This is a genomic window from Streptomyces sp. NPDC001292, assembly GCF_042896465.1.
Taxonomy (GTDB): Bacteria; Actinomycetota; Actinomycetes; order Streptomycetales; family Streptomycetaceae; genus Streptomyces.
Window position 1 is genome coordinate 112,825 of the sequence record NZ_JBIAXG010000003.1, and the last position, 54,588, is coordinate 167,412.

Consider the following 54,588-nt stretch of genomic DNA (forward strand, 5'->3'; position numbering starts at 1 on the left):
CGGGCCGGGGTGCGGCGGGATCAGACCGTGCATCACGGACAGACCGGCCAGCGCCGGCACGCCGATGCGCATCAGGGAGTAGTTGCCGCGCTTGGCCACCATCAGCACGACCGGGATCAGCAGCACGATGCCGACCTCGAAGAACAGCGGCAGACCGATCACGGAGGCGATCAGCACCATCGCCCACGGCATCGCCCGGCCCCTGGCCTTCGCCAGGATCGTGTCGACGACCTGGTCGGCGCCGCCGGAGTCGGCGAGCAGCTTGCCGAGGATCGCGCCGAGGGCGATCAGCACGCCCACGCCGGCGACGGTGGAGCCCAGGCCCGTGGTGAAGCTGGCGATCGCCTTGTCGAGCGGTGCCCCGGCGACCGCGCCGAGCACCAGCGATCCGATGGTCAGCGACAGGAAGGCGTGCAGCTTGAACCGGGTGATGAGCAGGACGATGACGGCGATGCCGACGAGGACGGCGATGCCGAGCTGAGCGTGGCCGGCCGAGGTGATCGGCGGGGGCGCGTCCGCTGCCAGCATCTCGACGCTGAGTCTGGTCACGGTGTTCCCTTGCAGGTGAAGAGGGACGGTGGGCAGAGGTGTGCCGCAGTCGGCGAGGATGGGGGAGAGGCGCCGGCGCTCAGCGCCGCTGCGCCTCGGATGACTGCGTGGGGCTGTCGAGGCATTCCAGCGCGGCCACCGCGCGTGCGGTGATCTCCTCGGGCGACCCGGAGACGTCGACCGCGACGCCCCGTTCGTCCCGCTGGAGCGGCTCCAGCGTGGCGAACTGGGAGTCCAGCAGCGCCGTCGGCATGAAGTGACCCCGGCGGTGCGCCATTCGGTCCTCGATGAGCTTCCGGTCGCCCGTCAGGTGCACGAAGACGACGCCGGGAGCCGCGGCCCGCAGGCGGTCGCGGTACGACCGCTTCAGCGCCGAGCTGCTCACCACCCCACCCAGCCCCGCCCGCCCGTGGGCCCAGGCGCCGATGGCGTCGAGCCACGGCCACCGGTCCTCGTCGCCGAGCGGGATCCCGGCCGTCATCTTGGCGATGTTGGCCTGTGGGTGGAAGTCGTCGCCCTCGGCGTACGGGACGCCGAGCCGGGCGGCGAGCAGGGGACCGATCGTGGTCTTGCCCGTGCCGGCGACGCCCATCACCACGACGACGTGGGGGGTGCGCATCACTGCCTCGCTGTCTTCCTCGACATGGGACGCCGACATCCGGCGTCCGCCACACTGAAACCCATAGGTACGACTAATTCAAGAGTTTGTGACATATAAGTCTGACTTTTTGAGTTCGTGATCCGCCCCGTACGCTGAGTGCATGAGCACACCGGGCCGAGGGCTGCACGGCCGCGTACTGGACACCCTCGGCCCCGCCATCACCGCGGGCGAGTATCCGCCGGGCAGCGTGCTGCGCACCGACGAACTGGCACAGCGCTTCGACGTGTCACGCTCCGTGATGCGCGAGGCCGTCCGCGTCCTGGAGTCCATGCACCTGGTCGCCTCGCGCCGCCGCGTCGGCGTGACCGTGCTCCCCCAGACCGAGTGGAACGTCTACGATCCGCAGGTCATCCGCTGGCGCCTGGCCGGCGCCGACCGGCCCCGGCAGCTGCGGTCGCTGACCGTGCTGCGCTCCGCCGTCGAACCGGTCGCCGCGGGCCTGGCCGCCCGGCTCGCCACCCCCGCGCAGTGCGCCGAGCTCACCGAGTGCGCCCTGGGCATGGTGGCCAACTCGCGCGGTCACCACCGGCTTCAGGCGTACCTGGTCCACGACGTCGCCTTCCACCGCGTGATCCTCAGCGCCTCCGGCAACGAGATGTTCGCGCGCCTCGGCGACGTGGTCGCCGAGGTCCTGGCGGGCCGCACCCAGCACGACGTCATGTTCGAGGAGCCCGACCCCGCCGCCGTCACCCTCCACGTCCAGCTCGCCGAGGCCGTCCGGGCCCGCGACGCTGACCGCGCCGAGCGCCTGACCCGCGAGATCACCGTCGGCGCCCTCCAGGAACTGGACGTCCTGGCGCCGTAGCCCGGCGCGTCCTCACTGCTCGGGGAAGTCCCCGTCCACGTACACCCACGCCCCGTCGACCCGCTCGAACCGGCTGCGCTCGAGCAGCGAGCCGCCGCGGTAGGACGCACGGAACGTCACCGTCCCGGTGCTGTGGAAGGCCGAACCGTCCGTCGCCCCGAGGATCTCCAGCCCCGTCCAGCGCATCCCGGGATCGAGGTCGAGCCGCGCCGGCCGGGTCCGCGGGTGCCAGGTCCGCAGCAGATACCCCGCGTCCCGCCGCACGAAGGCGCAGTACCGCGACCGCATCAGCGCCTGGGCGGTCGGCGCCGCGGCGGCACCACCGTGGTAGCGGCCGCAGCAGCTCTCGTACGGCTCGGGCAGCCCGCACGGGCAGGAACGCGTGGTCATGCCCCCATTCTGCCCGCGCCGGCGCACCCGCCCGCCCCCGGTGTGCCCCCTTCCCCCGTCGCGCCCGTGCGGCACGCGCGCGACGGAGGCACAGTGGAAGACGGAGGCCACGCCGGGTCGCTCGTCGCCTCGACAGTGTGGCCTTGCCTCCCACCGGAGTTGAGGAGACACGGACGATGACTCGACCCGTCGGCAGCCGGCTTCCGTCCGTCAAGGAGTGGCGGCTCAGTCTGTACCTGTCCGAACACGACCCGGACACCACCGCCCGGATCGTCCTGGACACCGGCGACAACGTCCTGGAGACCCGGGCGGAGGCCCGCCGCAATCCGTACGACAGGGCGGTGCCCGAGATCGGCGACGAACTCGCGGCCGGCCGCGCGCTGATCGCACTCGGCCGCGAGCTGCTGCGCGCCGCCGCGGGCGACATCGACGCGGTGGGGGCGCCCGAGGCGACGCCTCCCGTCCCCCTTTGGGCACCCAGGGAGTGAGGGAGCCGGACAGTGCTCTTCACGGACCGTCTCGACGCGGGACGGCGGCTGGCCGCCCGCCTGGAACACCTCACCGGCCAGGACGTCGTGGTGCTCGGCCTGCCCCGGGGCGGCGTCCCCGTGGCCGAGGTCGTCGCGGAGGCCCTCGGCGCACCGCTGGACGTGTGCCTGGTACGGAAACTCGGAGTGCCCTCCCACCCGGAACTGGGCATGGGAGCGATCGGTGAGGACGGCGTACGCGTACTGGGCGAGGACGTGCTGCGCCAGGCACGTGTCACCCCCGGGGAACTCGCGCGCGTCGAGGAGCGCGAACGCGGCGAGCTCGAGCGGCGTGCCGCGCGCTACCGGGGCGAACGGCCACCGGTCGCGGTCGCGGGCCGGACCGTCGTGGTCGTCGACGACGGCGTGGCCACCGGCTCGACCGCGCGGGCGGCCTGCCGGACGGTACGCGCCCGCGGGGCCGCGCGTACCGTGCTGGCGGTCCCCGTCGCACCGCCGGACTGGACGCACCGGCTCGGCGGCGAGGCCGACGAGCTCGTGTGCCTGGCCACCCCGCCGGACTTCTTCGCGGTCGGCCAGTTCTACGCCGACTTCGCCCAACTCGACGACGAGGACGTCGTCGCCTGCCTCCGCCGGACGGCGGGCCGCCTCCACAGGTACCCCTTCGACCGCGAGGTGGAGGTGGCGGCCGGCGCCGTGCGGCTCGGCGGCCACCTGACCGTGCCCCCCGACGCCGTCGGCATCGTGGTCTTCGCACACGGCAGCGGCAGCGGACGGCACAGCCCGCGGAACCGGTTCGTCGCCGAGGGCCTGAACCGGGCCGGCCTCGGCACCCTCCTGTTCGACCTGCTCACCGAGGAGGAGGCGCAGGACCGGGCCAACGTGTTCGACACCACGCTGCTGGCAGACCGGCTCACCGGCGCCACCGGCTGGCTGCGCGGCCGGCCCGGCGCCGAGCGGCTGGCGGTCGGCTACTTCGGCGCCAGCACCGGCGCGGCCGCCGCGCTCTGGGCCGCGGCGGAACCCGGCGCGCACATAGCCGCCGTGGTCTCCCGCGGCGGCCGGCCCGACCTCGCCGGACCGCGCCTGCCGGCCGTGACCGCTCCCACCCTGCTCATCGTCGGCGGCGCCGACACCGTCGTCCTCGACCTCAACCGCCGGGCGCAGTCCCTTCTGCGCTGCGAGAGCCACCTCGCCGTCGTCCCCGACGCCACCCATCTCTTCGAGGAGCCCGGTGCCCTGGAGACGGTGACCGACCTGGCCCGGGACTGGTTCACGGACCACATGGCGGCGGCGCACGTGTAGCCCCGCGCGGCGCGAACGCGGAAACGGTGCCGACCGATACCGGTCGACACCGTTTCCCGATGGTGTCCGAGGGGGGACTTGAACCCCCACGCCCTATACGGGCACTAGCACCTCAAGCTAGCGCGTCTGCCATTCCGCCACCCGGACGGGGTGTGTGTCGCGCGGGCCTTCCCGCGGCGACGAGGCAAACATTACCAGGCTTTCGGGCAGGCCCGATCCCCCCGGCCCGCCCCGGGGCCGCGCGGGGGCGGGCCGGGGCCGGAGGCTCTCTTGGGGCCGGGGCGGGGGAGGGGGAGGATGAGTGGACCACCGGCACACGGGGTGGCCACCAGCACACAGCGGGAGGAAGCAGCGTGAGCGAGACGGGCACGGCCAGGGGCGTCACCGGCGAGGACGAGGTCGTGGACCTCTGCCGTGAGCTGATCCAGATCGACACCAGCAATTACGGCGACCACTCGGGACCGGGTGAGCGCAGGGCGGCCGAGTACGTCGCCGAGAAGCTCGCCGAGGTGGGGCTGGAGCCGAAGATCTTCGAGTCGCACCCGGGCCGGGCCTCGACGGTGGCCCGCATCGAGGGCGAGGACCCCTCCCGGCCCGCGCTGCTGATCCACGGCCACACCGACGTCGTACCGGCCAACGCCGACGACTGGACCCACCACCCCTTCTCCGGCGAGGTCGCGGACGGGTGCGTGTGGGGCCGCGGCGCGGTCGACATGAAGGACATGGACGCGATGACGCTGGCAGTCGTGCGCGACCGGCTGCGCAGCGGACGCAGGCCCCCGCGGGACATCGTGCTCGCCTTCCTCGCCGACGAGGAGGCGGGCGGCACGTACGGCGCCCGGTACCTGGTGGACAACCACCCGGACCTGTTCGAGGGGGTCACCGAGGCGATCAGCGAGGTCGGCGGGTTCTCCTTCACCGTCAGCGAACAGCGGCGGCTGTACCTGATCCAGACGGCCGAGAAGGGCATGCACTGGATGAAGCTGACCGTGGCCGGCACCGCGGGGCACGGCTCGATGATCCACCGGGACAACGCGATCACCGAGCTCTCGGAGGCCGTCGCCCGGCTCGGGCGGCACAGGTTCCCGGTGCGCGTGACCAAGACCACCCGCGCCTTCCTGGACGAGCTGGGCGACGCGCTCGGCACCAAGCTCGACCCGGAGGACATGGACGGCACGATCGCGAAGCTCGGCGGCATCGCCAAGCTCATCGGCGCGACCCTGAGCAACACCGCCAACCCCACGCAGCTGGGCGCCGGTTACAAGGTCAACGTCATCCCGGGCGAGGCCACCGCGCACGTCGACGGGCGGTTCCTGCCCGGCTTCGAGGAGGAGTTCCTCGCCGACCTGGACCGGATCCTGGGGCCGAAGATCAAGCGCGAGGACGTGCACGCCGACAAGGCCGTCGAGACCACCTTCGACGGGGCCCTGGTGGAGGCGATGCAGTCCGCGCTGCTGGCCGAGGACCCGGCCGCGAAGGCCATCCCGTACATGCTCTCCGGCGGCACCGACGCCAAGTCCTTCGACGACCTGGGCATCCGGGGCTTCGGGTTCGCGCCGCTGAAGCTGCCGCCGGAGCTGGACTTCGCGGGCATGTTCCACGGCGTGGACGAGCGGGTGCCGGTGGACGGCCTGAGGTTCGGGGTGCGCGTCCTCGACCGGTTCATCGACGCGTCCTGAGATCCGTCCGGATCCGTCATCACCGGCTTGACCTCGGTAATCGACCGCGCGTGCGGGAATGACCGGGACGAGTGAATGCGACCATAAGCTCGTATCCCGATTAGTCCCTCCTCGTTACAGGTGATGCGATCAGCAACATGAGATCGCATTTGCCAACGAGGAGGAACAATGATCAAGAAGGTCGTCGCTGCCGCGGTCGCCACCGGTGGACTGGTTCTCGCGGGCGCTGGGATGGCCGCCGCCGACTCGGGAGCCCAGGGCGCTGCCGTGCAGTCCCCGGGCGTCGTTTCCGGCAACGTCATCCAGGTGCCCGTTCATGTGCCGGTGAACGTGTGCGGCAACACGATCTCGGTGATCGGGCTGCTGAACCCCGCCGTCGGCAACACCTGCGCCAACCACTGATGTTGTGCCCCGCCCCGTGAGGGTCTGACTCCAACGACTCCGTGGGGGGTCCCGTCGGCCCCGGAGCGCCCGCCATGCGCTCCGGGGCCGACCGGTTCATCGGCGCGGTCGCGACGGCGGAATTCCGACGGGTGCGACCGCGCGTTCCGGAAGGTTCGAGAAGGTCGAAGGCAGGGATTCAGCAAAATGCGACAGGTCACCCGCAAGGGCCTGATGACGGTGGCCGCAGCCACCGGCGTGATCGCCGCGGCGAGCGGCTACGCCCACGCCGACGCGGGCGCGTCCGGAGCCGCGTCCGGCTCACCGGGCGTGCTGTCCGGCAACACGGTGCAGGTGCCGGTGCACGTGCCGGTGAACGTCTGCGGCAACACGATCGACGTCGTCGGGCTGCTCAACCCCGCGGCCGGCAACACCTGCGCCCAGCACGGTGGCGGCAGCAGTGCGTCCGGGAACAACGGCGGCTCCCACGCCGAGGGGCGCACCAGCGGCTCGTCCGGCGTCGGCTCCGGCAACCACGTCCAGGTGCCGGTCCACGTGCCCGTCAACGTCTGCGGCAACAGCGTCGACGTGATCGGCGTGGCCAACCCGGCCACGGGCAACCGCTGCGGCAACGGCGGTGGGAGCCGCACCACGCCTCCGGGCGACGACCGGGACGTCCCGCCCGGCACACCGGGGAACCCCGGGACGCCCGGTCACCCGGGTACGCCTGGCCACCCCGGCACCCCCGGTCAGCCAGGCACACCTGGGACTCCTGGCACCCCGGCCACGCCACCCTCCACCGGTGGTGGCAGCGACACCCCCGGTGGCTCGACGCGGGTGAACCAGCCGGACGCGCAGTCCGTCGCCGCCCCCAGCCGGGCACAGCTCGCCCAGACCGGCAGCGAACTGCCGATGGGCGCCGTCCTGCCGGTGGGCGCGGGCGCGCTGCTCGCGGGTGCCGTGCTGTACCGCAGGGCCCGGGCCTCCACCAGGTAGCCCGAAAACGGATGCGCATGACAGAGCGGGCCCCGCGTCTGCGGGGTCCGCTGTGGCCCGGGCCGCCTCAGCTCACCACGTGGCGCGCACCTGGCGGATGATCCGCCGGCGCAACCGCACCCTGCGGCTGCCGTCGCGCAGCAGGCTCAGACGGTACAACTCCCAGTGTCCGTACTCGGCGTGGTCCGTCAGCAGACGTGCCGTCTCCTTGCGGGACACCCCGCGCGGGACGTACACGTCGACAAATTCGTATTCCGGCATCGCATCTATTGTGCGGTCTGGGGCCCGGTACGGATAGCGTCTGCACTATGTCTGATGCTGCGCAGCCCACCGCTGCCGAGGTACGCGCCGCCGCCGAGGCGGTCAAGACCGCGCTCGACCGCCACCTGGCCGCGGTCGAACGCAGGTCGGGGGACGAAGACCCGGCCGTCTACGAGGCGTTCAACCAGCTGGCCGCGGCCGCGGAGGCGTACGACGAACTGCTCTACGACCGCTACGACGAGGTCACGCCCTTCGAGATCCCCGGTGACGACTCGCTGCCGCCGTACACGGGCCCCGAGGAGCCGAACGCGATCAGTGTGCTGATCCGCCGCGACTACGCCGTGGCCGAGCCGCAGCGGCTGCTGGCGCAGGCTCAGCGGGTGGAGGCCGCGGACTCCGAGGCCGTCCTGGGCACCGCCGAGGGCGCCTCCGGCACGGTGCACGGGGCGATCGGCATTCTGTTCGGCGAGTTCGAACCGGACGAGATCGCCTCCCGGCACAAGGAGTTCGGCCTGGAGGAAGGCGACTCCACCCTGTGGGTCACCGCCGCGGACGAGCCCGCCGACCCGGGCGACTGGCTGAACGCTCCCTTCGAGCACGTCGACCCGGAGCGGGTCGTCTGCCGCTTCGACGTCAGCGCCGTCTTCGACGAGGACGACGAGCTGGACGACGACGATCTCGACGAGGACGAGGACGAGGACGAGGACGACGACCTCGACGAGGACGACTTCAACGCGCCGCTCGACGACGAGGACCTGGAACCGCTGGACGCGAACGACCGCTGAGGCCGCGGGCGGACCGGCACTCGCCGGTCCGCCCGGTCCGCACGCCGGGGGCCCGTGGTGGCTGAGGCGTGTGCTCCGGGACGTCAGCCGGCCCTCCCCTCCCGTGTCCGGGGGTCCTGCGCCGGGGGCTGGAGCAGGGCGGGCAGACGGGTCGTACGGGGCTTGGCCGGGATCTCGGCCACGGCTCGGGGCAGCGCGTGCTCCACGCCGTGCACCACGGACAGATGCCGGTCGGCCCGGCTGAACGCCGTGTAGACCCATGGGCGGCTGAGCGCCTGTGCCGCGTCGCCGGGCAGTACGACGACCACCGCGGGCCACCGGCCGCCCACGGCCTGGTGCGCGGTCAGCGCCCACCCGTGCCGCAGTTGCGTCTCCACCCGCTCCTTCGGGAGCACCACGTGGTCGCCCGAGCAGGACAGGTGCAGCCCCTCGGCGTCGGCCTTCACCACATGACCGGGCAGCGTACGGCCCGGGGCGGGGGAGTAGGCGATCCGGTCGCCCGGGTCGAAGCCGCCGAAGCGGCCGGGGCCCGGGTTGAGCCGCGCCTTCAGCGCCGCGTTCAGCGCACGCGTGCCGGCCGCGCCGCCGTGACCGGGGGTGATCACCACGGTCTGCTCGGCCGGGACGCCGATCGCCCGCGGCACCGAGTCCGCGACCAGCTGCACGGTGCGGTGCACGGCCTCGCCCGCGTCCCGCACCGGGACGATCACGACCTCCTTGCCGGGCGCCGCCACCTGGTTCAGCTCGCCCGCGCCGATGCCGGAGACCAGCTCGCCCAGTGGGCCCGGGTCCGGCACGCGCGAGGCGATCTGCGGGCACACCCGCGCAGCCAGCAGATCCGCGAACACCCGTCCCGGCCCCGCGGACCACAGCACCGCCGGATCCCCGGCCAGCACCAGCCTCGCCCCGTCCGGCAGCGACTCCACCAGCAGGGCCGCCGTCTCCACGTCCAGCTGGGGCGCGTCGAGCACGACGAGGAGGTCCAGCGCGAGCGAACCGTCCTCGTCGCGGCCGGGGCCCTCGGCGCCGGACAGCAGACCGGCCACCGTGGCGACGGCGGGCGCGGGCGCCTCTGAGGGCTCCTGCGCCTGCGGGGACCGCCGGAGGAGCTGCCCGAAGCCGTCCCGGCCGAGCGGGCTGTGGGCGGCGGCCCAGGCGCGCAGCCCGAGACGACCCGCCTCACCGAGCAGCCGCGCGGGCTCCACACGGGACGCCTCCCCGCCGGTGTGCAGCACCAGGCCGTGTCCCGCGACGGCGCGGAGCAACTCGGCGGCCGAGCCCTGGACGGACGCGGCGGCCCGCTCCCAGTCCGAGGCCGAACCGCCTTCCTTCGGCGCGGAGTTGTTCAGACGGGCGAGTCCGTCGGCCAGACTCTCCTCGGCGAGCGCGTACCGCTCCAGGCCGACGAGGACGCGGACCGGGCGCCCGCCGTCCTCGTCCGCCTCCTCGGTGGCCGGGGCTTCCTCCAGGGCGTCCTGGAACACCAGGGCCTCGCCCTCCGCCAGCGTGCCGTGCAGGGCCGCTTCGGGGTCGGGCACCGCCCGCTGGGCCAGGGCGGCGGTCAGGGCCGGGGCTTCCAGGGCCGTGTGCCCGGCGAGGGCGGCCTGCTCCAGCAGCCACACGGTGAAGGCCCGGCCGCGACGCTCGTCGTCCGGGCCGCACTCCGCGCCGAGCAGGGCGCGCGCGAATCCGTCGGCCTGCTCCGGCCGTACGCCGGTGACGTGCAGCAACTGCCAGGGGTCGGCGTGCAGCCGCTCCTCCGCGCCCTCGCCGAGGGCCGCGGCGACCTGCGGGGCGAGCGTCTCCGGGGCGCCGCCCCGGGCCAGCACCCGGCGCACCGCCTGGACGGTCTCCAGCGCCGGCGCGGCGGGCGCGGTGCCGGCCTCGGGCGCTGCGGTCCTCGGCCGCGGTGCCGATTCGGGGGCGGGGCGGCGCGGTGCGGGCTCGGACTCGGCGAAGACGGTGGCCGCGGGCTTCTCACCGCTCTCCACGGCCCGCACGGCGGCAAGCAGGTCGGCCGCCTTGCCGCTGAGCTTGCCGCCGCTCTCGATCGGCCCCTTCCGCTCGGCCTTCCGCTGCTCGATCCGCGCCCGCTCGACCCGCTGAGCCGCCAACTCGGCCTCGGCCTCGGACCGCTCGACCCCGTCCGAGTCCGCGTCGTCCGCATCCGCACTGGGCCGCCCGTCGTCCGCCGAGCCGCTGTCGCGCGCGCCGCTCTCCGGGGCGTCGCCCGCACCGGGAGTGACGCCCTCACCTGAGGCCGTCCCGGCTTCGGAGGCGCCGTCCTCTCCGGTCCCCTCGGCTTCCGACGCGCCGCCCCCCGCGCTCGGGCCGACCTCCGAGGCGTCGCCCTCCGCAGCCGCCCCGCCTTCCGGCGCGCCGTCCCCCGACGTCCCGCCCTCCACGACAGGGCCGTCGTGGCGCAGGCCGTTGTCCGCCCCGGGGTCCGGGGTGCCAGGCCCGGTCTGTTCCGTGGTCTCCGGCTCCGTGCTCACAGCGTGCTCCAGTCGTGATCGGGATAGCGGTGCACGGGCTCCGACACGTCGTCGAGCGCCCGGCAGATCTCGTCGGGAAGACTAAGCGCCTCCACTGACAGCACCGCCGTGAGCTGCTGCGCGTTGCGGGTGCCGACGATCGGCGCCGCCACGCCGGGCCGGTCCCGGACCCAGGCGAGGGCCACCTGGAGCGGGGTCACCGCCAGCCCGTCCGCCGCTGTGGACACCGCGTCCACGATGCGGCCCGCGGTGTCGTCCAGGTACGGCTCGACGAACGGCGCCAGGTGCTCCGAGGCGCCCCGCGAGTCCGGCGGTGTCCCGTTGCGGTACTTGCCGGTCAGCACGCCGCGGCCCAGCGGTGAGGACGGCAGCAGGCCGACGCCCAGGTCCAGCGCGGCGGGCAGCACCTCGCGCTCCACGCCGCGTTGCAGCAGCGAGTACTCCATCTGCGTGCTGGCCAGCCGCGTCCGGGCGCCGGGCGCCGCGAGCTGCCAGGTCGCCGCCTTGGCCAGCTGCCAGCCGCAGAAGTTGGAGACACCCGCGTAGCGCACCCGGCCGCTGCCGACGGCGAGGTCGACGGCGTGGAGGGTCTCCTCCAGGGGCGTGTGCGGGTCGAAGGCGTGGACGTGCCACACGTCGACGTAGTCCGTGCCGAGGCGGGCGAGGGAGGCGTCCAGCGCGGCCAGCAGATGGCCGCGGGAGCCGTCGAAGCGCCGGTCCGGGTCCGGCACGCTGCCCGCCTTGGTCGAGAGGACCAGGTCACGGCGGGGCACGAGGCCGTCCATGAGCCGCCCGAGCAGGTACTCGGCCTGTCCGTCGCCGTACACGTCCGCCGTGTCCACGAGGGTGCCGCCCGCCTCCCAGAACACCTTCAGCATGTCCGCGGCGTCGTGCTCGTCGGTGTCCCGGCCCCAGGTGAGGGTGCCGAGGCCGATGCGGGACACGCGCAGGCCCGTACGGCCGAGATGCCTCTGCTCCATGGTCGCCGAGATTACTGGCCACGGCTGGCACGTGGGTGACCTGTGGACAACCCGGTCTCCGCCCGCCGGGGCGGCGCCGCGAACCGGCCGTCGCGCAGGTCGTGCACTGCCGCCTGCAGCGGGCCCGCGCTAGTGTTCCCCGCACAAGGGACGTTACTGATCGGTAAGGGGAACGGCATGCAGCTTGGGATCAGCCTCGGCTACTGGGGTGCCGGCATGGACGCGGACAACCTGGCCGTCGCGCAGGAGGCGGACCGGCTCGGATACGCCGTGTGCTGGGCCGCCGAGGCCTACGGCTCGGACGCGGCCACCGTGCTCACCTGGGTCGCCGCGCAGACCGAGCGCATCGACGTGGGCTCGGCCATCTTCCAGATCCCCGCCCGGCAGCCCGCGATGACGGCGATGACGGCCGCCACGCTGGACTCGCTGTCCGGCGGCCGCTTCCGGCTCGGTCTCGGCGTCTCCGGCCCGCAGGTGTCCGAGGGCTGGTACGGCGTGAAGTTCGACAAGCCGCTGGCCCGCACCCGCGAGTACGTCGAGATCGTCCGCAAGGCGATGACGCGGGAGCGGCTGACGTACGACGGCGAGCACTGGACGCTGCCGCTGCCGGGCGGCCCCGGCAAGCCGATCAAGCTGACCGTGCACCCGCAGCGCGAGCACATCCCGCTCTACATCGCCGCCATCGGCCCGAAGAATCTGGAGCAGACCGGCGAGATCGCCGACGGCGCGCTGCTCATCTTCCCCTCCGCCGACCACCTCGAGGAGACCGCGGTCAGGCACCTGCGCGCCGGCCGCGAGAAGGCCGGCCGGACCCTGGACGGCTTCGACGTCTGCCCGACCCTCCCCCTGGCCGTCGGCGACGACAAGGACGTGTCCCGCCTCGCCGACACCTTCCGCCCCTACACCGCGCTGTACGTGGGCGGCATGGGCAGCCGCAGGCAGAACTTCTACAACCAGCTCGCCCGCCGCATGGGCTACGAGAAGGAGGCCGCCGAGATCCAGGACAAGTACCTGTCCGGCGACAAGCAGGGCGCCGCGGCCGCCGTACCACAGCAGCTCATCGACCAGACCACGCTGCTCGGCTCCGTCGACCGGATCGCGGACCGCATGAAGGCCTACGCGGCGGCCGGGGTCACCACGCTGACTCTCGCCCCCGCGGGCTTCACGCTGGAGGAGCGGCTTGCCTCGCTCCGGGCCGGCACCGAGGCTCTGGAGCGCGCCGGGCTGGCGTGACCGCCCGCCGCGACACGGCAGGCGGTACGTCCGTGGCTTCTCGCGGCCGTGGTGGGGGCTCGGGGGTCTTCCCCGCCACGGCCGTTACGGAGAACAACGCGCCCGCCGCCGCGCGGTTACGCCCGTGTCCGGCCCCGCTCCCCCCGTACCCGCCGCTCGCCGAACGCTCCTCCGTTCGGCGCAGTGCGACCGCACCCCTGTTGCGGCACCCGCGCGGTCGCATTTGACTCGTGCTGCGCGGCAGTCAGGCAGGGAGGTGGCCCGCGGTGCTTTCGCCCAGAAGCCTGTTCCAGGAGATCCTCGACCACGACGAGTCGTTCCGGCTGTTCTGCTCCATCGCGGCCGGCGGGGAGGCCCAGGGCGGCTGGGAGAACGGCCGGATCGCGGCGCTCGTACCGCCCGCCGAGCGCGGCCTCGCCCCGAAGATCGCCCGCCACGGGGCGGACGAGGACAAGCACGGCCGGATCTTCCGCGCCCTGCTGAGGAAGCGCGGTCTGGAACCCGTGCCGGTGCCCCCGGAGACGGACTACACGATGCTCCTGGAACGGCGGGGCATCGGGCTGGCGCACGACCGCCTCCGGACCGACGAGCCGCTCACCGTGGAGGACCTCGTCGTCTACCTGGCCCACAGCCGGGTCACCGAACAGCGCGCCTGCGAGCAGATGAGGCTGCTGTGCCGGCACTTCGGCGACCACCCCGGCATCGGACGGGCGGTGCGGATGATCGCGGGTGACGAGGACAACCACCTCGCCTACTGCCACGAGGAACTGCTGCGCCTCGCCGCCGCCGGGTACGGCCGGACCATCCAGCGGACGCTGCACGCGTGCGCGCTCGCCGAGATCCGCGTCCACCGCGCGGTCAGCCTCGCCGTCATGGCCCGTATGGGCCGCATCCTCGGCTGGTCCGCGGCCAGGTCGGCGCTCCTCGCGGCCGGCATCCACGCCGTGTACGTCTACGAGCGGCTGGTGGGCCGGCGCCGGATGGTGACCCTGCGCATGCCCGAGCGGCGCAACGCCCTCGGCGGACCCGCCGCCCCGGCACCCGAGTACGCCTGACATTTGACGCAGGTCCTACAGCCAGTCCCACCGCTTGAACAGTCAGCGAGGCCCGAAGCGCGGTGGCCGTCGCGGTGGACGGCACAGTCGACGATCACAGAGTGTGTTCTCCTTTCCTCCGGTCGCCACCCGGAGCGTCCGTACGCCTACCCTGGCGGCATGCCCACGCTGATCCTCGTCAGGCACGGACGCTCCACCGCCAACACCGCCGGGCTGCTCGCCGGCTGGACCCCCGGTGTCGCCCTGGACGAACGCGGCACCGCGCAGGCCGCCGCGCTGCCGGGGCGGCTCGACGGACTGCCGATCGCCGAAGTCGTCACCAGTCCGCTGCAGCGCTGCCGGCAAACCGTACGACCGCTGCTGGACGCCCGGCCGGAACTGACCGCGCACACGGACGAGCGGATCGGCGAGTGCCACTACGGCGACTGGTCCGGCCGCAAGCTCGCCGAGCTCAAGGACGAGCCGCTGATGGAGGTGGTGCAGGCGCACCCCTCGGCGGCCGCGTTCCCCGGGGGCGAGTCCATGCGCGCGATGCAGACCCGCGCCGCCGAGGCGGTGCGCGAGTGGAACGCGCGCGTGGAGCGCGACCACGGCGCCGACGCCGCCTACCTCATGTGCTCCCACGGTGACATCATCAAGTCCCTCGTCGCGGACGCGCTCGGCCTTCACCTGGACCTCTTCCAGAGGATCTCCGTCGAACCCTGTTCCGTCACCGCGATCCGCTACACCCGGTTGCGGCCCTTCCTGGTGCGGCTCGGCGACACCGGGGACTTCGCGTCCCTGGCGCCGCGCGAGGAGCCGGAGGGCGACGACGCACCGGTCGGCGGCGGCGCGGGCGCACCGTGATCGTCGGCCGCAGTAGGGTGAAGCGGTCGCCGTCGACTTCCCGATTCAGACGTTCTCACGATTCCCATGGAGACAGGACGTGTCCCGTCAGGTGTTCCTCTACGACCCCCCGGACCGCTTCGTGGCCGGCACGGTCGGACTGCCCGGGCGCCGTACGTTCTTCCTCCAGGCCACCGCAGGCCCCCGGGTGACCAGCGTGGCCCTGGAGAAGACCCAGGTCGCCGCGCTCGCCGAGCGCATGGACGAGCTGCTGGACGAGGTGCTGCGCCGCAGCGGCGGCAGCGCCGCCGTGCCCGCCGTGGCGCCCACCGAGATCGCCGACACGGGCCCGCTGGACACTCCCATCGAGGAGGAGTTCCGGGTGGGCACCATGGCGCTCGCCTGGGACGGCGAGGAACAGCGCATGATCGTCGAGGCGCAGGCCCTCGTCGAGCTCGACGCGGAGTCCGAGGAGGACCTCGCCGAGGCCGAGGAACGGCTGCTCCAGGACGAGGAGAACGGTCCCCCGATGCTGCGGGTCCGGCTCACCGGCGCGCAGGCGAGGGCCTTCGCCAAGCGCGCCCTCGACGTCGTCAACGCCGGGCGGCCGCCGTGCCCGCTGTGCAGCCTCCCGCTCGACCCGGAAGGACACGTATGTCCGCGCCAGAACGGATACCGCCGCGGAGCGTGACGCCCGGCGCCGAGGCCGCCGAACTGCTCGCCCACGGTGACCTGACCGTGCGCGGCCGCATCCGCGAGGCGTCCAACGCGGCGCTGTTCTGCACGGTCGCCCACGACGGCCAGGAGGCGTCCTGCGTGTACAAGCCGGTCGCCGGGGAGCGGCCCCTGTGGGACTTCCCCGACGGCACCCTCGCCGCGCGCGAGATGGCGGCGTACGAGGTCTCCGAGGCGACCGGCTGGTCGCTGGTGCCGCCCACCGTGCTGCGCGACGGCCCGTACGGCGAGGGCATGGTCCAACTGTGGGTCGAGGCGACCCCGGAAGCCGAACTGCTCGCGCTGCTGGACGCCGAGGAACCCGGCCCGGGGTGGAAGGCGATCGGCTTCGCGGAGGTCGGCGAGGGCCGCACGGCGCTGCTGGTGCACGCCGACGACGAGCGGCTGCGCCGGATGGCCGTGCTGGACTCGGTGATCAACAACGCCGACCGCAAGGGCGGCCACCTGCTGCCGACCCCGGGCGGACACCTCTACGGCATCGACCACGGCGTCACCTTCAACGTCGAGAACAAGCTGCGCACGCTCCTGTGGGGCTGGGCGGGCGAACCGCTCCCGCCGGAGGTCCTGGCCGTCCTCAAGGCTCTGAAGGGCGCCCTCCGCGCCGGCGCACCCCTGGCGACCCGGCTGTCCGCCCTGATCACCCCGGCCGAACTCGACGCCACTCGGGCACGGCTGACCACGCTGCTCACCACCGGCACACACCCCGAGCCGAACGGCGACTGGCCGGCGATCCCATGGCCCCCTGTCTGAGGCTGAGAACACGTGGGTCAACCGGCCGTCCGGGGTGGGCCGGTTCGAAGATGGGACCGCGGTCCGGTTACGCTCATGACATGCATGCCTGGCCCGCTTCCGAGGTCCCCGCCCTGCCTGGTGAGGGCCGCGACCTCAGGATCCACGACACCGCGACCGGTGGCCTGGTCACTCTCGCCCCCGGTCCCGTCGCCCGTATCTATGTCTGCGGCATCACGCCGTACGACGCGACCCACATGGGGCACGCGGCGACCTACAACGCGTTCGACCTCGTGCAGCGCGTGTGGCTCGACACCAAGCGGCAGGTGCACTACGTCCAGAACGTGACCGACGTCGACGATCCCCTGCTGGAGCGGGCGCAGCGCGACGACGTCGACTGGGTGGAGCTGGCCGAGCAGGAGACCGCTCTGTTCCGCGAGGACATGACAGCATTGCGGATGCTGCCGCCCCGGCACTACATCGGCGCCGTGGAGGCCATACCCGGCATCGTTCCGCTGGTCGAGAGACTGCGTGACCTCGGAGCGGCGTACGAGCTCGACGGGGACGTCTACTTCTCCGTCGAGTCCGACCCCCACTTCGGCGAGGTCTCCCGCCTCGACGCGGCGGCCATGCGGCTGCTGTCCGCCGAGCGCGGCGGCGACCCGGACCGCCCCGGCAAGAAGAACCCGCTCGACCCGATGCTGTGGATGGCCGCCCGGGACGGCGAGCCGAGCTGGGACGGGGGCTCCCTCGGCCGCGGCCGGCCCGGCTGGCACATCGAGTGCGTGGCCATCGCCCTGGACCACCTCGGCATGGGCTTCGAGGTGCAGGGCGGCGGCTCCGACCTCGCCTTCCCGCACCACGAGATGGGCGCCTCGCACGCCCAGGTGCTCACCGGCGAGTTCCCCATGGCCAAGGCGTACGTCCACGCCGGCATGGTCGCGCTCGACGGCGAGAAGATGTCCAAGTCCAAGGGCAACCTGGTCTTCGTCTCGCAGCTCAGGCGCGACGGCGTCGACCCCGCCGCCATCCGTCTCGCGCTCCTCGCCCACCACTACCGCTCCGACTGGGAGTGGACCGACCAGGTGCTCCAGGAAGCCGTCGAGCGTCTCGACCGCTGGCGCTCGGCCGTCTCCCGGCCCGACGGCCCGTCCGCGGACGTGCTGGTCGAGGAGATCCGCGACGCCCTCGCCGACGACCTGAACGCCCCGGCGGCCCTCGCCGCGGTGGACCGCTGGGTGGCCCTCCAGCAGGAGTACGGCGGAGAGGACACAGGCGCCCCCGGTCTCGTCTCGCGCGCCGTGGACGCGCTGCTGGGCGTGGCTCTCTGACCCGTCCGGCCGGACACGCCTCCGGCCGGACACGGCATCAGGGGCGGTGCGCGTCGAGCGCACCGCCCCTGATCCGTTCATTCCTCCGACGAGTCGTTCCCGGAGTCCCCGTCGTCCGACTCCGCCTTCGGCGGTCTCGACGGCCGTGGCCGACCGCCGGGGCCGTCCCTCAGATACGAGCCGCCCTCGCCGCCGTCCGCGGTGGCGTGGCCGCCTGACGACGGGCCGCCGCCGTCCCGGCGCCGCAGATACCGCTCGAACTCGCGCGCGATCGCCTCGCCCGAAGCCTCCGGCAGCTCGGCGGTGTCCCGGGCCTCCTCCAGCGTCTGGACGTACTCCGCGACCTCGCTGTCCTCGGCGGCCAGCTGGTCCACGCCCACCTGCCAGGCACGCGCGTCCTCCGGCAGCTCGCCCAGCGGAATGCGCAGGTCCAGCAGGTCCTCCAGACGGTTGAGGAGGGCCAGCGTGCCCTTCGGGTTCGGCGGCTGCGACACGTAGTGCGGGACCGCCGCCCACAGCGAGACGGCCGGGACACCCGCGTGCGTGCAGGCCTCCTGGAGGATCCCGACGATGCCCGTCGGGCCCTCGTACTTGGTCTCCTCCAAGTCCATGCGGCGGGCCAGATCCGCGTCCGACGTGGTCCCGCTGATCGGGACCGGACGCGTGTGCGGGGTGTCGCCGAGCAGGGCGCCAAGGATGACCACCAGCTCCACGCCCAGCTCGTGCGCGAAGCCGAGCAGCTCGTTGCAGAACGAGCGCCAGCGCATGGACGGTTCGATGCCGCGGACCAGCACCAGGTCGCGCGGCTTCTCGCCGCCGACCCGGACCACCGACAACCTGGTCGTCGGCCAGGTGATCTTGCGCACGCCGCCGTCCATGAACACCGTGGGGCGGTTGACCTGGAAGTCGTAGTAGTCCTCGGCGTCCAGCGCCGCGAACACCTCGCCCTTCCACTCCCTCTCCAGATGCGCGACCGCGGTGGAGGCGGCGTCGCCGGCATCGTTCCAGCCCTCGAACGCGGCCACCATGACCGGGTCGATCAGCTCGGGAACCCCCTCGAGCTCGATCACCCAGTGCCTCCTTCCGACGTGCCCTCGCCTGACCCACCAACCTTACGGCGTTCGGCGGGGGCGCCCGCAGCCCCCTTGCACGGGGGAGTGAACGGATCACTGCCCCGTCCGAGTCCTTCGAACACCCGTGACCGCCGCCCCTGGCGGCTCCACCCGTCCACCGTTCCACACCTCCGATGGGTCACAGGGTCGAGCGCAGCCACTGCTCCACGCTCGCGATGTGCACGGTCGCCCACGACCGCGCCGCCTCCGCGTCCCGGTCGCGCAGCGCGCCGAGTATCGCGCGGTGCTCGCGCAGGGTGCGGCCGACCGCGTCCTCCTGGGTCAGGCCGCGCCAGACGCGGGCCCGGGTGGTTGGTCCGGACAGCCCGTCGAGCAGGGAGCACAGCACCGAGTTGCCGGAGCTCCGTACGATGCCCCGGTGGAACTCCAGGTCGCAGGCGACCAGCTCCTCCACCGAAGGCCGGTCGCCGAGCGCTTCCAACTGGGCGCTGAGCGCGTCCAGTTGTTCTTCGCTGATGCGGGACGCCGCCATCGCGGTCGCGGCCGGCTCCAGGATGCGGCGCACGGCCAGGAACTCCAGCACCGTGTCGTCGCGGTGGAAGTCGACGACGAAACTCAGTGCCTCCAGCAGCAGTTGTGGGTCCAGGCTGGTGACGTAGGTGCCGTCGCCCTGCCGCACGTCCAGGATCCGGATCAGGGACAGCGCCCGCACGGCCTCCCGCAGGGAATTGCGCGACAGCCCGAGTTCGGCGGCGAGTTCGCTCTCCTTGGGCAGCCGGTCGCCGGGGCGCAGCGCACCTGAGACGATCATTCCCTTGATCTTCTCGATCGCCTCGTCGGTCACCGCCATGGCCGGCCTCCCAGTCTGCTCAGACATCGGATGTCTCGGCCCATTATGGAGGTTCCCCGGGCCGACCCGGGAGAGGAAAGCACAGCTCGGCGCCGCGGCCGGCACCCTTGCGGTGGGAGCCGGCCGCGGCGCCGGCCCGGCGGTTCTGCTCACTGCCCGGCCGGTCACTTCCCGTCGAGCAGGTCCCGCACCTTCGCCCGGACCTCGTCCGTGGCCAGGCCGCGGACAGTCAGCGTCGTACGCCGGCGCAGCACGTCGTCCGGCGTCTGGGCCCACTCGTGGTCCCGGGCCCAGACGACCTGCGCCCAGATCTCCGGGGCGTCCGGGTGGACCCGCTCGCCCAGCTCCGGGTTCTCATTGGCCAGCCGGGCGATGTCGAAGGCCAGCGAACCGTAGTGGGTGGCCAGGTGCTCGGCGGTGTCGGCGGCCATGCGCGGGCCGGGCGCCGGACGGTCCACAACGAGCCGGTGGGCGACGGCGCGCGGGTTGGCGATACCCGGCAGCGGCAGCTTCCTCGGCAGCGAGGAGATCGGCTCGAGGTCCTCGCCCAGCGGGGCGCCCGGAAGTGACTCCAGCTTCTTCAGCACCGTACGGCCGATGTGCCGGAAGGTGGTCCACTTGCCGCCCGCCACGGACAGCATGCCGCCCCTGCCCTCGGTCACCACCGTCTCGCGCTTGGCCTTGGCCGTGTCCCCGGGGCCGCCCGGCAGCACCCGCAGCCCGGCGAAGGCGTACGTGATCAGTTCGCGCTCGAGTTGCTGGTCGCGGACGGAGAACGCGGCCTCGTCGAGTATCTGGGCGATGTCCTTGTCGTTCACCGCGACGTCGGCCGGGTCGCCCTCGTACTCCTCGTCGGTGGTGCCGAGCAGCAGCATGTCCTCCCAGGGGAGGGCGAAGGTGATCCGGTACTTGTCGATCGGGGTGGCCAGCGCGGCCCTCCACGGGGAGGTGCGCTTCAGCACCAGGTGCGCGCCCTTGGACAGGCGGATGGACGGCGCCGCGTTCGGGTCCTCCATCCTGCGCAGGTGGTCGACCCACGGTCCGGTCGCGTTCAGCACCAGTCGGGCGTCCACCCCGAACTCCTCGCCGGACAGCCGGTCCCTCAGCTCGGCGCCGGTGACCCGGCCCCGGGTGAAGCGCAGGCCGGTCACCTCGGCGTGGTTGAGGACGACCGCGCCCGACTCGACGGCGGCGCGGACCGTCATCAGCGCCATGCGCGCGTCGTTCATCTGGTCGTCGCCGTAGACGGCCACGGCCTTGAGGTTCTCGGTGCGCAGCTCCGGCACGTCCTGCGCGGCCTTCGCCGGGCTGAGCAGGTGGCCGACGCCGTCGCCGAAGGCGGAGAGCGCGGAGTAGGCGAACACGCCCGCCCCGAGCTTCGCCGCGCCGTGCGGCCCGCCCTTGTACACGGGGAGGTAGAAGGTGAGCGGGTTCGCCAGATGGGGGGCCACCTGGCGGGAGACCGCACGGCGCTCGAAGTGGTTCTCCGCCACCAGCCTCACCGCGCCGGTCTGCAGGTAGCGCAGACCCCCGTGGAGCAGCTTGGAGGAGGCGGAGGAGGTGGCGCCGGCGAAGTCGCCGGCGTCGACCAGAGCCACCCTGAGACCGGACTGCGCGGCGTGCCAGGCGGTGGAGATGCCCAGGATGCCGCCGCCGATCACGAGGAGGTCGTAGGCCGCCTTCGAGAGCTGCTCCCGGGTCTCGGCACGGCTCGGGTTCGGGCCGAAGGCCGGAACCGTCCCCAGGGCGGGCACGGACTGCAGGGTGGACTGACTGGTCATCGCTTGTTCTTGCTCCTCGTCAGCTCTCGTCGTCGAGCCAGCCCATGGTCCGCTCGACGGCCTTGAGCCAGTTCTTGTACTCACGGTCGCGGGTGTCCGCGTCCATGCGGGGGGTCCATTCGGCGGCCCGGCGCCAGTTGGCGCGCAGGTCGTCGGTGCTGCTCCAGAAGCCGACGGCGAGACCGGCGGCGTAGGCGGCGCCGAGGCAGGTGGTCTCGGCGACCATCGGGCGCACCACGGGCGCGTCGAGGAAGTCCGAGAGCGTCTGCATCAGCAGGTTGTTGGAGGTCATGCCGCCGTCGACCTTCAGCGCCGTCAGCTCGACACCGGAGTCCTTGGTCATGGCGTCCGCGATCTCCCGCGTCTGCCAGGCGGTGGCCTCCAGGACGGCGCGCGCGAGGTGCGCCTTGGTCACGTACCGGGTCAGGCCGGCGATCACACCGCGGGCGTCGGAGCGCCAGTACGGGGCGAACAGGCCGGAGAAGGCCGGTACGAAGTAGGCGCCGCCGTTGTCCTCGACCGAGAGCGCGAGCGTCTCGATCTCGGCGGCGGTGGAGATCAGGCCCATCTGGTCGCGCATCCACTGCACCAGGGAGCCGGTGACGGCGATCGAGCCCTCCAGGGCGTAGACCGGCTTGTCGTCACCGATCCGGTAGCCGACGGTGGTCAGCAGCCCGCTGTAGGAGTTGATGATCTTGTCGCCGGTGTTCATCACCATGAAGGTGCCGGTGCCGTACGTCGACTTGGTCTCGCCCTCGGAGAAGCAGGTCTGGCCGAACAGGGCCGCCTGCTGGTCGCCGAGCGCGGAGGCGACCGGGATGCCGCCGAGCAGATCGCCCAGCTTGCCGCCCTTGATCTCGCCGTAGACCTCGGCGGAGGAGCGGATCTCGGGCAGGATCCGCGTCGGTACGCCGATCGACTCGGCGATCCTCGGGTCCCACTCCATGGTGTGCAGGTTCATCAGGAGGGTTCGGGAGGCGTTGGTGACGTCGGTGACGTGCTTGCCGCCGTCCGTGCCGCCGGTCAGGTTCCAGATGACCCAGGTGTCCATGGTGCCGAAGAGCAGGTCGCCCGCCTCGGCGCGCTCGCGCAGGCCCTCGACGTTGTCGAGCAGCCAGCGGGCCTTGGGGCCGGCGAAGTAGGAGGCGAGGGGGAGGCCGGTCTCGCGGCGGAAGCGGTCCTGGCCGACGTTGCGGCCCAGCTCCTTGCACAGGGCGTCGGTGCGGGTGTCCTGCCAGACGATGGCGTTGTGGACGGGCTCACCGGTGTTCCGGTCCCACAGCACGGTGGTCTCGCGCTGGTTGGTGATGCCGATGGCCTTGATGTCGTCGCGGGTGATGCCGGCCTTCGCGATGGCTCCGGCGACGACCTCCTGGACGTTGGTCCAGATCTCGGTGGCGTTGTGTTCGACCCAGCCCGGCTTGGGGAAGATCTGTTCGTGTTCCTTCTGGTCGACGGAGACGATCCGGCCGTCCCGGTCGAAGACGATGCAGCGGCTCGAGGTGGTGCCCTGGTCGATGGCGGCGATGAAGGGCCCTTGGCCATGGGATGCGAGGCCGGCGGTGTGGGCGACCGTCACTGTCTGCTCCTGGGGTCCGTGGTCGATGGGGCGGGGATTACGGCGTTCGGGGTGCGGCGCGGTGCGCTGCGCGCGAGGGCTCGAAGAGCGGTGCCCGTCAGGCGAAGGCGGCGTTGTAGATGCCCGCGCCGATGGCGCCGCCGATGAGCGGGCCGACCACCGGGATCCAGGCGTAGCCCCAGTCGGAGCCGCCCTTGTTGGGCAGCGGCAGCAGGGCGTGGACGATGCGGGGGCCGAGGTCACGGGCGGGGTTGATGGCGTAGCCCGTGGGGCCGCCGAGGGAGAGGCCGATGGAGACGACGACGAGTGCCGTGATCAGGCCGCCGAGGACGCCGAGGCCGTTGCCCTGGCCGTTCAGTCCCTGGGTGAGGACCGCGAGGATCAGCACGACGGTGCCGACGATCTCCGTGGCGAGGTTCTGCGCCGCGTGCCGGATCTCGGGACCGGTGGAGAAGATGCCGAGGACGGGTCCCGCGCCCTTCTCCTGGGCCTCGACCGCCTTGGCGGCGGTGGTCTGGGCGCCGGGGCCGCCGACGATCTCCCGGTCGGTGAGGTGGGCGTGGAACTGGCCGTAGTAGGCGACCCAGACCAGGGCCGCGCCGATCATGGCGCCGAGCATCTGGCCGCCGAGGTAGGTGGGAACGTCCGTCCAGTCGCTGTTCTTGATGGCCAGGGCGACCGTCACGGCCGGGTTGAGGTGGGCACCGGAGAGCGGGGCCGAGATGTACACGGCCGTCATCACGGCGAACCCCCACCCGAAGGCGATGGCGAGCCAGCCGGCGTTACGGGCCTTGGAGGCCTTCAGCGTCACTGCGGCACAGACCCCGCCGCCGAGCAGGATGAGTACGGCGGTACCGATGGTCTCGCCGATGAAGATGTCGGAGCTGGACACCCGCGACTCCTTTGTCCTTCGTCCAGAGGTAGCCGAACCCCGGGTCCCTCCGTCCGGGGGCTCGCGCCCTCGGGGGTGAGGGCGATGCCGGCCCTTGGCGTCGTCACACTCTAGCGCGTATTGCCGGAAGGTGTTCGACAATGCCGACCGTTGGACGGGAGTCTCGCTTCGCGTCACGCAGGCGTCAAGGGCCCGGTTACCGAAAGCGCGATCGTTACTGATCGCCGCGGGCCACCGGGGCCGGACACGGGCCGGCGGCCGGTCGTGGACGCACAGGCGGCCGGCCGCAAGGGCTTCGGCCTTCGCCGTGCGGGCATGGCGGCGGCTGTGCGGGCACCGGCCTTCGCCGAGCGGGCAGGGCGGTGGGCCCGAGGGCATGGCGGCCGGCCGCGCGGGCACCGGCCTTCGCCGTGCACGGGCACGGCGGCCGTCTGCAAAGGCGCGGCGGCGACCGGCCTTCGCCGAGCGGGCATGGCAGTGGGCCCGAGGGCACTGGCCTCCGCTGTGCCGGCCCGTCGGCCGATCGCGAGGGCACCAGCCTTCCGCCGAGTGGGCACGGCGGGGGCGCTGCTGCGCGGCACCGGCCTTGGCCGAGCGGGTATGGCGGCGGGCTGCGTGGGCATGGCGGCCGGGCGTGCGGGTATGGCGGCGGGCTGCGCGGGCATGGCGGCCGGCCGTGCGGGTACGGGTCTTGGCCGAGCGGGTATGGCGGCGGGCTGCGTGGGCATGGCGGCCGATCGCGCGGGTACGGGTCTTGGCCGAGCGGGTATGGCGGCGGGCTGCGCGGGCACGGCGGCCGATCGCGTGGGTACGGGCCTTGGCCGAGCGGGCATGGCGGCCGGGCGTGCGGGTATGGCGGCCGGCCGCGCGGGTATGGCGGCCGACCGTGCGGGCATGGCGGCCGGCCGTGCGGGCACCGGCCTCGGCCGAGTGGGCACGGCGAAGGCCGGTGCGTCCGGAGGCGTACGGCCTGGTCGCGTGGGAGGCGCGCAGCGGCCCGGCCGCCCGGTCCTACGGGAGGGGGCCGCCCGGCGGCCCCCTCGCCAGTCGCACGGGCCGCACGACAGCCGCCTCCCGGCTGTCGTGCGGTGGTCAGAACCGGCCGGCGCCCAGGTCCCGTGAGACCGCGCGGGCGCAGTCCCGCACCGCCGCGACGAGCTCGTGACGCAGTTCTCCGTCGCGGCACACCCGCTCCACGGCGCCGGTGATGCCGACCGCGCCGACCGGCATCCGACGCCGGTCGTGAATGGGCGCGGCGATGGAGGCGACACCCTCCCAGGTCTCCTCGACGTCGGCGGCGTAGCCCCGCGCGCGCGTGACGTCGAGGATGTGCTCGAAGTCGGCGATCCCGCACACGGTCCGGTCCGTGAACGCCTTGCGGTCGGCCTCGACCGCCTCGCTGTGCGCCACCGGGTCGTACGCCGCCAGCACCTTGCCCAGAGCCGTGCAGTGCAACGGCTGCATCGCCCCGATCTCCAGCACCTGCCGGCTGTCGTCCGGGCGGAAGACGTGGTGCACGATCAGCACGCCGTGCTGGTGGAGCACGCCCAGGTAGACGCTCTCCCCGCTGGACCGGGCCAGATCGTCCGTCCACACCAGGGCGCGTGCCCGCAGTTCGTGCACGTCGAGGTAGGTGGTGCCCAGGCGCAGCAGCTCTGCGCCCAGCTGGTACCGCCCGGAGGCCTCGTCCTGTTCGACGAAGCCCTCGTGCTGGAGGGTGCGCAGGATGCCGTGGGCGGTGCCCTTGGCGAGGCCCAGTGAGGAGGCGATGTCCGACAGGCCCAGCCGCCGCTCACCGCCCGCCAGCAACCGCAGCATCGCGGCCGCCCGTTCGAGCGACTGGATGTTCCGTGCCATCGCCGTCCTGCCTCCGTCCCCTTCGACCGCCGGCGGACGACTCTCGTCGTGGCGCCCGTTCGGCAATGCCGAACACTACCGGTCCGTGCCGATCCCTCGCCAATGGTCGGCCGGCACCGGTTGCGCGACCCGGCCGCCCGGGGTGTTCCGGGCGTCATCCTCGTCCGCTTGGTGGACGCAGCGACCGCCAGGGGCCGGTCCCGGCTACCCTGGCGGCGTGCGCCTCGCCCGGGCAGCGCTGTGCTCGCGTCCCGGGAAGGCACAAAGCCGACAGCCGTCGCACCCCAAGGGAGCCCCTTCATGGCCTCGTTGCCGCCGACCCCTTCCGCCGACAGCCGGACCCGTGTGTCCGCCCTGCGTGAGGCATTCGCCACCCGTGTGGTGGTCGCCGACGGAGCGATGGGCACCATGCTCCAGGCCCAGGAGCCCTCGCTGGACGACTTCCAGCAGCTGGAGGGCTGCAACGAGGTCCTGAACGTCACCCGCCCCGACATCGTCCGTTCCGTCCATTCCGCCTATTTCGAGGCCGGAGTGGACTGTGTGGGGACCAACACGTTCGGGGCCAACCTGACCGCCCTGGGCGAGTACGACATCGCCGAGCGGGTCGCCGAGCTGTCCGAGGCGGGCGCCCGTATCGCCCGCGAGACGGCGGACGCGTTCACCGCCGAGGACGGCCGCCCCCGCTGGGTGCTGGGCTCCATGGGCCCGGGTACGAAGCTGCCGACGCTGGGCCACACCACCTTCGCCGCCATCCGCGACGCCTACCGGCAGAACGCCGAGGGCCTGCTCGCCGGAGGCGCGGACGCGCTGCTGGTGGAGACCACCCAGGACCTGCTCCAGACCAAGGCCTCCGTCATCGCGGCCCGCCGCGCGATGGAGACCGCCGGGTACGAGGTCCCGCTGATCGTGTCGGTGACGGTGGAGACGACCGGCACCATGCTGCTGGGCTCGGAGATCGGTGCCGCGCTGACGGCGCTGGAGCCGTTGGGCGTCGACATGATCGGCCTGAACTGCGCGACCGGCCCCGCCGAGATGAGCGAGCACCTGCGCTACTTGTCCCGGCACGCGCGCATCCCGCTGTCGTGCATGCCGAACGCCGGCCTCCCGGTGCTCACCAAGGACGGCGCGCACTACCCGCTGACGGCGCCGGAGCTGGCCGACGCGCAGGCGCACTTCGTCCGCGACTACGGACTGTCCCTGGTGGGGGGCTGCTGCGGTACGACGCCGGAGCACCTGCGCCAGGTGGTCGAGCGGGTGCGGGACCTGTCTCCGGTGGAGCGCAGCCCGCGCCCGGAGCCGGGCGCCGCCTCCCTGTACCAGACCGTGCCGTTCCGCCAGGACACCTCCTACCTGGCGATCGGTGAGCGCACGAACGCCAACGGGTCGAAGAAGTTCCGTGAGGCCATGCTCGAGGGCCGCTGGGACGACTGCGTGGAGATGGCACGCGAGCAGATCCGCGAGGGTGCCCACATGCTGGATCTGTGCGTGGACTACGTCGGCCGGGACGGGGTCGCGGACATGCGCGAGCTGGCGGGCCGGTTCGCCACGGCCTCGACGCTGCCGATCGTGCTGGACTCCACCGAGGTGGACGTGATCCGGGCGGGGCTGGAGCAGCTGGGCGGCCGCGCGATGATCAACTCGGTGAACTACGAGGACGGCGACGGGCCCGAGTCGCGGTTCGCGCGGGTGACGGCCCTGGCGCGGGAGCACGGGGCGGCGCTGATCGCGCTGACCATCGACGAGGAGGGCCAGGCCCGTACCGCCGAGAAGAAGGTGGAGATCGCCGAGCGGCTCATCGCGGACCTGACGGGCAACTGGGGCATCCGTGAGGAGGACATCCTCGTCGACTGCCTGACCTTCACCATCTGCACAGGCCAGGAGGAGTCCCGGGGCGACGGTGTGGCCACCATCGAGGGCATCCGGGAGCTGAAACGGCGGCACCCGGAGGTGCAGACCACGCTGGGGCTGTCGAACATCTCCTTCGGTCTGAACCCGGCCGCTCGGATCCTGCTGAACAGCGTGTTCCTGGACGAGTGCGTCAAGGCGGGCCTGGACTCGGCGATCGTGCACGCGAGCAAGATCCTGCCGATCGCCCGCTTCGACGAGGAGCAGGTCACCACCGCGCTCGACCTGATCTACGACCGCCGCCGCGAGGGCTACGACCCGCTGCAGAAGCTCATGCGGCTGTTCGAGGGCGCCACGGCGAAGTCGCTGAAGGCCGGCAAGGCCGAGGAGCTGGCCGCGCTGCCGCTGGAGGAGCGGCTGAAGCGGCGGATCATCGACGGCGAGAAGAACGGCCTGGAGCAGGACCTGGACGAGGCCCTGCTGACGCGCAAGGCCCTGGACATCGTCAACGACACCCTGCTGGACGGCATGAAGGTGGTCGGTGAGCTGTTCGGCTCCGGGCAGATGCAGCTGCCGTTCGTGCTCCAGTCGGCCGAGGTGATGAAGGGCGCGGTCGCCCACCTGGAGCCGCACATGGAGAAGACCGACGAGGCGGGCAAGGGCACGATCGTGCTGGCGACCGTACGCGGTGATGTGCACGACATCGGCAAGAACCTCGTCGACATCATCCTGTCCAACAACGGCTACAACGTGGTCAACCTGGGCATCAAGCAGCCGGTCTCGGCGATCCTGGAGGCGGCCGAGGAGCACCGGGCCGATGTGATCGGCATGTCCGGGCTGCTGGTGAAGTCCACGGTGATCATGAAGGAGAACCTGGAGGAGCTGAACGCCCGTGGCCTGGCGACCGGCTACCCGGTCATCCTCGGCGGCGCCGCCCTGACCCGCGCCTACGTCGAGCAGGACCTGTACGAGCTGTACGACGGGGAGGTCCGCTACGCCCGTGACGCGTTCGAGGGGCTGCGCCTGATGGACGCCCTGATCGGGGTCAAGCGTGGTGTGCCAGGGGCGAAGCTGCCCGAACTCCGGCAGCGCCGGGTGCGGGCCGCCACCGCCCAGGTGGTCGAGGAGCAGCGGCCGGAGGAGGGGCACGTCCGCTCCGACGTGGCCACCGACAACCCGGTCCCCGAGCCGCCGTTCTGGGGCACCCGGGTGATCAAGGGCATCCAGCTCAAGGAGTACGCCTCCTGGCTGGACGAGGGCGCTCTGTTCAAGGGCCAGTGGGGGCTGAAGCAGGCCCGCACCGGCGCCGGGCCCACCTACGAGGAACTCGTCGAGACCGACGGCCGGCCCCGGCTGCGCGGCCTGCTGGAGAGGCTCCAGACGGACGGCCTGCTCGAGGCCGCGGTGGTCCACGGCTACTTCCCCTGCGTGTCCAAGGACGACGACCTGATCATCCTGGACGAGCGGGGCAACGAGCGCACCCGCTTCACCTTCCCCCGCCAGCGCCGCGGCCGCCGGCTGTGCCTGGCGGACTTCTTCCGCCCGGAGGAGTCGGGGGAGAGGGACGTGGTCGGCTTCCAGGTGGTCACCGTCGGCTCCAGGATCGGCGAGGAGACCGCGCGGCTGTTCGCCGCCGACTCCTACCGCGACTATCTGGAGCTGCACGGGCTGTCCGTGCAACTGGCCGAGGCACTCGCCGAGTACTGGCACGCCCGCGTGCGCGCCGAGTTGGGCTTCGCCGGTGAGGACCCGGCCGACATCGAGGACATGTTCGCCCTGAAGTACCGGGGCGCCCGTTTCTCCCTCGGTTACGGCGCCTGCCCCGACCTGGAGGACCGCGCCAAGATCGCCGACCTTCTCCGCCCCGAACGCATCGGCGTCCACCTCTCCGAGGAGTTCCAGCTCCACCCCGAGCAGTCCACCGACGCCATCGTCATCCACCACCCGGAAGCCAAGTACTTCAACGCCCGCTGACCCGGGTTTCCCCTTGCCGGCCGGGCGCTCCAGTGGCCCTGCGGGCCTGTGCGGAGGGCAGCGGACGGCGGACCGGTCGTCCGCGCGCGCAGCCTCGGTTCCGTCATGGGCTGGGCGGTTCGCGCGGGCGTTTCGGTTGTGGGCGTCGTAGAATTGTCGGTCCATCGCAGGCCGGTTCCCCGTGTGGGAACCGGCCTGATCGTCCCTCAAGGAGGTATGCGCGGATGACCAGCACGGTACCGGCGCTCGGAACCCGTACGGCCGAAGGCTCAGCCTTGCAGGCCGTACTCCTGGACATGGACGGAACCCTGGTGGACACCGAGGGCTTCTGGTGGGACGTCGAGGTGGAGGTTTTCGCAGCCCTCGGACACACGCTCGACGAGTCCTGGAGACATGTCGTCGTCGGCGGCCCCATGACCCGCAGCGCGGGCTTCCTCATCGAGGCCACCGGCGCCGCCGTCACCCTCGCCGAGGTCACCACCCTGCTCAACCAGGGCTTCGAGGCGCGCATCGACGGCGCGCTGCCCCTGATGCCGGGCGCCGCACGGCTGCTGGCCGAACTCTCCGAGCAGCGGATCCCCACCGCCCTGGTCTCCGCCTCCCACCGCCGCATCATCGACCGGGTCCTGACCTCGCTCGGCTCCCAGCACTTCGCCCTGTCCGTGGCCGGCGACGAGGTCTCGCGCACCAAGCCGTACCCCGACCCCTACCTGCTGGCCGCCGCGGGCCTGGGCGTGGACCCCACCCGGTGCGCCGTGATCGAGGACACCGCCACCGGAGTCGCCGCGGCGGAGGCCGCCGGCTGCAGGGTCGTCGCCGTCCCCTCGGTCGCCCCCATCCCCCCGGCCTTCCGACGGACCGTCGTCCCCACTCTCGAAGATGTGAACCTGCCGTTTCTGCGCGACCTGATGACAGAAATGCGCTAACCGTTCACCCAGCGTGCCAAGTCCCGCGGAAAAAGTATCGGATGTCCGAGCGAATTCAAAGCTCGCCTTATGGCTGAATTCCGGCACCTGCCCCCCTGCTTGCGCCTGTGACGTTCCCCACTCCCTGAGGGGTCGACAAGGGGTCCGGAGTGTGCCGCCCACCCCCTTGGGGATGCCGAGCGCGCGTCCTTGTGTCCCGTTTGGTGGAACGCTGCACGAATCCTTCCGGTGACGGGTTTCCGGTCCGTCCGCGCCCGGTTCCGCTGCGTGATGGCAACTCAACTCCGGTGGCCGCGAACGGTCCTGCGGGGGAGGACTAATCTCGTCGCGAGAACATCGACCCTTCCCCCGTGACCCGCCGCAACACCCTGCATGCCGGATACACGGACATGACAGCTCTGGAGAAACTCGAGCATGAACCGCAAGACTTTGGTGCTGCCGGCCGTGGTCGGTCTGCTCGCGCCGGTACTCGCCGCGTGCGGCGGTTCCGGCAGCGGCAGCAAGAGCGGCGACGCCATCGTCGTCGGCACCACGGACCGGTTCACCGCTTCGCAGGACGCCTCGGCGCCCATCGACCCGGCGTACGCCTACGACGTCGGCACCTGGAACATTCTGCGCCAGACCGTGCAGACCCTGATGGTCCAGCCCAAGGGCGACGGCGACCCCGTCCCCGAGGCCGCCGAGAAGTGCGGCTTCACGGACAGCGGCAACGAGCGCTACGCCTGCACCCTGCGTGAGGGCCTGAAGTTCGCCAGCGGTGAGCCCATCACCGCGGCCGACGTGAAGTTCTCCATCGACCGCGCCATCGCCATCAACGCCGACAGCGGTGTGTCCGGCCTGCTGTCCACCGTGGACACCGTGGAGACCCAGGGCGACCGCGAGGTCATCTTCCACCTCAACACGGCCGACGCCACCTTCCCGTACAAGCTGTCGACGCCCGTCGCGGGCATCGTCAACCCCAAGGACTACGAGAAGGACAAGCTCCGCGACGGCTTCGCCGTGGACGGGTCCGGTCCGTACACCATGAAGGCCAACGTCAAGAACGGCGAGATGGTCGACGCGGTCTTCACCAAGAACCCCAACTACGAGGGGACGTTGAAGCTCAACAACGACAAGGTGCAGATACGCTCCTTCCCGGACGCCGACGCCATGGGCGACGCGCTGGACAAGGGTGACATCGACGTCATGACCCGCACCATGTCGCCCGAGCAGATCCGTACGCTGTCGGCCGCCAAGGACAGCAAGGTCGGCATCGTCGAGGCGGCCGGCCTGGAGATCCGCTACCTGGCCTTCAACACCGATGCCCCGACGGTGAAGACCAAGGCCGTGCGTGAGGCCATGGCCCAGATCATCAACCGCAGCGAACTCGTCTCCGAGGTCTACGGCACCCAGGCCGAGCCGCTGTACTCGATGGTCCCGGCCACCATCACCGGTCACTCCAACTCCTTCTTCAACCGGTACGGCGACCCCAGCGTGGCCAAGGCCCGTTCGCTGCTGGAGAAGGCCGGTGTGACCACCCCGGTGAAGCTGACGCTGCACTACACGACGGACCACTACGGTCCGGCCACCAAGAAGGAGTTCGAGATCCTTCGGCAGCAGCTCAACGGCAGCGGCCTGTTCGACATCGACATCCAGGGCACCCCCTGGGACACCTTCCGCCCGGCGGAGAAGAAGGGCCAGTACGACGTCTACGGCATGGGCTGGTTCCCGGACTTCCCGGACGCCGACAACTACCTGGCGCCGTTCCTCGACAAGGGCAACACCCTCAACACGCCGTACGCCAACAGCGAGGTCCGCAACACCCTGATCCCGCAGTCCCGTCGCCAGGCCGACCGGCTGTCCGCGTCCGCCAGCCTGACGGACATTCAGGACATCGTCGCCAGCGACGTCCCGCTGATCCCGCTCTGGCAGGGCAAGCAGTACGTCGCCGCCCGCGACAACGTCACGGGCACCGCGTACGCCCTCAACTCCTCGGCGACGCTTCAGCTGTGGGAGCTCGGCCGCGGTGTGAGCGGCTGATCCGCGACCGCCCCTGCGACCAAGGGCGCCCCTCCCGGCCTTCCGGGAGGGGCGCCCTTCCTCGTGCGTTGGGTTGCGCTGCGGGGCCGCCGCTACTGCGCGCCGGGGCGCACCAGTCCGCTCTCGTACGCGTACACCGCGGCCTGCACGCGGTCGCGCAGCCCCAGCTTCGTCAGCACATGCCCGACATGCGTCTTGACCGTCGTCTCGCTGACGAACAGATCGGCGGCGATCTCCGCGTTGGACAACCCGCGCGCCACCAGCTTCAGCACCTCCACCTCACGGTCGGTGAGGGTGTGCAGCGTGTCCGGCACCGACTCCTCCCCGGAGGGCAGATGCGTGGCGTACTTGTCCAGCAGCCGGCGCGTGATGCTCGGCGCCAGCATCGCCTCGCCGGCCGCGACCACCCGGATCGCCTGCACCAGTTCGTCGGCGGGCGCGTCCTTGAGCAGGAAGCCGCTCGCGCCGGCGCGCAGCGCCTCCACCACGTACTCGTCGAGGTCGAAGGTGGTCAGCACCAGCACCTTCGCCGGACCGTTCCGCTCCGGGCCGGTGATCTGCCGGGTCGCCTCCACGCCGTCCATCCGCGGCATGCGGATGTCCATCAGCACCACGTCGGGCTGAAGGGCCCGCACCTGGTCCAGGGCCTGCAGACCGTCTCCGGCCTCGCCCACGACCGCGATGTCCTGCTCGGCCTCCAGGATCATCCGGAACCCGGTGCGCAGCAGCGGCTGGTCGTCGACCAGTAGGACGCGGATGGCCACGTGAGTCTCCTTCGCTAGTCCGGCCCCATTCTGCCCTGCGCCGCTGTGCCGGACTCCGCCGCCCTCACCGGCAGCGGGTAGGGCGGGGGAGTGCCGCCGAACTCGGGGCAGTGGGCCTGGTGGTCGCACCAGCCGCACAGCTTGGTGGGGCGCGGCCGCCAGTCACCGGTCTCGGTGGCCACCCGGATCGCCTCCCACAGCGCCAGCAGCTTGCGCTCCACCCGCTCCAGGTCGGCGAGGACCGGGTCGTACGTCAGCACGTCGCCGCTGCCCAGGTACACCAGTTGCAGCCGCCGCGGGAGGACCTTCTTCAGCCGCCACACCACCAGGGCGTAGAACTTCATCTGGAACAGCGCGCCCTCGGCGTACTCGGGGCGGGGTGCCTTGCCCGTCTTGTAGTCGACGATCCGCACCTCGCCCGTGGGCGCCACGTCCACGCGGTCGATGATCCCGCGCAGCGTCAGCCCCGAGTCCAGCTCCGCCTCGACGAACAGCTCCCGCTCGGCCGGCTCCAGCCGGGTCGGGTCCTCCAGCGTGAACCAGCGCTCCACCAGCCGCTCGGCCTCGGCCAGCCAGCGCGCCAGCCGCTCGCCGTCGGTGTCGTCGGCGAACAGCTCCACCAGCTCGGGCCGCGCCTCGCGCAGCCGCTGCCACTGGCCCGGGACCAGCGCCTTGGCACGCGGCGCGGTCCGCTCCACGGCGGGCGCGTCGAACAGCCGCTCCAGCACGGCGTGCACCAGCGTGCCCCTCGTCGCCGCCTCACTCGGCTTCTCCGGCAACCGGTCGATCACCCGGAACCGGTACAGCAGCGGACACTGCATGAAGTCCCCGGCCCGGGAAGGAGACAACGAACCGGGCGGCACGACAGCCCGGCCGGCGGCGGCCTCGCGCACATCCGCTCCACCACCTTCCGGACCGTCCACACCGCCCGCAGCCACAGGGCCCGCGTCGCCCCCGCCGGTCGTCGCGCCCTGCCCGACGGCCGTCTGCGTCGGGACCGTCGTCCGCCCCGCGTCCGGCGGCGTCGGCTCCGGTGCGGGCGGGGACAACTCGGCGGCCCGCGGCGCGCCGTGGCGTGACCCGGCCGGTACGACGGTGTTGTGCGGGGTGCCGGGCTCGCCCTCCGTGCTCGTCTCCATGCCCCAGACCCTACGGCCCGCCACTGACAGTGACCCAGGGACGGTCATGTTGTGTGCGAAGAGGGGAAAACACATGGGGTGCCGGGCGTGAGCGGTAGCCACGGCCGCATACCATCGACCCGAGACCTTCCGGCCGTCAGGCACGGGAGACGTGCTTCGAACGAGGGGACACCGTGGACGTGAGCGGCGGGAGCGGACAGCCGCGTTCCGGCAAGGACGAGTCGGCAGGTCGCCGCACGGGCCCGGTGGACCCGGCCCCCGACTCCGAGGACCCGGGCGCCGAGCCGGCCGACGCGGGCCCGCCGGAGCCGTCCCCGCGGACCGGTACCCCTGCCACCGGAGCAGAGGACGGGACGAAGGAGACGGCGGAGGAGACGAAGGGGGCGGAGGAGACGGAGGAGCGCAACCGCTCCGGCGACACCCCGCAGGACCCGCCCACCACCGACGACGTCCGCCCCGACGCCCACCCCGAGCGCGGTTACGCCCAAGGCGGTGCCCCGTCCGCCGGACGCGAAGCCGGTGCCCGTGCCGAGGGTCCCGCCCCTGTTCCCGGCGACCGCACGCGGCCCGAGACCCACCCCGACCGCGCTCTCGCCCGTTCCGGGGCCGGGCAGGCGCCGCCGCGGCGCCCGAGCGAGCCCGGTGGCGGGCTCCTCATGGGGCGGCCCTTCGGGGTGCCCGTGTACGTGGCGCCCAGCTGGTTCCTCGTGGCCGCGCTGATCACCTGGGTGTTCGGCGGACAGCTCGACCGGGTACTGCCCGAGCTCGGCGCCGCCCGCTACCTCGTCGCCCTGTTCTTCGCGGTCGCCTTCTACGGCTCCGTGCTCGTCCACGAGCTGGCCCACACGATCGCCGCCCTCCGCTTCAAGCTCCCGGTCCGGCGCATCCAGCTCCAGTTCTTCGGCGGCGTCTCCGAGATCGAGAAGGAGGCCGAGACCCCCGGCCGCGAGTTCGTCCTCGCCTTCGTCGGCCCGCTGCTCTCGCTGATCCTCGCCGGCGTCTTCTACGCCGCCCTGCGGCCCTTCGAGCGCGGCACGGTCGTCGGTGTCCTGCTGGCCGGCCTGATGATCTCCAACCTCATCGTCGCCGCCTTCAACCTGCTGCCCGGCCTGCCCCTCGACGGCGGCCGCATGCTCCGCGCCGTCGTCTGGAAGATCACCGGCAGGCCGATGAGCGGCACCGTCGCCGCCGCCTGGGTCGGCCGCGCGCTCGCCGTCGCCGTCCTGATCGGACTGCCCCTGGTCACCCAGTCCGGCGCCCTCGGCCCCACCGCCGAGGACAGCGTCGGCATGGGCACCGTCACCAACGCCCTGCTCGCCGCCATCCTGGCCGCGATCATCTGGACCGGCGCCGGCAACAGCCTGCGCATGGCCCGGCTGCGCGAACACCTCCCCGAACTGCGTGCCCGCGCCCTCACCCGCCGCGCCGTCCCGGTCGAGACCAACACCTCCCTGGCCGAGGCCCTGCGCCGCGCCAACGCCGCCGGGGCCCGCGCCCTGGTGGTCGTCGACGGCCACGGCGAGCCGCTCTCCCTCGTCCGCGAGTCCGCCATCGTCGGCGTACCCGAGCACCGCCGCCCCTGGGTCTACGCCAGCGAACTCGCCCAGGAGCTCACCGACGGCATGCGCGTCTCCGCCGAACTCGCCGGCGAGGACCTCCTGGACGTGCTGCGCGCCACCCCGGCGACCGAGTACCTCGTGGTGGAGGAGAGCGGCGAGATCTACGGCGTGCTGTCCGCGGCCGACGTGGAGCACGCCTTCGTCAAGGCCATGGCCCGCCCGTCGGCCTCCGCGTAGGGTCCGTCCGCGTGGTCGGAGGGCCCGCCGGGGACCGGTAGGCTGGTCACATGTCCGAACCGACCGGTGCCGCCCGCCGCCGCGGGCCCTTCAAGGTCGGGGACCAGGTACAGCTGACCGACCCCAAGGGCCGCCACTACACGTTCACGCTCGAGGCCGGGAAGAACTTCCACACCCACAAGGGGTCCTTCCCGCACGACGAGCTGATCGGCGCACCCGAGGGCAGCGTTGTCCGCACCACCGGCAACGTCGCCTACCTCGCGCTGCGCCCCCTGCTCCCCGACTACGTCCTGTCCATGCCCCGCGGGGCAGCCGTCGTGTACCCCAAGGACGCGGGGCAGATCCTCGCCTTCGCCGACATCTTCCCCGGCGCCCGCGTCGTGGAGGCCGGCGTCGGCTCCGGCTCGCTCAGCAGCTTCCTGCTGCGGGCCATCGGCGACCAGGGCATGCTGCACAGCTACGAGCGCCGCGCCGACTTCGCCGAGATCGCCCAGGCGAACGTCGAGCGCTACTTCGGCGGCCCGCACCCCGCCTGGCAGCTCACCGTCGGAGACCTTCAGGACAACCTCTCCGACACCGACGTCGACCGCGTCATCCTCGACATGCTCGCCCCCTGGGAGTGCCTGGAGGCCGTCGCCAAGGCGCTCGTCCCCGGCGGCATCCTGTGCTGCTACGTCGCGACCACCACCCAGCTCGCCCGGACCGTGGAGTCCATCCGCGAGATCGGCTGCTTCAACGAGCCGACCGCATGGGAGACGATGATCCGCAACTGGCACATCGAGGGGCTGGCCGTGCGCCCGGACCACCGCATGATCGGCCACACCGGCTTCCTGCTCACCGCCCGCCGGCTCGCGGACGGCGTCGAGCCCCCCATGCGCCGCCGCCGGCCCGCCAAGGGCGCCTACGGCGAGGACTACGAGGGCCCCAACGCCGACGGCGGCGCCACCCGCTGACACGGCCCGCCACCGCGCGCAACCCACGGGCGCCGTGGTGGAGTTCCCGACGACCACTGGGAACTCCGGCACGGCGCCCTCGCGTTGACCCCCACCCCGCCGTTCCCGCGCACTGTGACGTGTGGCACGATGCTGGCCACCCCCACCGGCACAGCCCTCGCAGGAGACGCTCCTAGTGCAGCAATCCGCCGTTCCGGAACTGGCCCACACGCACACCCGCCCCATCCACTGGATGGCCACCGCCACCGCGGTCGCCGGCGTGGTGGCCCTGTCCTCGCTCGTGCAGCCCGGCTCGGCCACGGCCGCCCAGCCGCAGGGCACCCGCGCGAACTCCGCCCCCGCCACCGCGTCGGCCCCGAGCACCGCCGGAGTGACCTTCCCGATCGACTGCGGCCCGGTGCGGGCCGTGGTGGCGAAGAAGGCCTCCGGGGACCTCGACGGGGACGGCAGACCGGAGACCGTGGCCGTCGTGCACTGCGACGCCCCCATGGGCACCCCGCCCGACGCCGTTTACGTCCTCACCCAGGCTGCCGACGCCGCCGAGCCCCGCGTGGTCGCCACTCTCGTCGAGGTCAAGGACCGGTACTCGGTCACGGACTTCGCCGTCCGCGACGGAGCCGTGACCGCCACCCTGCTCGGCTACTCCTCGCCCGACGTGCCGAATTGCTGCCCCGACCTCAAGGACAGCGTGAAGTGGCGGTGGCAGAACGGCGCGTTCGTCCGCTCCGCCGATGCCGGGGCGCGCGGTATCTGACCGCATTCCCCGAAAATGTGAGAAAACAGACAATGGTGACGCCTCGCGCCGAAGTCGTCACTCCGCGTCAGGTCCGTAGATCTCGACCCTGTCCGAAACGCGGCGCACGTGGATGCACTCGCCCGGGCATTCCTTGACCGAGTCCACCACGTCCGTGAGAAGCGGGAGCGGAACGGGCGTTGCCGCTCCCGCTTCCTGAAGGAGCTCGTCCTCAGGGCTCTTCACATAGGCCAGACCGTCGATGTCCAGCTCGAAGACCTCCGGCGCGTACTGCGCGCAGATGCCGTCGCCGGTACACAGGTCCTGGTCGATCCAGACCTCCAGTGCCTCGCCACCGTCCGAGGTCCGCTGCTGCACGGTCATCTCTCCTGCCGTATCACGTCGAGCCGTACGGGAATCCGGCCAGCTCTGACGGGTGTTGAACGTGTCGACCCTACCTCTGCCCGCTTTCCAATCATGTTCGGTGGGTATTCCCCTGGCGTGAGGGAGAGCGCAAGGGTGAAGATCGGACACACCCCGACAGTCTTTGTGATCTAGGGGTTTCAATCGACACCCACCCAGGTAGGGTCTGGAAGCGTCCAGCTCCCCTTGGAGGAGGTGAGGACCGTGGCAGCCCACGACGACGACATGAACCGCGGCATCCGCCCAGGACGCGGGTCCGACGACCCGGCCGGGCAGATCGCCTACCTTGAGCAGGAGATCGCCGTCCTGCGACGCAAGCTCGCCGACTCTCCGCGTCACACGAGGATTCTCGAAGAGCGGATCGTCGAGTTGCAGACCAACCTGGCCGGCGTGTCCGCGCAGAACGAACGGCTCGCGAACACGCTCCGCGAGGCCCGCGACCAGATCGTGGCCCTCAAGGAAGAGGTCGACCGGCTCGCCCAGCCGCCGGCCGGTTTCGGAGTCTTCCTGCAGGCCAACGAGGACGGTACCGCCGACATCTTCACCGGCGGCCGCAAGCTCCGGGTGAACGTGAGCCCCAGCATCGAGCTCGACGAGCTCAGGCGCGGCCAGGAAGTGATGCTCAACGAAGCGCTCAACGTGGTCGAGGCCATGGAGTTCGAGCGCGTCGGCGACATCGTCACCCTCAAGGAGATCCTCGAGGACGGCGAGCGGGCCCTGGTGCTCGGGCACACCGACGAGGAGCGGGTGGTACGGCTCGCCGAGCCGCTGCTGGACGTCACCATCCGCCCCGGCGACGCCCTCCTGCTCGAGCCCAGGTCCGGCTACGTCTACGAGGTCGTGCCCAAGAGCGAGGTCGAGGAACTCGTCCTCGAAGAGGTGCCCGACATCGGCTACGAGCAGATCGGCGGCCTCGGCAACCAGATCGAGGCCATCCGGGACGCCGTGGAGCTGCCGTATCTCTACCCGGACCTGTTCAAGGAGCACGAGCTGCGCCCGCCGAAGGGTGTCCTGCTCTACGGGCCCCCGGGATGCGGCAAGACGCTCATCGCCAAGGCCGTCGCGAACTCGCTCGCCAAGAAGGTCGCCGAGGTCACCGGACAGGCGGCGGGCAAGAGCTTCTTCCTCAACATCAAGGGCCCCGAGCTGCTGAACAAGTACGTCGGCGAGACCGAGCGGCAGATCCGCCTCGTCTTCCAGCGTGCCCGGGAGAAGGCCGGCGAGGGCACCCCCGTGATCGTCTTCTTCGACGAGATGGAGTCCCTCTTCCGCACCCGCGGCTCCGGTGTCAGCTCGGACGTGGAGAACACCATCGTCCCCCAGCTGCTCGCCGAGATCGACGGCGTGGAAGGCCTGCAGAACGTGGTCGTGATCGGCGCCTCCAACCGTGAGGACATGATCGACCCTGCCATCCTGCGGCCCGGCCGCCTCGATGTGAAGATCAAGATCGAGCGTCCGGACGCCGAGGCGGCGAAGGACATCTTCGGGAAGTACCTCACCGAGCGTCTTCCGCTGCACTCGGACGACCTCGCGGAACACGGCGGCGACAAGGACATCACGGTCCAGGGCATGATCCAGACCGCGGTGGAACACATGTACGCCGAATCCGAGGAGAACCGCTTCCTAGAGGTCACCTACGCCAATGGCGACAAGGAAGTCCTCTACTTCAAGGACTTCAATTCCGGCGCCATGATCGAGAACATCGTCGGCCGCGCCAAGAAGATGGCGATCAAGGACTTCCTCGAGAAGAACCAGAAGGGCCTCCGCGTCTCCCACCTGCTCCAGGCCTGCGTGGACGAGTTCAAGGAGAACGAGGACCTGCCGAACACCACCAACCCGGACGACTGGGCCCGGATCTCCGGAAAGAAGGGCGAGCGGATCGTCTACATCCGCACGCTCATCACCGGAAAGCAGGGCGCGGACACCGGACGCTCCATCGACACGGTGGCGAACACCGGTCAATACCTGTAAAAGCAGGGTGGCTGCGGGTGCCCTCCACGGGGTACCCGCAGTCGGCTGTTTCCGGGGCCACCGCATGGAGCAGGCAATGACACAAATGATCTCCCCACCAGCGCAAAGGCGTTCTAGGCTCTTTCGTACCGCCGGGTCGCGCAGTGCGGGGACGGGCACCGCACAGGCACCCGGGCATCAGCGGTACTTGAGCGACGTCCACGACCGAGGGCGCCGCCGGGCAAGGAGGGCCGCATGACCGTACGGCGAGTAATGGGCATCGAGACGGAGTACGGGATCTCCGTCCCCGGCCACCCCAATGCCAATGCCATGCTCACCTCATCCCAGATCGTCAACGCCTACGCGGCGGCCATGCACCGGGCCCGCCGGGCCCGCTGGGACTTCGAGGAGGAGAACCCGCTGCGGGACGCCCGGGGCTTCGACCTCGCCCGCGAGGCCGCCGACGCCAGCCAGCTCACCGACGAGGACATCGGCCTGGCCAACGTCATCCTCACCAACGGCGCACGGCTCTACGTCGACCACGCCCACCCGGAGTACAGCGCGCCCGAGGTCACCAACCCGCGCGACGCCGTCCTGTGGGACAAGGCCGGCGAACGGATCATGGCCGAGGCCGCGGAGCGGGCGGCCCAGCTGCCCGGCGCCCAGCCGATCCACCTCTACAAGAACAACACCGACAACAAGGGCGCCTCCTACGGCACGCACGAGAACTACCTGATGAAGCGGGAGACCGCCTTCTCCGACATCGTGCGCCACCTCACGCCCTTCTTCGTCTCCCGCCAGGTCATCACGGGCGCCGGCCGCGTCGGCATCGGCCAGGACGGCCACGAGCACGGCTTCCAGTTGAGCCAGCGCGCGGACTACTTCGAGGTCGAGGTCGGCCTGGAGACCACACTCAAGCGGCCGATCATCAACACGCGCGACGAGCCGCACGCCGACGCGGAGAAGTACCGCCGCCTGCACGTGATCATCGGCGACGCCAACCTCTCCGAGATCTCCACCTACCTCAAGCTGGGCACGACCGCCCTGGTCCTGTCCATGATCGAGGACGGCTTCATCGCCGTCGACCTGGCCGTCGACCAGCCCGTTCGCACGCTCCACCAGGTCTCGCACGACCCGGGACTCACGCGCCTGATCACACTGCGCAGCGGCCGGACACTCACCGCGGTGCAGCTCCAGATGGAGTATTACGAGCTGTCGCGCAAGTACGTGGAGGAGCGGTTCGGCGCAGACGCCGACGAGCAGACCAAGGACGTGCTGTCCCGCTGGGAGGACACCCTCAACCGGCTCGAGAACGACCCCATGAGCCTGGCCGGCGAGCTGGACTGGGTCGCCAAGCGGGAGCTCATGGAGGGCTACCGGCGCCGTGACGGCCTCGACTGGGACGCCGCCCGCCTCCACCTCGTCGACCTCCAGTACGCGGACGTACGCCTCGACAAGGGCCTGTACAACCGCCTGGTGGCCCGGGGACGCATCAAGCGCCTGCTGGACGAGACCGAGGTGGACCGGGCGCGCAGGAAGCCTCCGGAGGACACGCGCGCGTACTTCCGCGGCCGCTGTCTGGAGCAGTACGCCGACGACGTCGCCGCGGCCTCCTGGGACTCGGTGATCTTCGATCTGCCGGGCCGGGACTCGCTCCAGCGCGTCCCAACCCTGGAACCGCTTCGCGGAACGCGTAATCACGTCAAGGAGCTCCTCGACCGCTGCCGTACCGCCGAAGACCTGGTCAGGGTGCTCTCCGGCGGCTGAGCGGATCCCGGACCGGGGAGGCCCTCCAGGGTGGAAATCCCCGGTGCCGGGAATCATCGAGGTGGCCCTCGTACGTTGGAGAAAGTGCGGGGCCGATGTCGGACCCGGCTTGTAGGGTCGGAACATCACCGATCGGCCGTAATGCCGACCATGTCGGGCGAACTGAGCGGGGTGAGGGTTATGGCAACGAAGGACACCGGCGGCGGGCAGCAGAAGGCCACGCGTTCCACCGAGGAGATCGAGGAACAGTCCCAGGACGCGCAGGCCACGGACGACCTCAAGGAACGCCACGAGAAGCTGAGCGACGACGTGGACTCCGTCCTCGACGAGATCGACGACGTACTCGAGGAGAACGCAGAGGACTTCGTTCGAAGCTTCGTTCAAAAGGGCGGAGAGTAGCCTTCGAACCGAAGGTTTCGGGGGCGTCGAGGTTGGAAAACGAAGAAGACGTTAAGTGCTGCTCGCGGTGTGGGGAACACAGGCCGCGAGCAGCGTTCGCGCGAAACAAGTCAATGCGTGATGGCTTGCAGGCCTACTGCCGTGAGTGCGCGGCCGCCTACCACCAGGAACGCCAGGTGGCAAGGGGGCGTAACGTTCGACCGCGAGTGCGGTTGCCCGAGGGCCACAAGTACTGCCGTACGTGCGACCAGATCAAGCCGCACAGTGAATGGTCGCGCAATCGCACTGCTTCGGACGGCTTGGCAACGCTCCGCAAGGCTTGCAAAGCGGCGGAGGGGCGCGCTGGACACCTGAAACGCCAGTACGGCATCACCGAGGCCGAACGTGACGAGATGGTCGCCTCGCAGATGGGTCTCTGTGTGATCTGCCTGAAAGCTCCGGCCGTCCATGTGGATCACTGCCACAACACGGGTAAGGTCCGTGGCGTACTGTGCTTCAACTGCAATTCGGCCATCGGCAAGTTGGGAGACGATCCCGACGCTGTTCGTCGGGCAGCCGCCTACCTGGAAGGAAACTCGTGGAAGCCAACACTCGTAGCACCGGGCGTCTACCAGCTGCCTTCCTGACGCCTGGGTCCTCCTCGTTCATGGACTTTCTCGCCGAGCACCAGCCGGAGCTGCTGCCGGGGAAGCGGCAGCTGCCGCCGACCCAGGGAGTGGTCGAGGCGCCGCACGGCACCACCATCGTGGCGGCGACCTTCCCGGGCGGCGTCGTGCTGGCCGGTGACCGGCGGGCCACGATGGGGAACGTGATCGCGCAGCGGGACATCGAGAAGGTGTTCCCGGCGGACGAGTACTCGGCCGTCGGCATCGCCGGCACCGCCGGTCTGGCGGTGGAGATGGTGAAGCTGTTCCAGCTGGAGCTGGAGCACTTCGAGAAGGTCGAGGGGACGCAGCTCTCGCTGGAGGGCAAGGCGAACCGCCTGTCGACCATGATCCGCTCCAATCTGGGCATGGCCATGCAGGGGCTGGCCGTGGTCCCGCTCTTCGCGGGGTACGACCTGGACCGCGAGAAGGGCCGGATCTTCTCCTACGACGTGACGGGCGGCCGTTCCGAGGAGCGCGGCCACGCGGCCACGGGCTCCGGCTCGATCTTCGCGCGCGGCGCGATGAAGAAGCTCTTCCGGGAGGACCTGACCGAGGCCGAGGCCACGACGCTGGTGGTCCAGGCCCTGTACGACGCGGCAGACGACGACTCGGCGACCGGTGGTCCCGATGTCGCCCGCCGGATCTATCCGATCGTCACCGTGATCACCGAGGACGGATTCCGCCGGCTCTCCGAGGACGAGTCCTCGGAGATCGCCCGCTCGGTGCTCCAGCGGCGCCTGGAGCAGCCGGACGGCCCGCGGGCCGCGCTGCTGTAGCCGGCGCCCGGTTCTTGTTCGGGGTGATCCCGTGACTTCTACAGAAAGGGACGGATAACCGGTGTCGACGCCGTTCTATGTCTCACCTCAGCAGGCCATGGCCGACCGGGCGGAGTACGCCCGCAAGGGCATCGCCCGTGGCCGCAGCCTGGTCGTGCTGCAGTACGCCGACGGAATCGTGTTCGTCGGTGAGAATCCGTCCCGCGCGCTGCACAAGTTCAGCGAGATCTACGACCGGATCGCGTTCGCGGCCGCCGGCAAGTACAACGAGTACGAGAATCTGCGCATCGGCGGTGTCCGCTACGCCGACCTGCGCGGTTACACCTACGACCGGGACGACGTGACCGCCCGCGGCCTGGCGAACGTGTACGCCCAGACGCTGGGCACGATCTTCTCCAGCGCGGCGGAGAAGCCGTACGAGGTGGAGCTGGTGGTCGCCGAGGTGGGGGAGACCCCGGACGGCGACCAGATCTACCGGCTGCCGCACGACGGCTCGATCGTGGACGAGCACGGCTCGGTCGCGGTCGGCGGCAACGCCGAGCAGATCAGCGGCTACCTGGACCAGCGCCACCGGGACGGCATGTCGCTGGCCGAGGCCCTGAAGCTGGCCGTCCAGGCCCTGTCCCGTGACACCAACGGCAGTCAGCGGGAGATCCCCGCCGAGCGCCTGGAGGTGGCGGTGCTGGACCGAACGCGTCCGCAGAAGCGCAAGTTCAAGCGCATCGTGGGCCGTCAGCTGGGCCGGCTGCTCGAGGCCGACGGCGCGGCGACCGAGGCGGAGAGCGCCGAGGAGGAGGACGGTTCCGAGGAGAAGTAGTCCCGCTCCGTCGCTCGTTCCCGGGTGCCCCGGCCTGCTGGAAGGCCGGGGCACCCGGCGTTTCGGGGGCTCAACGGCTTCAGGAGGGCCTGGGCGGCGCCGTGGAGCCCCGTACCACGAGTTGCACGGGAATGTCCCCGCCATCGGGAGTGCGGCCCTCGAGGACGGCCAGGAGGGCGTGCATGCCCCGCTCACCGAACAGCTCGGCGTCCAGCCGCACGGTGGTGAGCTCGGGGTCGATGGCGGTGGCGAGGGCGAGGTCGTCGAGGCCGGTTACGGAGACGTCGTCGGGCACGCGCAGGCCGAGGCGGCGCAGGGCCTTGTAGGCGCCGGCGGCGAGCTTGTCGTCGTCGCAGACCAGCGCCGTGGGCCGGGGTCCGGGGGCGCTCAGGGCGGCCTCGGTGGCGGCCCTGGCGTCCTCGACGGAGATGGGGGCGCGGGCGGTGCGCACCGAGGTGCCGGGCACCGCGCCCACGCGGGTGCCCAGCTCCCTCGCCCGCACCTCGAAGGTCCAGGACGCCACGTCCGCCGCGAGGTGCAGGAAGCGCCGGTGGCCGAGCCCGAGCAGGTGCTCGGCGACCTGGCGTACGCCGTCGGCGATGTCCAGGTTGACGGTCGCGGCGCCCAGGCTGCCCGCGGGGTCGCTGTCCAGCATGACCAGCGGCAACTGGTCGCCGCGGATCGCCGTCAGCGCGTCGGCGGCCATGGAGGAGGCGATCACGCCGTCCAGCGCCGCCTGGGCCGAGGCGAAGGGGTTCCGGGCCGGGCCGATGCCCTCGGGGGAGGGGTAGAGGACGACGCCGAAGCCGCGCTCGGCGGCGACGCGGGCGGCGCCGGTGTAGACGCCGGCGAAGAACTCGGTGGTCAGCGCGGGGACGACCAGGAGCACGGTCCGGGTGCGGCCCAGGCGCAGATTGCGGGCGGCGAGGTTGGGCCGGTAGCCGAGTTCCTCGGCGGCCCGGCGCACCCGTTCGGCGGTCGTCTGCGACACCCGGCCGCGCCACTTGTCGCCGAGGACCAGTGAGACGGCGGCCTGGGACACCCCGGCGGCGTGCGCGACGTCACGGCTGGTGGGGCGCGTGCTGCTTCGTGCCACCGCGGCAACGCTCCTTCGTCTGGACTGGTGAACAGCGCACATGGTACGTATGACCGAGGACGTTATACGTAACACCGGAGGTTGCTCCAGCACCTCGGGCGAACCGGCGGAAGGCGGGGCCGATGGTCGCGGGATTCGGGGGATACCTGGAGATCCTCAGGGCGAGGCACGCCGCCCGGCTGCTGACCGGCACGCTCGTGGGACGGCTGCCCAACGCCACCGCGGCGATCGCCATCGTGCTGTTCGTCCGTGCGGAGGGCGGCACGTACAGCCTCGCGGGGGCGCTGGCGGCGGTCTACGGCGTCGCCAACGCGGTGGGCCAGCCCCTGCTCGGGCGCCTGGTGGACCTGCACGGGCAGCCCCGCGTCCAACTGCCGTCCGCCCTCGCCGCGGCGCTGGCGATGACGGTCTTCGCCCTGACCGGCACGCAGCCGCCCGCCCTGGCGTACACGGCCGTGGCGGCCGCCGGGCTCTTCACCCCGCCGCTGGAGGGAGGCCTGCGGGCGCTGTGGCCCTCGGTGCTGCGCAGGGACGACCAGGTGCACACGGCGTACGCGATGGACGCCGTGGCGCAGGAAGTGATGTTCACCGTCGGCCCGTTGCTCGTGACCCTCTGCGTCTCCCTGTGGTCGGCGCAGGCGGCACTGGTGGTGCTGAACGCCGTCGGGGTGCTGGGCGCGCTGTCCGTGGTGGTCTCGCCGCCCTCGCGGGCCTGGCGCTCGGCGCCCCGGGAGGCGCACTGGCTGGGCGCGCTGCGCTCGCCCGGTCTGCTGGCGCTGCTCGGCGCGTTCCTCTTCGTCGGTGTCGCCATGGGCTCCATCATGGTGGCGGCGGTGCCCTACGCCGACGACCACGGCGGTGACGCGGTGTACGGTTGGTTGATGGCCGCGCTGGGACTCGGCGCGCTGGTCGGCGGTGCCGTCTACGGCGCGCGCCAGTGGGCGGGCGTGCCCGAGCGGCGACTGCGCCTGCTGGTGGCTCTTCTGGCGGTGTGTTACCTGCCGCTGATGCTGATGCCCGGGGCGGTGGCCATGGTGGCGCTGACGGCGCTGTCCGGGGTGTTCCTGGCGCCGTGCATCGCCTGCGCGTTCATCATCGTGGACCGGCACGCCCCGGCCGGCACGGTGACGGAGGCCTTCTCCTGGCTGGTGACGACGTTCACCGTGGGCGCGTCCGTCGGAACGGGTGTCGCGGGCCCGGTGGTCGAGGCGGGCGGCGCGCTGTGGGGCTTCGCCGTGCCGAGCGCCGCAGGGGCCGTGTCGCTGCTGGTGTTGCTGGTCACCGGGCGGGTTCTCACAGCTCCCGCCGGGCGGGCGGTGGTTGCCGCTTCATCGGAAAATGATCCAAATCGTGCTGCCGAACCCCGTTTGAGCGCAGAGGATCGGGCGTAATGTTCAGTCATGGACCGCCGCATTTTCGGGCTGGAGAACGAGTACGGCGTCACGTGCACGTTCAGGGGACAGCGCCGTCTGTCGCCTGACGAGGTGGCGCGGTACCTCTTCCGCCGTGTCGTGTCATGGGGCCGCAGCAGCAATGTCTTTCTGCGAAACGGCGCCCGGCTCTATCTCGACGTGGGGTCACACCCGGAATACGCGACACCCGAGTGTGACAATGTGATCGAACTGGTCACCCACGACAAGGCCGGCGAGCGCATTCTGGAAGGACTCCTGGTAGACGCGGAACGACGCCTGCACGAGGAGGGAATCGCGGGCGACGTCTACCTCTTCAAGAACAACACCGACTCGGCGGGCAACTCCTACGGCTGCCACGAGAACTATCTGGTGGCACGGCACGGAGAGTTCTCGCGACTCGCGGACATCCTCATCCCGTTCCTGGTCACGAGGCAGTTGCTCTGCGGGGCGGGCAAGGTCCTGCAGACCCCGCGCGGGGCGGTGTACTGCGTGAGCCAGCGGGCCGAGCACATCTGGGAGGGCGTCTCCTCGGCGACCACCCGTTCGCGGCCCATCATCAACACCCGCGACGAGCCGCACGCGGACGCGGAGCGCTACCGGCGGCTGCACGTCATCGTGGGCGACTCCAACATGTCCGAGACGACGATGCTGCTCAAGGTCGGCGCGACCGACCTGGTGCTGCGCATGATCGAGGCGGGCACGGTGATGCGCGACCTGACCCTGGAGAACCCGATCCGGGCGATCCGTGAGGTCAGCCACGACATCACGGGCCGCCGCAAGGTGCGCCTGGCCAGCGGTCGCGAGGCCTCCGCGCTGGAGGTGCAGCGGGAGTACTACGAGAAGGCCGTGGACTTCTGCGAGCGGCGCGGTATCCGCACCGGCACGGTGGAACAGGTGCTGGAGCTGTGGGGCCGTACGCTGGACGCGATCGAGACCGAGGACCTCGACCGCATCGGCACCGAGATCGACTGGGTGATGAAGTACAAGCTCATCGAGCGGTACCGGGCCAAGCACAACATGACCATGTCGCATCCGCGGGTCGCCCAGATAGACCTCGCCTACCACGACATCCACCGCCGTCGTGGCCTGTACTACCTGCTGGAGAAGAAGGGCCAAGCCGCCCGGATCTGCAACGACTTGAAGATCTTCGAAGGCAAGTCGGTCCCCCCGCAGACCACTCGGGCACGGCTGCGCGGCGACTTCATCCGGCGGGCGCAGGAACAGCGCAGGGACTTCACCGTCGACTGGGTGCACCTGAAGCTCAACGACCAGGCACAGCGGACGGTGTTGTGCAAGGACCCCTTCCGTTCGGTGGACGACCGGGTGGAGAAGCTGATCGCCGGAATGTGAGCCCGGCGAAACGCGGATGCTGGTTCGAAGCCCCCGGAACGCCACACGGGCGCCGTACGCTCCCCGTACGGCGCCCTGCTCACGACGTAGAGTTGCGCGCACGCCATCAGAAGATCGACCGATTACGAGGCCCCCATCGTGCGCCGACGCTCACTTCTTCTTTCCGTACCCGCGGGACTTGTCACCCTGGCCGCCTGCGGCAACGACAAGGCCGATTCGAGCAAGGCCAGCGAGAGCACGTCGCCGTCGCCCTCCGGGCCGTCCGCAGCGCCCTCGCCGAAGGTCGTCTCCGGGCCGCTGCCGGCGATCACCGCGGGCACGAAGTTCGGTGAGAAGCCGACCGTCGCCAAGGGCAGTGGTCACCCCTCGAAGGACATCGCCGTCAAGACGGTGATCGCGGGCGGTGGCCGCACCATCGCGGAGAACGACTACGTCCAGGCGCACTACCTGGGCCAGATCTGGGACACGGCGAAGCTCTTCGACAACTCGTACGACCGCAAGACCCCCCTGGTCATCCAGCTCGCCCAGGGCACGATCATCGACGGCTGGCGCTATGCCCTCGCCGGCAAGAAGGTGGGCAGCCGCGTCCTGTTCTCCGTGCCGCCCACCTGGGGATACGGCACGCAGGGCAACGCCCAGGCCGGAATCAAGGGCACCGACACGCTGGTGTTCGTCGTCGACCTTCAGGACACCTTCAACTCCAAGAGCTCGGCCAAGGGCAAGACGGTCGCCCAGGACAACGCCGACCTGCCCAAGGTAGGCACCAACACCGACGGCGCCGCCCCGTCCATCACCGTGCCCAAGACGGCCGCGCCCAAGAAGCTCGTGGCCGACTACGTGATCGAGGGGGACGGCCCCACGGTCAAGCCGGAGAACACCGTGCTCGTCCAGTACAAGGGCGTGCTGTGGGACGACGGCAAGGAGTTCGACTCGACGTACAAGCGCAACGCGCTGACCTCGTTCTCCCTCCAGCAGGTCGTCAAGGGCTGGGCCGAAGGACTGGCCGGCAAGAAGGTCGGCAGCCGGGTCCTGATCGTCGTCCCGCCGGCCCTGGGCTACGGCGACACCCCGCCCCCCAACAGCGGCATCAAGAAGGACTCCGTGCTGGTCTTCACGGTGGACATCCTGGCGGCGATGTAGCGCCGCGCCACGGTCTCCCGGCGCGGGCGCGCACCCGGCGGGGATGTAAGACTGTGCGGGTTGCCTTGTCGTAGATGAGCAGGAGAAACACGTGAGCATCGAGAAGCCCGAGATCGACTTCCCGGGCGGCGAGCCCCCGGCGGACCTCGAGATCAAGGAGATCTGGGAGGGCGACGGGCCGGTGGCCAAGGCGGGCGACACCGTCTCCGTCCACTACGTCGGCGTGGCCTTCTCCACCGGTGAGGAGTTCGACGCCTCCTGGAACCGCGGTACGCCGCTCCGCTTCCAACTGGGCGTCGGTCAGGTCATCGCCGGCTGGGACCGGGGTGTGCAGGGCATGAAGGTCGGCGGGCGCCGCCAGCTGACCATTCCGCCGCACCTCGCCTACGGCGACCGCGGCGCGGGCGGCCGGATCAAGCCCGGCGAGACGCTGATCTTCGTCTGCGACCTGGTCGCGGTCTGATCGTCCCCCACCGGATCCGTGCGGGATCCGATCATCCGAGGCCCATGCCTGCCCGGGCATGGGCCTCGGCTTTTGTCCGCACGCTGCGGGGCGGTACGGTCATCGGTCGTAAGGACCATAGGGAAGGTGACGGGCGTCGATGGCCATTGCCAAGGCCGAGCGGCTGATGAACCTGGCGCTGTGCCTGCTCGGGACGCGGCGGCCGCTGAGCAAGCGCGAGCTGCGCGAGTCCATCGAGGCTTACGTCGAGGCCTCCGGCCGCGACAGAGGCGTGGCCTCCGGCCGCGACAGAGGCGTGGCCTCCGGCCGCGACAGAGGCGTGGCATCCGGCCGCGACAAGAGCGTCGCCTCGGGGCCGGAGAAGGGCACTGCGGCGTCCGACGACTCCTTCAACCGCATGTTCGAGCGGGACAAGGACGACCTGCGTGAGCTCGGGCTGGTCATCGAGACCGTCGAGAGCCTGGACGGCGAGGTCGGCTACCTGGCCCGCCGGGACAGCAACCGGCTGCCGCCCATCACCCTGGACGCCGAGGAGGCCGCCGCGCTCGGTCTGGCCGCCAAGGTCTGGCAGCAGGCCCGGCTGGCCGGTGCGGCCAGCGGCGCCCTGCAGAAGCTGCGCGCGGCCGGGCTGCCCGAGGACGTCGACCCCTACGAGGCGCACGGCGCTCTGGAGCCGCGCATCCCGGTGCACGAGGCCGCCTTCGAGCCGCTCATGCTGGCCTGCCGCGACCGCCGGCCGGTGGTCTTCGACTACCGCAAGGCCAATGCCGCCCAGCCCGCGACCCGGCACGTCGAGCCGTGGGCGCTGGAGTGCTGGCGCGGCCACTGGTACCTGGCCGGCTTCGACCGCGACCGCGGCGCCGAACGGGTCTTCCGGCTCTCGAGGATCACCGGCAGGGTCCGCTCCCGGGGCAGCGGCTTCACCGCGCCGGTTCCGGACGTCGTCACCGTCCGCGAGACCGTGGCGAGCTGGGCGGGCGAGAGCGCCGACCGCTCCGCGCGGATCCGGCTGCGCGCCGGTGCCGGATACCCCCTTCGGGCGAAGGCCACCGCCGTGCGGGAACTCGGAGACGGCTGGGACGAGTTGGACATCCCGTACGGGCACGGGCTGGATGCCTGGCTGGTGGAATTCGGGCCGGACGTGGTGGTCCTGGAGCCGGCCGAGCTGCGGGCGGACGTGCTGGACCGGCTGCGTGCCGTGGCCAGGGACTGAGGGGGAGCGGAGCGACACTGTGGCAGGCAAACCGGTCAGGCCCACGAGCGCCATCGACCAGACCCGGCGGATGCTCTCCCTGGTGACGTATCTCAGGGAGCGCCCCGGCGCCCGGATCGAGGACGTGGCGCGCGCCTTCGGTGTCACCGAGGACGAGCTGGTCTCCGACCTCGACGTACTGCCCATGTGCGGTACGAGTTTCCGTGGCGGCGACCTGCTCGACATCGACACCGACGGTGAGCGCATCTGGTGGCACAACCCCGCCGCGCTCGGGGCGGAGGCGGCCGAGCCGCTGCGGCTGGCCGCCGACGAGGCGACCGCGCTGCTGGTGGCGGCCCGCGCGGTGGCCACGCTGCCCGGCCTGCGGGAGAGCGACCGGCAGGCCCTGCTGCGGGCCACGGCGAAGGTGGAGGCCGCGGCCGGCGAGGCCGCCGGGGCCAGCTCCCGGCTGTCGGTGACCTTCGAGTCCGAGGGCGGGGTCTTCGCCGACGTGGACCGGGCGATCTCCGAGCGCCGCCGGCTGTGGATCCGCTACTACTCGCCCGCCCGCGACGAGGTCACCGAGCGCGAGATCGACCCCATCCGCCTGGTCAGCGTCGGGCACACCTATGTGGAGGCCTGGTGCCGCCGCTCCGAGGCGCGCCGCACCTTCCGGCTCGACCGGGTCGCCGAGATCAAGATCCTCGACGAGCCCTCGGCGCCGCCGGAGATGGAGCTGCGCGACCTGTCGCAGGCCCTGGTGCAGCCGGCCGCCGAGGACCCGGAAGTGGTCGTCGAGGTCGGCCCCGGCGGCCGCTGGGTCGCCGAGTACTACCCGCACGACAGCGCCGATGAGCTTCCCGACGGCGGGCTGCGTATTACTCTGCGCACCCCCGATCCGGCGTCCCTCCGGCGGCTGGCGCTGCGCCTGGGCCGGGACGGCCGGATCGTCGCCCCCAGCGAGCTGGCCGACAGCGCCCGGCAGGCGGCCCGTGAGGCCCTGGCGGCGTACGCGTCGGCCTACGACGGGGCGGGGGCCCCGGCGGACGCCGTGGCGGCGGGAGAGCCCCGGGGTGCGGACGTGGTTCACGACGGTCGGTACGACAGGCAGGAGCAGGGGCTTTGAGCGAGTCGGCGACGGCTGGGGTGCGCGAGATGTCGGTGGCGGCGGCGTTCGCCGGGATGCGGAGCGTGACTGCGGTGGTGTTCCGGGCGGGCTGCCCCGACTGCCGGGGCCGCTTCGAGCTCGCCGCGAGCGCGCTGCGCCTGGTCGTCGGCGCCAGCAGCCGCACCACCTTCTACTCCTTCACCTGCCCCGACTGCGGCGCCGCGGTCCGCAAGCCGGCCGGCGAGCGGATCGTCGAACTGCTCACCGGCGGCGGGGTCAGCACGCTGCGCCTGCACTCGACCCTCTAGGCTCGGCGTCATGTTCTGGGCGATGTTGGCGGTGGCCGCGGGGTTCGTGGGGCTGGCCGTCCTCGGAGTGCTCGCCGTCCGGGTCTTCGTCGAGGCGCAGCGCCTGGGCCGGCAGGTCACGGAGTCGACGCGGCGTATCAACCGGGCCGCCGAGGAACTGGAGCGGGCGAGCCTGAGCGCCGCCCGGGCGATGGAGTCGCGGTGAGTTCTGCCGGGAAAGTCCTGGAAGTCCCGAACGCCGTACGCTTTCGATCGACTCGCCCTGCCATCCTGGCCCTGTGGCCGGGTACGCTGCTGGTCGTGGCCCGCAGTAAGAGGCACCGGCCGCCCAGCAGGAGTACTCACGGGGGTTGCTCAGCGTTCACCCCCGGGCGTTACGATCGCTGCCAGCACGATGGTCAGACACCTGTCCGAGTGGTCGGACATGCCCGCCGCCCCGCCTCAGTGAGAAGGTGAAGACTTTATGTTCCGCAACGCACTTGAGCCGTGGCATCTGGTGCTCCTGGTTCTGGTGATCGTCCTGGTGTTCGGCTCGAAGAAGCTTCCGGACATGGCGCGCTCGCTCGGCAAGTCCGCGCGCATCCTGAAGAGCGAGGCCAAGGCGATGAAGGACGAGGCGAAGTCGACCACCGCGTCCGGTTCGGCGACTCAGGCCGGTGAGGAGCAGCAGTCCCAGGCCCAGCGCACCATCCAGGCCGCGCCCGGTGATGTGACCAGCTCACGCCCGGTCAACGAGCCGACGGACACGACTCAGCGCTGACGGGAGGACCGGAGGCCTTCCGGTCCGCTGCACGAGATGAGGATGTGGGTTGCTGAAGTCTGCCCGCAAGAAGGAGAAGGACCCCGAGGGGCGGATGTCGCTCGCGGATCACCTCCGTGAGCTGCGCAACCGGCTCGGGAAAGGTGTTCTGGCGATCCTGGTCGTGACGGTCGTCGCCGCCTTCTTCTACAAGGACATCGTCAACTTCATCACCAGGCCGGTACTGAGCTCGGTGGGGTGTGGGCAGTCCTTCGAGGAGCTGGCCAAATCGGGCAGCAGCACCACCTGCGCGCACCTCACGATCAACGGTCTGCTGGCGCCCTTCACCCTCGCACTGAAGGTGTCGCTGATGGCCGGCGTCGTGCTGGCCTCGCCGATCTGGCTCTACCAGCTGTGGGCGTTCGTCGCCCCCGGCCTGCACAAGCACGAGCGGAAGTACGCCTACGCCTTCGTCGGCGCGGGCGTACCGCTCTTCCTCGGGGGCGGCTTCCTCGCCTACAACGTGCTGCCCACCACCGCCAAGGTGCTGATCGGCTTCACCCCCTCCGGTGTCGACAACCTGCTGCCGCTGGACGACCTGCTCGACCTCGTCTCGCGCATGGTGATCGTCTTCGGCCTCTCGTTCGAGATGCCGCTCCTGCTCGTCATGCTCAACTTCACCGGCATCCTCTCCGGGCGGCGCATGCTCGGCTGGTGGCGCGGCATGGTCGTCGGCATCACGGCGTTCGCGGCGGTGGCCACGCCGAGCGCCGACCCCCTGACGATGCTGGCGCTGGCGGCGCCGATCTGGGCGCTGTACTTCATCGCGGTGATCATCGCCCTGTTCAACGACCGGCGAAAGGACCGCCTCGCGGCCCTGGGACCGTCGGACGACGAGGCCTCCGAACTCGACCTCACCCCCGAGGACATCGGCGAGGTCGAACCCGTCACCACCCGCCGCGCCCTGCCCGAGCAGACGGACCGGGTCAACGGGTACGACGACGTGACCTGATCACCCCCGCGGGTTCCCGGTCGGGGGGGGGCCGCCCGCCCCCCCCCCCCCGCGGGGGGGGGGGGGGGGGGGGGTAAATATATTAGGTTTTTAGGTGGGGGGCGGGGCGCGGGCCAGAACCAAAA

At 71.4% G+C, this 54,588-nt stretch carries 51 protein-coding genes and 1 tRNA gene (1 of these 52 only partly in view); 35 read left to right on the forward strand and 17 right to left on the reverse strand.

All coding sequences use genetic code 11. The annotated features are described in order from the left end of the window. Positions 1–549, reverse strand: partial view of a GntP family permease gene (locus ACFY4A_RS05385; RefSeq protein ID WP_390828062.1) — the start only. It extends 849 nt beyond the left edge of the window; the window shows 549 of its 1,398 coding nt (coding positions 1–549); it begins with the start codon at positions 547–549; its stop codon lies off the left edge, out of view. 79 nt (positions 550–628) lie between these two features. Beyond that, positions 629–1,168, reverse strand: a complete 540-nt coding sequence (locus ACFY4A_RS05390; protein WP_390828263.1) for a gluconokinase — start codon at positions 1,166–1,168, stop codon at positions 629–631. A gap of 142 nt (positions 1,169–1,310) precedes the next feature. Here ACFY4A_RS05390 and ACFY4A_RS05395 point away from each other — a divergent pair, with 142 nt between their 5' ends. Then, positions 1,311–2,015 carry a FadR/GntR family transcriptional regulator gene (locus ACFY4A_RS05395; protein ID WP_390828063.1) on the forward strand — a complete coding sequence of 235 codons (705 nt, stop codon included), beginning with the start codon at positions 1,311–1,313 and terminating at the stop codon, positions 2,013–2,015. Positions 2,016–2,027: 12 nt separating this feature from the next. On the opposite strand, the gene ACFY4A_RS05400 is transcribed toward ACFY4A_RS05395, so the two are convergent. Then, a complete protein-coding gene (locus ACFY4A_RS05400; protein WP_390828064.1) occupies positions 2,028–2,405 on the reverse strand; it encodes a YchJ family protein in 378 nt (125 codons plus the stop codon). Positions 2,406–2,581: 176 nt separating this feature from the next. Between ACFY4A_RS05400 and ACFY4A_RS05405 the strand changes: the two genes are divergently transcribed. Both ACFY4A_RS05405 and ACFY4A_RS05410 read left to right on the forward strand, forming a co-directional pair. After that, positions 2,582–2,893 (forward strand): dsRBD fold-containing protein, encoded by a 312-nt coding sequence (locus ACFY4A_RS05405; protein WP_390828065.1) that lies wholly within the window; start codon positions 2,582–2,584, stop codon positions 2,891–2,893. A gap of 12 nt (positions 2,894–2,905) precedes the next feature. Beyond that, positions 2,906–4,198 (forward strand): phosphoribosyltransferase family protein, encoded by a 1,293-nt coding sequence (locus tag ACFY4A_RS05410; RefSeq protein WP_390828066.1) that lies wholly within the window; start codon positions 2,906–2,908, stop codon positions 4,196–4,198. A gap of 60 nt (positions 4,199–4,258) precedes the next feature. On the opposite strand, the gene ACFY4A_RS05415 is transcribed toward ACFY4A_RS05410, so the two are convergent. Further along, positions 4,259–4,345 (reverse strand) — tRNA-Leu (locus ACFY4A_RS05415). A 206-nt stretch (positions 4,346–4,551) separates the two neighbouring features. On the opposite strand from ACFY4A_RS05415, the gene ACFY4A_RS05420 reads away from it, so the two are divergent. The 3 genes from ACFY4A_RS05420 to ACFY4A_RS05430 all read left to right on the forward strand — a co-directional run bounded on the left by ACFY4A_RS05420 (position 4,552) and on the right by ACFY4A_RS05430 (position 7,254). Further along, positions 4,552–5,877 (forward strand): M20/M25/M40 family metallo-hydrolase, encoded by a 1,326-nt coding sequence (locus ACFY4A_RS05420; protein ID WP_390828067.1) that lies wholly within the window; start codon positions 4,552–4,554, stop codon positions 5,875–5,877. Positions 5,878–6,045: 168 nt separating this feature from the next. After that, positions 6,046–6,279, forward strand: coding sequence for a chaplin ChpH (gene chpH, locus ACFY4A_RS05425; RefSeq protein ID WP_390828068.1), 234 nt, complete (start codon positions 6,046–6,048; stop codon positions 6,277–6,279). A 186-nt stretch (positions 6,280–6,465) separates the two neighbouring features. After that, on the forward strand, positions 6,466–7,254 hold the full coding sequence (locus ACFY4A_RS05430) for a chaplin family protein (RefSeq protein ID WP_390828069.1): 789 nt from the start codon (positions 6,466–6,468) through the stop codon (positions 7,252–7,254). Between the two features lie 72 nt (positions 7,255–7,326). Here the strand turns inward: ACFY4A_RS05430 and ACFY4A_RS05435 are convergent, their stop codons facing one another. Beyond that, positions 7,327–7,515 carry a DUF5703 family protein gene (locus ACFY4A_RS05435; RefSeq protein WP_030244084.1) on the reverse strand — a complete coding sequence of 63 codons (189 nt, stop codon included), beginning with the start codon at positions 7,513–7,515 and terminating at the stop codon, positions 7,327–7,329. Positions 7,516–7,562: 47 nt separating this feature from the next. Here ACFY4A_RS05435 and ACFY4A_RS05440 point away from each other — a divergent pair, with 47 nt between their 5' ends. Beyond that, positions 7,563–8,300, forward strand: coding sequence for a hypothetical protein (locus ACFY4A_RS05440; protein WP_390828070.1), 738 nt, complete (start codon positions 7,563–7,565; stop codon positions 8,298–8,300). Between the two features lie 83 nt (positions 8,301–8,383). Here ACFY4A_RS05440 and ACFY4A_RS05445 read toward each other — a convergent pair whose 3' ends face one another. Both ACFY4A_RS05445 and ACFY4A_RS05450 read right to left on the reverse strand, forming a co-directional pair. Next, positions 8,384–10,795, reverse strand: a complete 2,412-nt coding sequence (locus ACFY4A_RS05445; RefSeq protein ID WP_390828071.1) for a helix-hairpin-helix domain-containing protein — start codon at positions 10,793–10,795, stop codon at positions 8,384–8,386. After that, positions 10,792–11,775 (reverse strand): aldo/keto reductase, encoded by a 984-nt coding sequence (locus ACFY4A_RS05450; RefSeq protein ID WP_390828072.1) that lies wholly within the window; start codon positions 11,773–11,775, stop codon positions 10,792–10,794. The genes ACFY4A_RS05445 and ACFY4A_RS05450 overlap by 4 nt, the downstream gene beginning before the upstream one ends. A gap of 177 nt (positions 11,776–11,952) precedes the next feature. Between ACFY4A_RS05450 and ACFY4A_RS05455 the strand changes: the two genes are divergently transcribed. From ACFY4A_RS05455 to mshC, 6 genes are all read left to right on the forward strand, one after another. Further along, complete coding sequence (locus tag ACFY4A_RS05455) at positions 11,953–13,008, forward strand: LLM class F420-dependent oxidoreductase (RefSeq protein WP_390828073.1); 1,056 nt, start codon at positions 11,953–11,955, stop codon at positions 13,006–13,008. Positions 13,009–13,274: 266 nt separating this feature from the next. Further along, positions 13,275–14,063: a ferritin-like domain-containing protein gene (locus tag ACFY4A_RS05460; protein ID WP_390828074.1), complete on the forward strand. Its 789-nt coding sequence runs from the start codon at positions 13,275–13,277 to the stop codon at positions 14,061–14,063. 159 nt (positions 14,064–14,222) lie between these two features. Then, positions 14,223–14,909 carry a histidine phosphatase family protein gene (locus ACFY4A_RS05465; protein WP_390828075.1) on the forward strand — a complete coding sequence of 229 codons (687 nt, stop codon included), beginning with the start codon at positions 14,223–14,225 and terminating at the stop codon, positions 14,907–14,909. Positions 14,910–14,988: 79 nt separating this feature from the next. Next, positions 14,989–15,579, forward strand: a complete 591-nt coding sequence (locus tag ACFY4A_RS05470) for a DUF3090 domain-containing protein (RefSeq protein ID WP_390828076.1) — start codon at positions 14,989–14,991, stop codon at positions 15,577–15,579. Continuing rightward, complete coding sequence (locus tag ACFY4A_RS05475) at positions 15,543–16,373, forward strand: SCO1664 family protein (RefSeq protein WP_390828077.1); 831 nt, start codon at positions 15,543–15,545, stop codon at positions 16,371–16,373. Before ACFY4A_RS05470 ends, ACFY4A_RS05475 begins: the two co-directional genes overlap by 37 nt. A gap of 80 nt (positions 16,374–16,453) precedes the next feature. Further along, positions 16,454–17,683, forward strand: coding sequence for a cysteine--1-D-myo-inosityl 2-amino-2-deoxy-alpha-D-glucopyranoside ligase (gene mshC, locus ACFY4A_RS05480; protein ID WP_390828078.1), 1,230 nt, complete (start codon positions 16,454–16,456; stop codon positions 17,681–17,683). Positions 17,684–17,760: 77 nt separating this feature from the next. Here mshC and ACFY4A_RS05485 read toward each other — a convergent pair whose 3' ends face one another. The 6 genes from ACFY4A_RS05485 to ACFY4A_RS05510 form a co-directional block, all read right to left on the reverse strand. Beyond that, complete coding sequence (locus ACFY4A_RS05485; protein WP_390828079.1) at positions 17,761–18,753, reverse strand: PAC2 family protein; 993 nt, start codon at positions 18,751–18,753, stop codon at positions 17,761–17,763. 181 nt (positions 18,754–18,934) lie between these two features. After that, positions 18,935–19,606 (reverse strand): FadR/GntR family transcriptional regulator, encoded by a 672-nt coding sequence (locus ACFY4A_RS05490; protein WP_390828080.1) that lies wholly within the window; start codon positions 19,604–19,606, stop codon positions 18,935–18,937. 164 nt (positions 19,607–19,770) lie between these two features. Beyond that, entirely contained in the window at positions 19,771–21,387 is a 1,617-nt protein-coding gene (locus tag ACFY4A_RS05495; protein ID WP_390828081.1) for an FAD-dependent oxidoreductase, read from the reverse strand. Between the two features lie 19 nt (positions 21,388–21,406). Then, a complete protein-coding gene (gene glpK, locus ACFY4A_RS05500; RefSeq protein ID WP_390828082.1) occupies positions 21,407–22,966 on the reverse strand; it encodes a glycerol kinase GlpK in 1,560 nt (519 codons plus the stop codon). Positions 22,967–23,063: 97 nt separating this feature from the next. Next, positions 23,064–23,858: an MIP/aquaporin family protein gene (locus ACFY4A_RS05505; protein ID WP_390828083.1), complete on the reverse strand. Its 795-nt coding sequence runs from the start codon at positions 23,856–23,858 to the stop codon at positions 23,064–23,066. A 1,092-nt stretch (positions 23,859–24,950) separates the two neighbouring features. Continuing rightward, on the reverse strand, positions 24,951–25,715 hold the full coding sequence (locus tag ACFY4A_RS05510; protein ID WP_390828085.1) for an IclR family transcriptional regulator: 765 nt from the start codon (positions 25,713–25,715) through the stop codon (positions 24,951–24,953). 300 nt (positions 25,716–26,015) lie between these two features. On the opposite strand from ACFY4A_RS05510, the gene metH reads away from it, so the two are divergent. The 3 genes from metH (at position 26,016) to ACFY4A_RS05525 (ending at position 32,479) form a co-directional block, all read left to right on the forward strand. Next, positions 26,016–29,534 carry a methionine synthase gene (gene metH, locus ACFY4A_RS05515; protein ID WP_390828086.1) on the forward strand — a complete coding sequence of 1,173 codons (3,519 nt, stop codon included), beginning with the start codon at positions 26,016–26,018 and terminating at the stop codon, positions 29,532–29,534. 224 nt (positions 29,535–29,758) lie between these two features. Continuing rightward, positions 29,759–30,460 carry an HAD family hydrolase gene (locus ACFY4A_RS05520; RefSeq protein WP_390828087.1) on the forward strand — a complete coding sequence of 234 codons (702 nt, stop codon included), beginning with the start codon at positions 29,759–29,761 and terminating at the stop codon, positions 30,458–30,460. Positions 30,461–30,874: 414 nt separating this feature from the next. Next, positions 30,875–32,479, forward strand: coding sequence for an ABC transporter substrate-binding protein (locus ACFY4A_RS05525; RefSeq protein WP_390828088.1), 1,605 nt, complete (start codon positions 30,875–30,877; stop codon positions 32,477–32,479). Positions 32,480–32,571: 92 nt separating this feature from the next. Here the strand turns inward: ACFY4A_RS05525 and ACFY4A_RS05530 are convergent, their stop codons facing one another. Both ACFY4A_RS05530 and ACFY4A_RS05535 read right to left on the reverse strand, forming a co-directional pair. Beyond that, positions 32,572–33,243 (reverse strand): response regulator, encoded by a 672-nt coding sequence (locus tag ACFY4A_RS05530; protein ID WP_390828089.1) that lies wholly within the window; start codon positions 33,241–33,243, stop codon positions 32,572–32,574. Positions 33,244–33,257: 14 nt separating this feature from the next. Continuing rightward, the gene (locus ACFY4A_RS05535) at positions 33,258–34,382 is read right to left on the reverse strand and encodes a RecB family exonuclease (protein WP_390828090.1); all 1,125 of its coding nucleotides are present in this window, start codon (positions 34,380–34,382) and stop codon (positions 33,258–33,260) included. A gap of 173 nt (positions 34,383–34,555) precedes the next feature. On the opposite strand from ACFY4A_RS05535, the gene ACFY4A_RS05540 reads away from it, so the two are divergent. The 3 genes from ACFY4A_RS05540 to ACFY4A_RS05550 all read left to right on the forward strand — a co-directional run bounded on the left by ACFY4A_RS05540 (position 34,556) and on the right by ACFY4A_RS05550 (position 37,885). Continuing rightward, positions 34,556–36,178, forward strand: coding sequence for a site-2 protease family protein (locus ACFY4A_RS05540; protein WP_390828091.1), 1,623 nt, complete (start codon positions 34,556–34,558; stop codon positions 36,176–36,178). Between the two features lie 50 nt (positions 36,179–36,228). After that, on the forward strand, positions 36,229–37,131 hold the full coding sequence (locus tag ACFY4A_RS05545) for a tRNA (adenine-N1)-methyltransferase (protein ID WP_390828092.1): 903 nt from the start codon (positions 36,229–36,231) through the stop codon (positions 37,129–37,131). A 175-nt stretch (positions 37,132–37,306) separates the two neighbouring features. Continuing rightward, complete coding sequence (locus ACFY4A_RS05550; protein WP_390828093.1) at positions 37,307–37,885, forward strand: hypothetical protein; 579 nt, start codon at positions 37,307–37,309, stop codon at positions 37,883–37,885. A 57-nt stretch (positions 37,886–37,942) separates the two neighbouring features. Here the strand turns inward: ACFY4A_RS05550 and ACFY4A_RS05555 are convergent, their stop codons facing one another. Then, the gene (locus tag ACFY4A_RS05555) at positions 37,943–38,248 is read right to left on the reverse strand and encodes a ferredoxin (RefSeq protein WP_390828094.1); all 306 of its coding nucleotides are present in this window, start codon (positions 38,246–38,248) and stop codon (positions 37,943–37,945) included. A gap of 243 nt (positions 38,249–38,491) precedes the next feature. Here ACFY4A_RS05555 and arc point away from each other — a divergent pair, with 243 nt between their 5' ends. From arc to prcA, 6 genes are all read left to right on the forward strand, one after another. Beyond that, positions 38,492–40,258, forward strand: coding sequence for a proteasome ATPase (gene arc, locus ACFY4A_RS05560; RefSeq protein WP_390828095.1), 1,767 nt, complete (start codon positions 38,492–38,494; stop codon positions 40,256–40,258). A gap of 234 nt (positions 40,259–40,492) precedes the next feature. After that, on the forward strand, positions 40,493–42,004 hold the full coding sequence (gene dop / locus ACFY4A_RS05565) for a depupylase/deamidase Dop (protein ID WP_390828096.1): 1,512 nt from the start codon (positions 40,493–40,495) through the stop codon (positions 42,002–42,004). 180 nt (positions 42,005–42,184) lie between these two features. Further along, on the forward strand, positions 42,185–42,403 hold the full coding sequence (locus ACFY4A_RS05570; protein ID WP_390828097.1) for a ubiquitin-like protein Pup: 219 nt from the start codon (positions 42,185–42,187) through the stop codon (positions 42,401–42,403). 32 nt (positions 42,404–42,435) lie between these two features. Beyond that, entirely contained in the window at positions 42,436–43,029 is a 594-nt protein-coding gene (locus tag ACFY4A_RS05575) for an endonuclease VII domain-containing protein (RefSeq protein ID WP_390828098.1), read from the forward strand. Further along, on the forward strand, positions 42,981–43,826 hold the full coding sequence (gene prcB, locus ACFY4A_RS05580; RefSeq protein ID WP_390828099.1) for a proteasome subunit beta: 846 nt from the start codon (positions 42,981–42,983) through the stop codon (positions 43,824–43,826). The genes ACFY4A_RS05575 and prcB overlap by 49 nt, the downstream gene beginning before the upstream one ends. A 61-nt stretch (positions 43,827–43,887) precedes the next feature. Further along, on the forward strand, positions 43,888–44,643 hold the full coding sequence (gene prcA, locus ACFY4A_RS05585) for a proteasome subunit alpha (RefSeq protein WP_390828100.1): 756 nt from the start codon (positions 43,888–43,890) through the stop codon (positions 44,641–44,643). A 79-nt stretch (positions 44,644–44,722) separates the two neighbouring features. On the opposite strand, the gene ACFY4A_RS05590 is transcribed toward prcA, so the two are convergent. Further along, positions 44,723–45,739, reverse strand: a complete 1,017-nt coding sequence (locus tag ACFY4A_RS05590) for a LacI family DNA-binding transcriptional regulator (RefSeq protein WP_390828101.1) — start codon at positions 45,737–45,739, stop codon at positions 44,723–44,725. Between the two features lie 122 nt (positions 45,740–45,861). Between ACFY4A_RS05590 and ACFY4A_RS05595 the strand changes: the two genes are divergently transcribed. From ACFY4A_RS05595 to tatC, 10 genes are all read left to right on the forward strand, one after another. Beyond that, positions 45,862–47,130 carry an MFS transporter gene (locus ACFY4A_RS05595; RefSeq protein ID WP_390828102.1) on the forward strand — a complete coding sequence of 423 codons (1,269 nt, stop codon included), beginning with the start codon at positions 45,862–45,864 and terminating at the stop codon, positions 47,128–47,130. Between the two features lie 9 nt (positions 47,131–47,139). Beyond that, positions 47,140–48,501: a Pup--protein ligase gene (gene pafA / locus ACFY4A_RS05600; protein WP_381079727.1), complete on the forward strand. Its 1,362-nt coding sequence runs from the start codon at positions 47,140–47,142 to the stop codon at positions 48,499–48,501. Between the two features lie 138 nt (positions 48,502–48,639). Beyond that, positions 48,640–49,641 (forward strand): FKBP-type peptidyl-prolyl cis-trans isomerase, encoded by a 1,002-nt coding sequence (locus ACFY4A_RS05605; RefSeq protein WP_390828103.1) that lies wholly within the window; start codon positions 48,640–48,642, stop codon positions 49,639–49,641. Between the two features lie 91 nt (positions 49,642–49,732). After that, positions 49,733–50,104: an FKBP-type peptidyl-prolyl cis-trans isomerase gene (locus ACFY4A_RS05610; protein WP_390828104.1), complete on the forward strand. Its 372-nt coding sequence runs from the start codon at positions 49,733–49,735 to the stop codon at positions 50,102–50,104. Between the two features lie 139 nt (positions 50,105–50,243). Next, entirely contained in the window at positions 50,244–51,317 is a 1,074-nt protein-coding gene (locus ACFY4A_RS05615) for a helix-turn-helix transcriptional regulator (protein WP_390828105.1), read from the forward strand. 19 nt (positions 51,318–51,336) lie between these two features. Next, a complete protein-coding gene (locus tag ACFY4A_RS05620) occupies positions 51,337–52,422 on the forward strand; it encodes a helix-turn-helix transcriptional regulator (RefSeq protein ID WP_390828106.1) in 1,086 nt (361 codons plus the stop codon). Next, complete coding sequence (locus ACFY4A_RS05625) at positions 52,419–52,712, forward strand: hypothetical protein (RefSeq protein WP_390828107.1); 294 nt, start codon at positions 52,419–52,421, stop codon at positions 52,710–52,712. The genes ACFY4A_RS05620 and ACFY4A_RS05625 overlap by 4 nt, the downstream gene beginning before the upstream one ends. 10 nt (positions 52,713–52,722) lie before the next feature. Beyond that, on the forward strand, positions 52,723–52,917 hold the full coding sequence (locus ACFY4A_RS05630; RefSeq protein ID WP_390828108.1) for a hypothetical protein: 195 nt from the start codon (positions 52,723–52,725) through the stop codon (positions 52,915–52,917). A 258-nt stretch (positions 52,918–53,175) separates the two neighbouring features. Continuing rightward, positions 53,176–53,472 carry a Sec-independent protein translocase subunit TatA gene (gene tatA / locus ACFY4A_RS05635; RefSeq protein WP_390828109.1) on the forward strand — a complete coding sequence of 99 codons (297 nt, stop codon included), beginning with the start codon at positions 53,176–53,178 and terminating at the stop codon, positions 53,470–53,472. A gap of 49 nt (positions 53,473–53,521) precedes the next feature. Beyond that, a complete protein-coding gene (gene tatC / locus ACFY4A_RS05640) occupies positions 53,522–54,463 on the forward strand; it encodes a twin-arginine translocase subunit TatC (protein WP_390828110.1) in 942 nt (313 codons plus the stop codon). The last annotated feature ends 125 nt before the right edge of the window (positions 54,464–54,588 follow it).

What these genes read in the sequence shown, in the direction of transcription:
- ACFY4A_RS05400 (WP_390828064.1), bottom strand. Translation starts at nt 2,405, where the DNA reads ATGACCACGCGTTCCTGCCCGTGCGGGCTGCCCGAGCCGTACGAGAGC.
- ACFY4A_RS05535 (WP_390828090.1), bottom strand. Translation starts at nt 34,382, where the DNA reads ATGGAGACGAGCACGGAGGGCGAGCCCGGCACCCCGCACAACACCGTC.
- ACFY4A_RS05525 (WP_390828088.1), top strand. Translation starts at nt 30,875, where the DNA reads ATGAACCGCAAGACTTTGGTGCTGCCGGCCGTGGTCGGTCTGCTCGCG.
- tatA (WP_390828109.1), top strand. Translation starts at nt 53,176, where the DNA reads ATGTTCCGCAACGCACTTGAGCCGTGGCATCTGGTGCTCCTGGTTCTG.
- ACFY4A_RS05495 (WP_390828081.1), bottom strand. Translation starts at nt 21,387, where the DNA reads ATGACCAGTCAGTCCACCCTGCAGTCCGTGCCCGCCCTGGGGACGGTT.
- ACFY4A_RS05555 (WP_390828094.1), bottom strand. Translation starts at nt 38,248, where the DNA reads ATGACCGTGCAGCAGCGGACCTCGGACGGTGGCGAGGCACTGGAGGTC.
- dop (WP_390828096.1), top strand. Translation starts at nt 40,493, where the DNA reads ATGACCGTACGGCGAGTAATGGGCATCGAGACGGAGTACGGGATCTCC.
- ACFY4A_RS05405 (WP_390828065.1), top strand. Translation starts at nt 2,582, where the DNA reads ATGACTCGACCCGTCGGCAGCCGGCTTCCGTCCGTCAAGGAGTGGCGG.
- metH (WP_390828086.1), top strand. Translation starts at nt 26,016, where the DNA reads ATGGCCTCGTTGCCGCCGACCCCTTCCGCCGACAGCCGGACCCGTGTG.
- ACFY4A_RS05450 (WP_390828072.1), bottom strand. Translation starts at nt 11,775, where the DNA reads ATGGAGCAGAGGCATCTCGGCCGTACGGGCCTGCGCGTGTCCCGCATC.
- ACFY4A_RS05630 (WP_390828108.1), top strand. Translation starts at nt 52,723, where the DNA reads ATGTTCTGGGCGATGTTGGCGGTGGCCGCGGGGTTCGTGGGGCTGGCC.
- ACFY4A_RS05390 (WP_390828263.1), bottom strand. Translation starts at nt 1,168, where the DNA reads ATGCGCACCCCCCACGTCGTCGTGGTGATGGGCGTCGCCGGCACGGGC.
- ACFY4A_RS05430 (WP_390828069.1), top strand. Translation starts at nt 6,466, where the DNA reads ATGCGACAGGTCACCCGCAAGGGCCTGATGACGGTGGCCGCAGCCACC.
- ACFY4A_RS05490 (WP_390828080.1), bottom strand. Translation starts at nt 19,606, where the DNA reads ATGGCGGTGACCGACGAGGCGATCGAGAAGATCAAGGGAATGATCGTC.
- mshC (WP_390828078.1), top strand. Translation starts at nt 16,454, where the DNA reads ATGCATGCCTGGCCCGCTTCCGAGGTCCCCGCCCTGCCTGGTGAGGGC.
- ACFY4A_RS05545 (WP_390828092.1), top strand. Translation starts at nt 36,229, where the DNA reads ATGTCCGAACCGACCGGTGCCGCCCGCCGCCGCGGGCCCTTCAAGGTC.
- ACFY4A_RS05440 (WP_390828070.1), top strand. Translation starts at nt 7,563, where the DNA reads ATGTCTGATGCTGCGCAGCCCACCGCTGCCGAGGTACGCGCCGCCGCC.
- ACFY4A_RS05595 (WP_390828102.1), top strand. Translation starts at nt 45,862, where the DNA reads ATGGTCGCGGGATTCGGGGGATACCTGGAGATCCTCAGGGCGAGGCAC.
- ACFY4A_RS05465 (WP_390828075.1), top strand. Translation starts at nt 14,223, where the DNA reads ATGCCCACGCTGATCCTCGTCAGGCACGGACGCTCCACCGCCAACACC.
- ACFY4A_RS05570 (WP_390828097.1), top strand. Translation starts at nt 42,185, where the DNA reads ATGGCAACGAAGGACACCGGCGGCGGGCAGCAGAAGGCCACGCGTTCC.
- ACFY4A_RS05520 (WP_390828087.1), top strand. Translation starts at nt 29,759, where the DNA reads ATGACCAGCACGGTACCGGCGCTCGGAACCCGTACGGCCGAAGGCTCA.
- pafA (WP_381079727.1), top strand. Translation starts at nt 47,140, where the DNA reads ATGGACCGCCGCATTTTCGGGCTGGAGAACGAGTACGGCGTCACGTGC.
- ACFY4A_RS05615 (WP_390828105.1), top strand. Translation starts at nt 50,244, where the DNA reads ATGGCCATTGCCAAGGCCGAGCGGCTGATGAACCTGGCGCTGTGCCTG.
- ACFY4A_RS05455 (WP_390828073.1), top strand. Translation starts at nt 11,953, where the DNA reads ATGCAGCTTGGGATCAGCCTCGGCTACTGGGGTGCCGGCATGGACGCG.
- ACFY4A_RS05510 (WP_390828085.1), bottom strand. Translation starts at nt 25,715, where the DNA reads ATGGCACGGAACATCCAGTCGCTCGAACGGGCGGCCGCGATGCTGCGG.
- chpH (WP_390828068.1), top strand. Translation starts at nt 6,046, where the DNA reads ATGATCAAGAAGGTCGTCGCTGCCGCGGTCGCCACCGGTGGACTGGTT.
- ACFY4A_RS05475 (WP_390828077.1), top strand. Translation starts at nt 15,543, where the DNA reads ATGTCCGCGCCAGAACGGATACCGCCGCGGAGCGTGACGCCCGGCGCC.
- ACFY4A_RS05435 (WP_030244084.1), bottom strand. Translation starts at nt 7,515, where the DNA reads ATGCCGGAATACGAATTTGTCGACGTGTACGTCCCGCGCGGGGTGTCC.
- ACFY4A_RS05395 (WP_390828063.1), top strand. Translation starts at nt 1,311, where the DNA reads ATGAGCACACCGGGCCGAGGGCTGCACGGCCGCGTACTGGACACCCTC.